We start from the raw sequence: 57,671 nt of genomic DNA, 5'->3' as shown, positions 1-57,671 counted from the left end.
ATCTGCTAGTAGGTGCTACGGACAAAGACGGCGACGCTTTAAGCGTCAGTCACCTTGAATATGCCATCGATGGTCAACTTCAGGCAGGGAAAATCCCCGCAGGTATCACCTTAGATACTGATGGTCATACATTAATTGTTGATGCCACTGATCCCGCATTTAACCATTTGGCCAATGGTCAGTCGCAACAAATCGCTATCACCTATCAAGTAGAAGATGGCCATGGTGGAAGTACGCAACAAACCGCCACGCTTACGATTGCCGGGACAGATGATAAAGCCACACTGGTTTCTAATGTCATTCAGCTCACTGAAACACAAGCGCTGGATAGTGAATTTAAATCCTATAGAGGCCAGCTTCAGCTGATTGACCCTGATAGTGGTGATAATACTCAGTTTGTATTTAGCGGGAAGTATTTAGGTCAAGGTTTTGCACCTGGTTACCTTGATGTTTGGCCTAATGGCTCTTATCAATTCAAATTAGATGCTGGTACCAATCGTCATGCAGATGAACTCATTGGTAGCCTACATGCTGGCGAGTCGAAGGAGTTCCCCTACGAAGTCGAAACCTCTGATGGTCAGAAGCTCACCATTATGGTGAAAGTGACCGGTGAAGATAACCAAGCAAAAATTGCAGTGACGCCCTACTCCAGCCTCAATAATCATGTTTACGAAGATCACACTTCCTTTGGCAATACCACCAGTCAACTCAGCAGTGGTGGCACGTTACAGGTCATTGACCCGGATCACGACCAAGCCGGTTTTATTGCACAAACCATCACCACCGCCGAAGGTGGTCAGTTCAATATCAACGCACAGGGCCAATGGTCATACGATATTGACAATGATAAAGTCCAACATTTAGGCGCAGGGGAAAGCTTCCAGCAAACCTTTACCGTTGAATCTATCGATGGCAGTGCTAAAAAAGATATTACAGTGACCGTTCATGGCACCAATGATGCGCCAGTTGCATCAGCTGAAGTACGTTTAGCGAATGGCTTAGAAGATACCCAGAGAGTCCTCACCCCTGCACAGCTACTGGCCAATTCTAGCGATGTTGACGACAACGATATTGGCAAATTATCCATTGAAAACCTACAGGCTGACCACGGTTCGATCTTAATTAATGGCGATGGCACATTCACCTTTACCCCAGAAAAAGACTACAACGGAGCGGTGCATTTTAGCTATGATGTTAAAGATGCTCACGGTGGTGTAACACACACCGGCGCAACCACCTCGCTTGTAGCCGTCGATGACAAAACAATTATAAGTGGCGTTGATCATGGCGTAGCAACTGAAGATGTTGCAACGCATATGAGTACGAACGTAAACATAATGGATGCAGTTGATTGGCAAGCTTTGCAAATAACCGATGTAGATAGCTCTAACCAACAAGTGACTGTCGAGTTTGCAGGTAAGCAATACACATGGGATCTAGGCAGTAACTTAGATGTGACGACACCCTATGGGAAATTTCAGTTTTACACGATCACAACTGGCCCCCACACAGGAGAACATTGTTGGAGCTATATTGGTGATAATAGTAATGCTCACGTTCAAGAGTTAAAACAAGGTGAATCATTCACGGAATCGATAAAGCTAATAGCCACTGACGGCACTGAATTTCCGATCACAGTAAAAGTGAATGGTACCGAGGATGGGGTCGTAATCGATTCTAAGTCGGAACTTGGTCATGTCGTAGAAAATGCCCAAACAGGGGCTTCAGTTTCCGGCAGCGTAATAGCCCACGATGTTGACCTTCACGATACGGTGAGTTGGACACAAACACCAATAACTGGCATTAGAGGTCAATATGGTACGTTCCACCTAAGTACAGATGGACAATGGCATTACGACGTTGACCAGAACAAAGCGAAAAAACTAGGAGACGGTAACGAGTATTGGGAGCACTTTACAGTTGAGGCTGTGTCTACTGATGGTAGTCATGTCTCGAAAAGTGTATCCGTAGTTGTGCACGGTAATAATGATGCACCGATAGTAATACGTGGTGAGGTGACGCTACCTTCAGGGAAAGAAGATACCTCAATACATATTACACAAGCTCAATTAGTCGCCAATACTATCGATGTCGATGTTAATGATAGAGGGTGGTTACACGTTGAAAACTTGACTGCAGACCACGGCAGTGTGGTATCAAATTCGGACGGTAGTTTTACCTTTAATCCCGACCCTAATTATAATGGTGCAGTCCACTTTAACTATGATATTGCCGATAGACACGGCGGTATCACCCACACCGGCGCAACCACCAACTTAGCTGCGGTTAACGACACCCCTGATGTGACGCCTTTAACCGACAGTGTCAGTGAGGGGGCCGATAATCATCACACCCTCAATCTGCTAGTAGGTGCCACAGACAAAGACGGCGACGCTTTAAGCGTCAGTCACCTTGAATATGCCATCGATGGTCAACTTCAGGCAGGGAAAATCCCCGCAGGTATCACCTTAGATACTGATGGTCATACATTAATTGTTGATGCCACTGATCCCGCATTTAATCATTTGGCCAATGGTCAGTCGCAACAAATCGCTATCACTTATCAAGTAGAAGATGGCCATGGTGGAAGTACGCAACAAACCGCCACGCTTACGATTGCCGGGACAGATGATAAAGCCACACTGGTTTCTAATGTCATTCAGCTCACTGAAACACAAGCGCTGGATAGCGAATTTAAATCCTATAGAGGCCAGCTTCAGCTGATTGACCCTGATAGTAGCGATAACACTCAGTTTGTTTTTAGCGGTAAATATTTAGGTCAAGGGTTTGCACCTGGTTACCTTGATGTTTGGCCTAATGGCACTTATCAATTCAGATTAAATACAGGTACCAATCATCATCCGGACGATCTAATCAGTAGCCTACATGCTGGCGAGTCGATGGAGCTCCCCTACGAAGTCGAAACCACTGATGGTCAGAAGCTCACCATTATGGTGAAAGTGACCGGTGAAGATAACCAAGCAAAAATTGCAGTGACGCCCTACTCCAGCCTAAATAATCATGTTTACGAAGATCATACTTCCTTTGGCAATACCACCAATCAGCTCAGCAGTGGTGGCACGTTACAGGTCATTGACCCGGATCACGACCAAGCCGGTTTTATCGCACAAACCATCACCACCACCGAAGGTGGTCAGTTCAATATCAACGCAAAGGGCCATTGGTCATACGATATTGACAATGATAAAGTCCAACATTTAGGCGCAGGGGAAAGCTTCCAGCAAACCTTTACCGTTGAATCTATTGATGGCAGTGCTAAAAAAGATATCACAGTGACCGTTCATGGCACCAATGATGCGCCAATTGCCTCGGCTGAAGTGCGTTTAGCGAATGGCTTAGAAGATACCCAGATAGTCCTCACTCCTGCACAGCTACTGGCCAATTCTAGCGATGTTGACGACAACGATATTGGCAAATTATCCATTGAAAACCTACACGCCGACCACGGTGCTATTGCCTTAAATACCGATGGCACGTTTACCTTTACCCCAGAAAAAGACTATAACGGCGATGTGCACTTTAGCTATGACGTTAAAGATCCCCACGGTGGTGTGACTCACACCGGTGCATCAACAACACTCTCGGCAGTTGGCGATGCTGCGATCTTCACCGGAGATAAAAGCGGTCAAATTACAGAAGATCGCCATGTACAAGGTGATGCTCAACATACGATATTTGTCACTGGCGTGTTGAATGTTATCGATCCTGATGCCAGTGAAGATCATTTTTACGACACTCGTAATGCCCATGCGCTCAGTGATCCCTATGGCGGTCATCTGACCATTGGAAAAGCCGGTGATTGGGCTTATTCGGTTCCCAATGCCAATATTCAACACTTAGCGGCAGGGCAAGTCGAGCAGGTTCAATATGAAGTAACGACTGCTGGTGGTGATAAGCAGGTTATTACCCTCTATGTGCATGGTACTAATGATAAACCAACAGTTTCTGAAGCTATCGCAGGTGCACATAACATTGATGAAGATGCTGCAAATGCGACCTCTGGGCAAATTATTATCAGCGATGTTGATCATAGCGATCAACATTCTGTCAGTATTGATAGCCAACATCAGCCACAGTATGGTTCTGTTACCTATAATAGCAATACACAAACTTGGGTCTACACACTTAATAACAGCAATAGCCATGTTAATGCTTTAAATAATGGTGAACAATTGACCGATAAGTTTTCTCTATTAGTCGATGATGGACACGGGGGCATTACAACTCAAGAAGTTGAAATGCGCATTGATGGACACAGCGATGTTCCACCAATGCCAACCCTAGTTGCCCCTGCAAAAATTACCGGCAGTGCAGGCAATCAGGACCTGCATGCCTCAATCGGAATTCCTCCAATTATTCACCAAGGAACGCCTACGCCAATGACAGGCTGGGGAATATCAGATCACCACGGACACTCTCTCACTGCATTACACGGTCAATTTGGTACTTTGCATGTCAATCCTGCAACCGGAGAGTTGAGTTACGATTACCAACAAACTTCATCAGGCGTCGTTAAGACACATACAGGAGGCTCTTACGGTAGTGGTACAGACGAAACCGACTCGTTTGTTTTAACCCTAGGAGGCGATCAAAACTCACAAGTCGCGGTGCACCTACATTTGCACTCGCAATCCGTCCATGGAAACAGCGGACATCACATTGACCAAACCACACTAACTGGCATGGATTTATCGCCAATCGCTCCACCACCTCCTCCAGCACCCGGCATGAGCCAAGCGGATGAACCGGATGCCTCTTTCAGCACCCCTGATGAAGTTACTCTTAATTTTGATGAGGTGACGGCAAACCTAGAACATACAGCGATAGGCGAACACGAACAGCGTTCTGGTGCCCATGCTTACCTAGACGCTCTGGGTATTAATGCTGACTCGCCGTCTATAGATTCACCGTCACACAATGTACCAGTAGCGCATGATATCGATATCATTTTCAGTGATGCCGAGAGTGCTTATGGGGCTGAGCAAACTGACGATGGTATGAGTGATGGGCTGTCTCACCATACCGATAACCCATCTATTGATGATTCTTTACACCATCATAATGACGTTGACGGACTGCCTGACATAGACCCAAATAACTAGAACATCACCCCTTCGGTTAGATAAAAAAAGGAGCACGGCATGTGCTCCTTTTTTATGCAAGCCAGAGTGGAGGACTTTACCTCTCTCCAAACGCCACGCTAACATTGGTATAAATCGGTTTCCATAAGTATTGGAACACCGACTTCTCGCCAGTTGTGATGTCTACTTCACCCGTCATACCCGGCAGTATGGAAAAGCTTTCAGGGTTATCACGGAAGTAAGGCGTATCAACCGACACTACAACTTCATAATAGATCTCGCCACGTTCGCTTTGACTTGTGGTCGGTGAAATACTCTCTACCGCCCCTTTTAAAGCCCCAAAGCGGCTGTAATCAAACGCATCAATCTTGACTCGAGTGGGCTGCCCAACACTCACAAAACCAATATCTCTTGGGGACAAACGTGCTTTGAAGTCAGCGTTCCCTCCGACAGGCACAATTTCAACTACCGTGCCACCCGGCTGAATAACACCACCATCCTGCGTGCTTGGTATGCTTTGCACCAAGCCTTGTAGCGGTGACACTAACATAGTGTTCGTCAATTTAGCTTGGCTTGAACGAACTCTAGCATTCAATGCTGATAAGTCAGATACGGCTTTAGAACGATCATCGCTCACTTTAGCTTTCGCCTCCGCCAGAAGCTGTATGATTTTTTGGTCATTACTGTCAGCTTGTCTAATCAATACCGACTTCTTACCACGAGCTTCTTCGATTTTCTGTTCGATACTGGCCAATTTTTGTCGCATTTCAAGCACACGTAAACGTGAAATGTTACCCGCTTTGTAACCCTTCTCCAGTATGTTCAACTCTTGCTTAGTCGCATTTAACTCTTTCTCATAACTCGGCAAGGCCTTTTCTACGCTACGAAGCTGCTCTGCAATTTGCTCGCTCTCTTTCTCAAGCACCACACGCTTTTGGAAGTAGAGGGCTTTTTGCGCGTTCAGCTGCGCTTTTTGTTGGCTGACGATCTCTGGGTAATCGACCTCAAACTCAGCAAGGTTAGGCTCACGTTGCTCAAGCAGCGCATTCATACGTTCCACACTGGCTAGAAGCGTCACTTGTTGGGACTTTAGCTCTTCAAGGGCGGTACGCTGGAAAGTGGCATCAAACTCAACAAGCGGCTGGCCTTTCTCTACCAACTGGCCTTCTTTAACAAGAATTTGCTTTAACTTACCGCCAATCGCACTTTGTAATACTTGCTTCTCGCCTTCCGGAATCACAGCACCTTTGGCTTTGGCGATTTCATCAACTTGAGTGACTACAGACCAAGTGGCAAAAGCAATAACACATAAGGCAACCGACCATGTGGCCAGCGCCAATGTACGAGCCGTATTTTGTGATTCAACAAGCTCACCGTAGCGCTTGCCCTTCTCGATAGATTGTTTAGTCATTAGCGACTCCTTGCTTAGACTCTGATTGTTCTTGTTGGGCTGCATTTTGTTGAGCAGACGCCTCTTGAGTTGACGGCTGTAGCTCTTGAGATAACGGTTGCTCAGATAACTGCGGTTCTTGAGAAGCTTGAGGCTCTGAAGGCTGTTCCTGCTTCGAAGACTGCTCCGGCTCTAATGGACCGGCATAAACCACTGCACCTTCATTTAATACCACCACTTTATCGGCAAGCTTGATTAAATCCGGATCGTGGGACGTGTAAATCACCGTTGCTTTTCCTTTTTTCGACTGCACAAACTCACCAAATATACGTTTAGCATTTGGGTGAGCATCAGGCACAGGATTATCCATTAAGAACATTGGGTAGTCATAAACCAGCGCTTTTGCATCAATTAGGATCTGCGCGACGCTGCCAGACAACATGTCAAAAAGGCTGTCCGGCTTAATACTGCTGATGGAAGTATCGAGCCCACCTGATAATGTCTCGAACCAACGCTTTCCGCCGACCATTTCAATTGCAGAGATCATTTTCTGATCTTCGACTTTGTGACCGTCGTTTAGCCACTCTCGAATACTCAGCGTAAGCAAATCAGGATATGCGGCTCGAATGAAACACCAGTGGCGATAAAGCTGCGGGTCGTATTGAACGAGGTTAACGCCTTCAAGCTCGACCATGCCATTTTGGATAGGCTGCAAGCCAGACAGCACTTCAATTAATGTTGATTTACCGCTCCCAGAAGGGCCGGTAATCGCGACAACTTCACCGGCTTCAATATCAAAACTCACACCATTCAAAGCGGGGCGACTCTGTTTGGGATAGCGCAGCGTCACTTGGTCTAATTTCAAGTTAGGCGCTACCACGGGTAACGGGTGATGCTGGTAACTGAATTCACGCTCAGACGGCTGAGACAAAATACGGTTCACTTGCAGCTTGGATTGATTAAAGCTATTAAAACGCATCGCGCTGTTTGCCAACACCTGAGCAGGACCCGTCACCTTAGATATCAACATCATTGAAGCAATCAAACCACCGGGCGTCATCACTTGTTCAAAAATAAGTCCTATGCCTAACCCCATCACGGCGAGTGTCGAGCCCACACCAATGAAATAGTAAATCGAGGTGTACCGACTCTGGAGAACCGATTGATTAAAGGTCACTGTTGAAGCAAGAAGATTGGCTTTTTTGAAACGTTGAATCCAGTGCTCTGAGAATCCAGCACTGCGAATAAAGGCAAGCTTGGATGACAGCTCATTAGTCATGTTTTGACGATTCGTACCTGCGACTGTCGATTGCATCGAGCGCTTGCTGCTAGAGCGTATCGAGCGTTTTGCTAGCAAGTAATAAAGGATTAAAGAGACGACTGGAACCAGTACCAACCATCCGCCTAAAACTCCTATCGCTAGTACAAAAATTAGAATGAATGGTAGGTCAAATAACGCATTTCCTAATGGCCCCGATAGCACACCTGAAATACGCTCTGACAACATCACTTGGTTTTGCTGACTAGAAGAAGCTGTTTGCTGATTTTGAGCATAGCTATTACGAAGCAGACGCTGCACGAGGGATTGAGAAATCTCACGACTTACTCGGTTGGAAACTGAAGCAAACACTCGGCTACGTAATGTTCTCAACCAACCCATCATCACAAACAACAACGCCGCGCCAATGGCGATACCTTGCAACTCATGCCCTGCATCACCACCAATCACATGGTCATAAATCGACATCGTGATGAAGGGAACAGCAAGCGCAAATAAGTTAGTGATAAAGCTGACCAATAACAATTTAGGAATGATGGGGCGAAACGCATGTAACCTTTCACCAACCCAATCAGGAGAGGCCTTCTCTAATGGTGGCCCTTCGATAACAATACAAAACTGAGGGACATCGGTGATGTCGTTATTGGCATTAAAGGCAACAAATTGCTTGGATTCCAAATGACCAGAGACCAGCTCATGTTCACCAAGTACCAGTAAGACCAATTTATGTTCACCAACTTCATCTAGGTTGGCAACCAAGCGATAAGGCAGTGCAAGCCTGTCGAACAAGGCAAACATATCGTCGATTGATTCAATGCCATTTTCATCGACCCATTGATGTGCGAACAACTGGATATTAGCATTAACTTCCAACTGCTTAAGAACGGAAAGGCTCTCGGTTTCTAAATGATTCATCACCTCTTGTCGACCGCTGGTATCTGCACGGTTGTTCGTACCTGAAGGGTTACCAATATCTAAACGATTCATACGACGGCCTCCTGATTGCTCTCGCTGTCGACCGTAATAGCTCGACTTTCCACTGTAATGATTCGATTAGCAAATTCGCGAAGCTTCGAATGGTAGCTCACCATCAGTATCGTGCGTCCTGCCGTTACTTCTTCTTCCAACACCTTAGCTAGATTCCCAAGGGCGTCTAAATCAAGTGAAGAATCCGGCCTTTCCAACATGATTATGGGTTTATCACTTGCCAATTGAGCCGCGATATTGAGCATTTTCACGTTACCCATACTCAACAAAGAAGCACTCGTATGGCCAATTTGTGTCTCTAGTCCATCGGGTAATCGAGTAATCTCTTTGGTTAAACCCAAACGCTTTGCATAGTCACTGGCGCTTTGCGTTTTCTCAGGGTCAAACCCGCACAAGTTGTCGAGAATAGTACCCGACACCAACTGCCCTTTAACGCCACAGTAGGCAGCAATATTGGTTACGGATGCGATTGAAACTGCAGCTCCGTTAATGAAGCACTCACCCGCTTTTAGATCATCAATACCTGCAATCGACGACAATAAATGACTGTTGGTGTGGCGATCCTCACTCTCTAACAAAACCAACTCACCTTTATTCAGTGTGACATCTGCATGAGAGAGTTCACCATATCTTTCAACGGTCGCTTGCTTGATTTCCAACGTCTCAAAGTCAGATAAGTGGTTCTCAACTTGCTCAGAATCTGAAGATTCCGATAATGATAAGTCACTCAATTTTTCTATTGCCTGATTGGCACTGTGTATTGAATTAAGCTTGATTCTAACCCCAACCAGAGCACTCAAAGGCGCAACCGCTCTGCCAGATAAGATAGAACATGCCGCCAAGCCACCAGTAGTTAACTGACCATCCAACACCCACAAGCTCCCCGTAATTACGAGTAAAACTGACGTGGCTAATGCGGCAAGCTGAATACATTCTTGGGCAAAGGCGTTCTGTTCTTCTTCTCTCGCTTTAGACTGAGAGCGAACGTTATTGAGGGATTTAAACTGATTGAAGATTCGAGACTCAACAGCCTGACGTTTGATTCCTTGAATGGTTTGGCTCAGTAAAATCAAGAACGCTTTTCGCTCCTGCTCATCTTGGGAAGCTTCTTCACTTAAGCTTTTAACGCGAATAGAAGATAACCAAACGATTCCGAGAGTAATCAGCCAAACTGCCAAAGGTATCGCCACCAGCTCACCGCCGATGTAAGCCACCAAGCCCAAGAAGATCAAGGCAAAAGGCAAATCAATAAAGCCTGCAATCACACCACCGGAATACCAATCTTTGACTTTGGATACAGAACCAAGCCCCTCTTCCACGCCGCCAACACCAATGTGGCGGAGATGGCCTGATGAAGCCGTTGTTACTCTTTCAACCAAAGTTTGATAGGTCGCTTTCTCGGTATTGCTGGCCGCGGCTGACAAAAGCCAAGTACGCACAAACCGGATCAATGCTTCCATGGCAACAGCCAACGCTGCACCCGCCAACAACAAAGTGGCAGTACCGTAACTTTGGTTAGGTAAAATACGATCGTAAATTTGCAAAACCGTTAACGGAACGGCGAGAGAGAGAAGATTTATGAGTAAAGAAGGCAGTAAGACTTTCCCCACCACCCCTTTGTTTTTCATTGAACTTGCGGGCATACACAATCCTTATCCATGCTTATGAAATAAGATTGGTACACCATGTTGAGTATTGCAAGGTAACGGACTGATTTAACGTGTTTTTCAATATAAATATGACACAGATCTTTCTACACAAATCTGTGGCTATACCCGTACCTTAAAAACGCTCCTTACAAACGCTCCTTACAAACGCTCGTTACAAGTGCTCCTTACAAACAATTGTCGTAATCCGTTATCGCCTGCTTTAACTTTGAAAAGTCTGAGTTACATAAATACGGTTTCAGCGCTTCAAATTTATCTGAGGGCCACTCGTATATTTTGAATGACATGAGTTCGTCAATAACGGACTCATCAAAGCGGTATTTGACGACTTTAGCTGGAGAACCACCGACAATGCTGTATGGAGCGACGTCTTTAGTCACCACACTATTCGCTGCAACCACAGCGCCTTCGCCAATCGTCACACCGGGCATCACCATCGCTCTCATGCCTAACCACACCCCATCTTCAATGTGAGTGTCACCTTTGCCAATGTAGGCATCGTCGATTACATCCATAAATGGATACAGCGAAAACCAATCAACTCTGTGGGTATGGTTGCCACCCATTAAAATCACAACCTCTGCGCCAATGCAGACATAATCGCCGATATGGAGTTCGTCGATTTCCCATCGAGGCTCCCACTGGCGGCTGACTTCGTCGCCATGTAAATAACGGACGACAGATTGCTCGAACCCATTATCCCAGCAATCGCTGTAATAACTGTGTTGACCTTTTACGTGAATATTGGGGTTGGTTACGACTTCATGCAGCAACTCGAATTTGGACCAATGCTTCTTTTGCATTTTTACCTCTGAATGATCTATTAAGTTTTATTCGTTAACTATCAAAATGTTCGACGATGCAAATCCAAGGTGCACAAACTAACGCCCTATAAACACAGGGTTCACTGGGATGAATAGTGAGTATCACGCTTAAATCATAGCAATATCGCTAAAACTAAAGAGACGTCAGTGGATTCGAGGTTGCTTAAGAAGAGGAAGTAGTTTCAAAGTTTGCTCAGTTTTTATCGATAACTTGGTTGGATAATTTACAGGCGTAGTGTAACTGTTTAGTCGCGCCAATTTGACAGGAAGATGTGATTAATAAGGTTTCAAATTTCGTTTCGTGGAATACGGAATGAACAAGAGCCTGCGCGATTACACAGGCTCAAACTTAGACTCAGCTATAAACGTCGGAGCTCGCTTGGAGCTTGGCTCAGCGACTACATGCGTGCAAGCTGTACTTTTCTGTCTTTATTCACCACGCAGAAGTTACCGCGCTTAGTACGACATTTAGAGCATCGTTCGCATTCAACAGGGCTTCTATCCCCTTCCTTCCAACGCTTAACTAAATGGGGTTCAGAAAGCAGCGGTCTTGAAAGCGCGAAGTACTCAATGCCCGTGTTGTTTGCAATCGCTTCGATAGCATCAAAATCCGTTAGACCACCAACCGTGATCACTGGGATATTAACGTCTTGGCTGATCGCGTGACCATACTCATGGAAGTAGCCTTCAGCTTGAATGGTAAAACCATCGTGCGACTCGCCAATCATAGTGTCTGCTTTGCCATGAATATTGCCTGACACGACAATGCCATCCACGCCCACTTGTTCAAGCTTTTTACACACAATACGTGTTTCGTCGAAGGTCACACCACCTTCAAAAAACTCCGAAGCTGTAAGCTTAACCAAGATAGGGAAATCATCACCCACCAGCTTGCGCGTCGCGGTATAGATCTCTAACAAAAATCTCATGCGGTTTTCTAAGCTACCGCCGTATTCATCTTCACGTTGGTTGTAATAAGGGCTTAGAAATTGGTTAATCAGGTAAGTGTGAGCGGCATGAATTTCAACGCCATCAAAGCCTGACTTCTGTGCTCTCAAAGACGCTTGAGCAAACGCATCAACAATGTAGTCGATCTCGTCTTTGGTCATCGCTTTGCCTAGAGTTTGAGTTCCTTTTTCTGGAACCTCACTTGGTGCGTAGATTACTCGCTCGCCAAGGTCATGCGTGGTTTTGGTGCCACCATAAGCCAACTGCATCACGATTTTAGAGTCGTTGTCGTGCACCAGTTGAGTCAGCTTTTGATACTCTTCAATGAATGAGTCGTTATACATACCCATCATGCCTGCATTCGGCTTTTCTTCTTCAACAATGTTCGCGTAGCCCGTCACGATCAGGCCGACTTCACCTTGAGCCAACTCTTCATAGATAGCGTACAGTTTATCTGTCATATGCCCATCTTCGGTGGCCATATTTTCCCACGTTGCACTTCTCATGAAGCGATTCTTTAGTGTCATCTTGCCAATGTGGGTTTCTGTAAACAAAGTGCTCAAGTGTCTTCCTCTCAAAATCGTGTTACGCAAGTTACCCATTAAGCATGGGCACTGATTCAGGCGGATACTACAGAGAATAAGGCAGCGAAAACTTAATCTAGATTAAGAGAGCGGCACTCTCATGTGAGAAAGATATAGAAAGCATCAAAAAGAGATAAAAAAAGATTGGAGAAATGGTAACAAAAGAAAGTCGCTAAGTTTTAATAAGCGACTTTGTTCAATTTAATCTGGACTAAGTCAATGGTTCTTACGAGAGGTGTCCACCTGCGAATTTCTGCCTGCTAACAGTTATTTGAACTCATAGGTGTAAGACGCGCCAACACTGTTATTTTCACCGAAATCGTCCTCAGCAAAAATAGTGAAGAAGTTGAATGATTGAGCGTCACTCAACTTGTAGCTAGCACCGACGCCTGCCCAATACCCTGAATAATCATCAGACCCCATTGAACCGCCACCGAAGCCCATGATAGACCATTCATCAGTAATCGTTTTTAAACCAAACGCACCAATGTAGCCACCGTGTGTTGAGCTCGACATCAATACATAGTCAGAACCAACATTATCATCATCGAAAACCGCCACTTCGCCATCATTATAACTGTAGCCAGCCATAGGGAAGATTTGCCAACCGAACGGCTCAATGTCGAAATAACTCAGTGGTATAAACGTACCAATACTGTAGTTGTTCTTATAAGCATCGTTGTCGTATTCAGAGCGGCTAAAGTTGAAATTGACGATCCCCATAGGCAACAACCATGAACCGCCTACTCGCCACTCTTCACCGTCAGCATTAACACGAGCGTTGATCATTCGCGCTTCATCAAGCCCAATAGACCCAGAGAACTGCAGATCTTCGTTATAAGCAACGCCAGCTTTGGTTACGATTTTAGTCGGATCATCAGGGTGCTTCTCTTCAGCAAAAGCACCCGTTGAAAATAAAGACACTAAAGTAATGATTAGTAGATTACGTAATGTCATTAGAAGGTCGCGCTAACACCAACAAAGTGGATACGGCCATCGAACGAACCATTCAACAGATTAACTTGACCAAATCGACCATATCGATCCATCTCAACTGAACCCAAATCAGCGTATTCATAGAACACATCAATTAAGATGTCGTCCCAGTAGGTAGATGCGCCAACTGAGTAGCGGTACTGTTCACCCACAGGAAGGTCAACCCATTGCATTGACGGATCGTCTTGCGGAGAAGTTTCGTAAGAGAAGCCAGCTTTCAAACGCCAGTCTGAATTCAATTGATAATCCGCACCTACCGCAAATTTCCAAACGTCATCCCAGTCACGCTCAATCGGAACACCATTAATTGGACTTCCTGCTATTCCAAAATCAAGAACGGTTGTATCCCATTCACTCCAACGGTGGAACTGAATACTAGCAAGCAGGTCAAGTTGAGAGTTCAAAGCATAGCTCGCACTGACATCGATGATTTCAGGTAAAGCAATATCAGTTGATAATGAATTCAATACGCCTTGGTTAATAACGCCATTTACATCATTGTTAAACTCATGCTCTAGCTTAGAACGGTAACTTGCGCCCAGCTTAAGTTTATCTGTCGGTGTGTACATTACGCCAAGGTTATAGCCGTATGCCCAGTCAGTATCTTGCTTCGCAGTAAGCATTGACGTTGTTTGTTGGAATGCAGCCCAACTGAATTGCACACCCGCGCCTACTGACCATTGGTCATTCAGCTTATAACTCAGTGATGGGTTCACTTGCATTGCAGTAAGAGTGATATCTTCTAGAAGTGCAGCACCCGCCCAATCACTGCCGTAATCAAGGCTAGAGCCGCCAACAGCGCCAAGCGCGATACCAAGGTGTAATTTGTCTGTGACTTGATGAGCGTGGAAGGCACCAAATGACGGCATTACGGAATGAGCTTTACCATCTGGATTACCACCGTTATCTTGATACTTCATTTCAAGATCGAATGCCATGGTGTTGATGGTCGTTTTGCTTTCGCCCATGTGAGACATAGTGGCAGGGTTTGTCCACATCGCCGCTGCAGATCGAGTGTAAACACCATCACCAGCGCCAGTAGTACCAGCGTTGGCAACGACAGCTTCTTGCAAAAACAGGCCACTTGCGAATGCATTTAAGCTCGTAAAAATTGCAGTGGCAGCTAGAGAGTAAGTAAAAGTTTTGTTCATCAGAGCGCTCATTTAGCCTTAGACATTAAATTGCTCTAAGGTTACCGCAAAGCTCAATAAACAAAGGGAATATCCATTATTCCTGTACAAGCGCTATTTAAACTTTCTGGCGACGTAAGGGCGTGGTTTGTCTCGATGAATTTCACGTTGAGCAGCAATCGCCCTGTTCTTACCTAACCCAACCTTTATCTGATACCAAGTTTCGCAGAATACAGCCATGCCCGGGCTTGACCACCAAGTCTTGTTGTAGAGCTTCTTGTTAGCAGCGACGACATCTGGCGACCGATTCGCACACTCAAGTGCCAACGCATAGGCTTCAGCGTAAGGATCTTCGGCAATCTTGGTCACCAACCCATATTCTTTAGCGGTTTCACAGTCGATCACTTTGGCCGTCATCGCCATTTCAAGGGTGTGATCTTTACGCATCAGCTCTCTAAAAGCGATAGCGCCTCCCATGTCTGGAATCAGACCCCACTTTGCTTCCAATATAGAGAAGTTCGCATCCGGGCTAGCAATTCTAAAATCACCCCCACTGACCAATTGCAGGCCGCCTCCCCAACAACGACCATGAATCGCAAAAATGACAGGGCATGGAATATCTCGCCAACCCAATGAAAAGCGTTGTGCAGCGTTAGGCAGTGTCGGTAGCCATTTAAACAAGAGCTTCATCGCCCCAGATTTACTGGTTAATAGGGACTTAACATCAAGCCCTGAACAAAAATCAGAACCCTCACCTTTTACTATTACGGCACGAATCTCGGTGTTCTTTTTCAGCTGAGTCACCATGTTATTCACGCCTTGAAACATTGCCATATCAATAGCATTGAGCTTATCGGGTCGATTCAACACAACCGTCGCAATTTGGTTTTTATCGATAGAACAAGTAATACGATCGAGGTTTGGCATGGTGGCTACCTTATCAGTGGTCAGACCTTTAGGTTATACATTTTATTAACATATGCCAAACTTGCACATTAAGAAGCGAGACCTGTGTTGCTTAACGTCTTTCCCTTTACACAAACGACATCAACAAAAAAGCAGTGATGGATCGCTCCATTCACTGCTTTTCATCCGTAGCTTTTATCGCCAATGGCTTTGATTGCCAGTAGCTTTGATTAGCAATGGCTTTCGGTCATGAGCAAAACCTATGTTCTTCGAGATTTCAGTAGCAAGAAGATAAAGTAGCTGCCAGCAATAATGGAAACTAACGTCCCTGCCGCAAGCTGCGCTCGGAACACTACCACTTGCCCTAAGCAGTCAGAAAATAGCATATATTCTGGTAACTTAAACCAAAGCGCTGAACATTAAAAAGGCCATTGAAATTCATCATTTCAATGGCCTTCTCGTTCCTACTAGCCAGGCAGCTAGCTAATTACCTAAGCAACTAACTGAGCTGAGACTCTCTCGCTTCTTGGCTACTGAAACCACGCAAAATGTTAAACAGGGTAATCAATGTGAACAGCATGATAACGAGCGATAAATGCCACGCTTCCCCTAACCCTAACTGAACCAGGCCCATACTCACAATTGAAGACACCACCATCTGCCCGCCACCAGACATCGCAGCCGCCGCGCCAGCGTTCTTCTTATAAGGCAACATCACTAACGCCTGAGCACAAGGTAACGCAATACCATTACCAAGGATCATCAAGAACTGGCCAAGCATGAGATACAAAGGTTCGAGTGGACAGAAGAACAGCCACAAGGCCGCAGCAACGTGCAATACAGGTGTGCATAACAGAGTTTTCTTGTTACCCAGCATAGGGCGAATACGGTTACATAAGCCTGTTCCGCCAAGCATGCCTAATGCTGGAATCACCGCCCACATCGCGTATTCATCTGACGTCATACCAATCTGGTTTTGCATGATAAATGGCATCACCGACACAGTGGTGATCATCAAGCTAAAGTTAAGCCAACCGATACTCGCAAAGCTCATAAAATAACGAGAAGTGAGTAGCTCTTTATATTGAGAAACCATTCTCTTAGGCGAAGGGATCGCCGAAACCTGAGTGACGGTTTCCTTAAATTTGAACGCTAACACCACCCAAGCTAATGAGACATAGCCAAGTAGCGAGATAAACACCATGCTCCAGCCAAAATGGAAGTTAATGAATCCACCGATAACGGGCGCGATCAAAGGTGTTATAGACGCAACCATAGCAATGTAAGACATCGCCAAAGGCAAGTCTGCCCCACTGAATCTGTCTCGCGTAGAAGCACGAGCAAGTACCGCGCAACAACCGGTTCCTAAGCCTTGCAGGAATCGCCCCATCACCATGCTAGTAAACGAATGGCTGAAGAAGATGATCATCAATAACCCAAGCATGGCAATCAACAAACCGCTTAGCAGTACCTTCTTGCGTCCCAAAGCATCGGAAATAGGGCCATAAATAAACTGGGAAGGGCCAAAGCCTAATAAATACACACTCACCAAAAGCTGGGCTTGCTCTAGCGAGACATCAAAATCTTTTGCGATCCAAGGCAAAGAAGGAAACACCAAGCCCATACTGAGCTGGCCGATACTGATGACCAAGCACGCAAGTAAGATCGATTTAAAATCAAATCCACGACTCATCGTTTAATAGGTCCGTTCGAAGAAAAATCGTGCGTATCTAACTCACAACATAAAAACTGAGAAAATAGCGAAAATGCTGCTGGTGAGTTGTTCATAATGCTCCGACGGGATCAAATAGAGAAAGGCACAGTAAACATACGTGAGCTTGTATAATCATACAATAGGCGTTCAACTAAATATGTGAATAGTCACTTTTCAGCAACCTCGGCTTTCCGCCAATCGGTCACAAGCGCTAGACTAACACTAGATGCTCATAATCAAGGGATTTCAATGAACACTCATCACCGTATTTTTTCATGTGCTTTGGCGCTGCTTGCCTCTGGTCCTATAACGTCAGCCTTTGCATGGCAGGCAGAGAAGATCACCGACGGACTCGTGATCCCTTGGGGGCTGGCTTATGTCAACGATAAGTCCATGTTAGTCACAGAAAAATCAGGCGTCATTAAACATGTCGATTTAAAAACAGGCGATCAAAACACACTGTTCAGGCTGCCCAATGTATGGGCGAAAGGCCAAGGTGGATTATTGGATATCGCACTCTCCCCTTTTGAAAACGGAAAGTTCTACGTCACTTACAGTAAAGACGTCGATGGTGAAGGCGTAACGACACTGGCTTCTGCTAATTACAGCAATAATGAAGTCACCAATTGGACAGATGTGTTTGTATCTAAATCTAGAACGGACACCGGACGTCACTTTGGTAGCCGTATCACCTTTGATGATAGCCACCTGTATTTTTCAATCGGCGACCGTGGTGATCGAGACAACGGCCAAGACACCATGACTCACGCCGGATCAATATTACGACTGAATGCCGATGGAAGCACACCAAGCGATAACCCATTCACGGATAACAACAAAGTGCTCAATGAAATTTGGAGCTTTGGCCATCGTAATCCACAAGGTCTGTATTACGATTTCCCGACTCAAAAGCTTTGGTCGATTGAACACGGCCCTCGCGGTGGTGATGAAATTAACCTAATAAAAGCGGGTGCCAACTATGGGTGGCCTGTCACCTCACACGGAAAAGAGTATTGGGGCCCTATCAGCGTTGGCGAATCGGAAACCAAAGATGGTATTGAAGCGCCAAAAAAAGTCTATGTTCCTTCAATCGCTCCGGGCAGTTTGATTGTTTACCAAGGAGACAAATACCCAGAGCTGAAAGGCAAACTGCTGGCTGGCGCACTAAAACTTACTCACATCAATATTGTGACAGTCAATGAACAAGGTGAGGCAATCGAGGAAGAACGCATTTTAGAGGACTTGGGCGAAAGGGTAAGAGACATCGAAACTTCACCAAACGGAGACATCTTCTTCAGCACTGATAATGGCAACCTGTACCGCTTGAAAAAGTAGCCGAGACCTCGTTCAAGTAAAGGCACTTACCTTACAACGACATTTATAAATATAAGCCGTTAAAAGTGGGCTCAACGCCCAGTTAGCGGCTTTAAATTTGCAAAAATGAATGCGCTAAAACAGTGCATTTACTCCAAATTCGTCATCAATTTCGACCACCTTTTTCACAAAAACTACAACAAATCACCATACAACTGTAACTCCATGATATTTAAGGAATGCAAAGTTTGACTACCCCCAAGTTTCTGCAACCTTTCCCTATGTATTCGATTGACTATCCCCTGATTTGATTTAGACTCGTTCCCGGCTAGAAAGAAAGTTCTTTGTATATAAACATTTCGTTGGATTACTAGTAACCCCGTTGTGTTGTACGCAATAGCAATAAACTTTTCCGCGCTATCAGTGCCACAATTGGCTCAAAATAAAAATTTAATTTTAGGATATCATCATGTCTAACACAGTTACTGGTACAGTAAAATGGTTCAACGAAACTAAAGGCTTCGGCTTCATTCAACAAGAAAACGGCCCAGACGTATTCGCACACTTCTCTGCTATCACTGGCGACGGTTTCAAAACTCTTGCTGAAGGCCAAAAAGTTGAGTTCGTAGTATCTCAAGGTCAAAAAGGCCCACAAGCTGACAGCATCAAAGTACTTTAATCTAGTATTTTAAAGCTTTCTAAAAATAGCCAGCCTCTGCTGGCTATTTTTTTACCCGCTATTCAGAGATTTAAGGTAATATTCCCCTTCACTATTTCTACCTAAGACACCCTCTCAATGGCTCTTAAACCGACAATCTACAAGTTTCGTATCTCTTTAACCGATATGAATCGCGACTATTACGACTCTTTCAATCTAACGGTTGCACAACACCCTTCTGAAACAGAACAGCGAATGATGGCTCGAATCATGGCTTTCTGTATCAATGCGTCTCCTGAACTTGAGTTCACTAAAGGGTTGTCTAGCATTGAAGAACCCGATTTATGGCAGAAGTCGTTAGACGATCAAATCCTAGAATGGGTTGATGTAGGCGAACCTGATCCAGAGCGTGTTAAGAAGGCAACTCGCCTATCTAAATCAGTACGCGTATTCAGCTTCAACACTAAATCAAACGTTTGGTGGGAGCAGAACAAAGGTAAATTCGGCTACCTAAAAGCTCAGATCGTTCGTCTAGACAACGATGGTATTGAGCAGCTAGCAGCGATGACACAACGTACGATGGATCTTTCAGTCATGCTGACGGGTAACTCTGCTTTCATTAACAGCGATACTCAATCGGCAGAAGTAACGTGGGAAGAGCTACAGAGTAATGACTGAGCGTCCAACCCCGAATAATTCGCAAACAGCAGCTAGCCAGCTAGAAGAAGCCAAGCAACAAGCCGACGCGCAGCAAGAAATCAAAGCTAAACAACAAGCTAGAACCAAGCTTCACCAGTGTTTAAAAGAAGCAGGTTTAGGTTCAGTCAAAGCGCTCTCGACAGGCTACGAGAAAGAGCTGTCGTCATTTATTGATGAAAACCACGCTTTGTTTAAACACGCTTGCGAGAACAAGCCTGACAACTCTGCACGTCAGACGTTGCTTGGCCTGTTAACCAAGGTACATATCGATGCAAGCTATCGCTTTGAAAGCTATAAAGAAGCGAATGAGAGGATGCAAAATGTATTCGATAATACTGTGGGCACTGAGCACAGTGACAAGTTTCAAAACTCTAACGCTCAACAGTTAAAACTAGTCACGCATTTGTGGTTGTTCATTCAAGGACGACTAGGAATGGATTACAGCCTAGCCAATGATCACGCAGCTGTAGCCGCTACGCTACTGTCTCGTATATCGAGAAGCAGTGATGATGAGATTCGCGTAGAGTTCATGGCGAGTTTTTACGATGGTTTGAGCATCTATCAAGCCGAGAACAAGCCATCCGGTATTGTTCACCACTTAAAGCGTTTGTTTAACCTTTCTTAAGCACTCCACCAGCGACTGATTCTAGTTACGCTCTATATGCTTTCAACAAACGTTAAGATATAGAGCGTGCTTTTTCTGCTTGGCCGCAACAGATTCCCTATTACGTTCATTCTTCACTTTAGGGAATAACAGCATTCTCAGCCATTACAGTTGACTTCATTACAGGCGTAAAAAAGCCCCGCATAAAGCGAGGCTTAGAATATATTTCAATGAACATCAATTTACAGAGGCTAAATTGAATTCATCTAATAATGCAGTGAATCAACGCAGGCCGTGTAAGAACTCGTGGCGCGTTGCTGGGTTTGATCTGAAGATACCGCCTAGAGCTGTTGTTGTCGTTTCGCTGGTTGCATCCATTACACCGCGAGATTTCACGCAGTAGTGAACCGCATCCATGGTTACAGCAACGTCATCGGTTTCGAGTAGCGTTTGCAATGCAACAAGGATCTGCTGCGTCATACGCTCTTGAACTTGTGGGCGCTGAGCAAAGAATCGAACAATACGGTTGATCTTTGAAAGGCCAATAATTTTCCCACGCGGGATATAAGCGACCGCAGTCTTACCATCAATCGTCACTAAGTGGTGCTCACAAGTACTGGTCACGGTAATGTCTTTTACTCGTACCATCTCACGAACGCCCATCTTGTTTTCGATTACAGTAATTTTAGGGAAATTAGCGTAATCCAAACCAGAGAAAATTTCATCCACGTACATTTTAGCAATACGTTGCGGTGTTTCTTCCAGACTATCGTCCGTAAGATCAAGTTCAAGGAGAGTGAGAATCTCACGCATATGGTGTTCGATTCGTTCCTTTTTCTCTTCTCGGCTAACCTGGTTAGGACTCATTGGTGTCTCTAATCCGCGGCTTGCTAGCGCATCTTTAACCAACTTCGCTGATTCGCTAAGACCTGACATTGAACTTCCTCTTTTATTACCCCTTCTGGATGGCAAACAAGGATACTCGGAATTTTGAATAAATACACCCATATTTTAAGGGAGGTCATTATTTACGGGGCTTAAACTGTGCTAGAGTGGCTAGAATTTCGTTGGCGAACCATCATGATTTGATAACTATTGAATCCCTATTGCCAACCGCCAAATCAAAATAATAACGATCAAAGGATTTCAATTATGGGCTGTTGCGACGCTCCGGGCTTGATGCCAATTGAAGAAGCACTAGATAAGCTGCTATCACCAATTCAACCTATTCAAACGACCTTATCACTGCCATTGGCAGAAGCATTGGGTTACGTACTTGCTGAAGATATTCTATCCCCTATTTTCGTACCTCCTTTTGATAACTCAGCAATGGACGGCTATGCACTGCGCTTAGCAGACCTAGAGAACAGTAAAGTGCTGCCTTTAGCGGGCAAGTCCTTTGCAGGTCAACCTTTTGAAGGTGAATGGCCAGCAAACACCTGTATTCGCATTATGACTGGCGCAAAGATCCCGGAAGGTTGTGACGTCGTAATCATGCAAGAAAACACGGCTGAAACTGACGCTGGCATTGAGATTCAGCAAGACGACATCAAGCTGAACAATAACATTCGCCCTACCGGTGACGACATCAAGCAAGGCGATATCGTTCTTAGCCGTGGCGAACGTTTAACACCTCGTGACATTCCAATGATTGCTTCGCTCGGTGTGAGTCATGTAACTGTGGCACACAAACCTAAAGTCGCTTTCTTCTCTACTGGCGATGAGCTCAAGCCATTAGGCCAACCGCTTGAAGATGGTCAGATCTACGACAGCAACCGCTACGGTATCAAACCACTGATTGAAGCGTTTGGTTGCGAAGCAATTGACCTAGGTATTATTCCTGATTGCCCTGCAACGCTTAAAGAAACCTTTGTAAAAGCGCAAGAACTGGCAGACGTAGTTGTCACTTCTGGTGGCGTAAGTGTCGGCGAAGCTGATTACACCAAAGACATTCTTGAAGAGCTTGGCGAAATCGGCTTTTGGAAACTAGCAATCAAACCAGGTAAACCATTCGCATTTGGTGAGCTAGACAACGCTTGGTTCTGTGGCCTACCGGGTAACCCAGTGTCTGCAATGATGACCATGTACGTGTTAGTTCAACCTATGCTGGCTAAACTTGCCGGTCACACTGCGTGGACAGCACCAGAATCGATTCCTGCGATCACTAAATCTGCATTCAAAAAAGGCCCAGGCCGTACTGATTATCAACGTGGTATTTACTCGATTGAAAACGGTAAGTTTGTAGTAGAAACAACAGGTAACCAAAGCTCTGGCGCTTTCCGCTCAATGAGCTTAGCAAACTGCTTTGTGGTACTAGAGCGCGAACGTGGCCGTGTTGAAGTCGGTGAAACGGTTCAGATTCAACTGTTTAACTCCACGCTTTACTAACGAGGCTTGCTGATGGAAATACTGTCTGACGCAGAGATGCTTCGCTATAACCGCCAGATCATTCTCAAGCAGTTTGATTTTGAGGGTCAAGAAGCGCTGAAACAGAGCTCGATTTTGGTGTTAGGTGCGGGTGGTTTAGGCTGTGCCTCTGCTCAATACCTTGCGACTGCGGGTATTGGTAAGCTAATGCTGATCGACGACGATGTTGTCGAGCTTTCAAACTTGCAACGACAAGTGCTTCACACCGATGCTGATATTGGTAAGAAGAAAGTCGTTTCAGCCGCTGAATCATTACAGGTGTTAAACCCACACCTTAGAGTTGAAACGGTCGACCACAGACTTGATGACGAGGCACTAGCAAAGCTCATTGAAGCGCATTCGTTAGTACTTGATGCCAGCGACAACGTTGAAACGCGCAATCAATTGAACCGCTTATGTTACGCATCTAAAACGCCTTTAGTTTCTGGTGCTGCGATTCGCATGGAAGGTCAGATTAGCGTATTCACTTATCAAGATGAAAATGCACCTTGCTACCAGTGCTTGAGCGCTCTATTCGGCAACGCTGCTCTAAGCTGTGTTGAAGCCGGTGTGATGGCACCTGTTGTTGGCATGGTTGGCGCAGCTCAGGCTTTGGAAGCTATCAAGGTTATTGCCGGGTTTGGACAACCAAAGCAAGGCAAGCTTTTGATTCTCGATGCCATGTCTCACAGCTGGCGTGAAATGAATTTAATGAAGATGCCTAATTGTTCGGTGTGTGGATAAGCTAAATCATATCCCCTCTTATCGAAAACTTAAGCCTTGACTATATGTTGGGGCTTTTTTATATCTCAACGTCAGCATCTCAACTCGCTTTATCAATTTGAAATACTCTATGAGAGATTAGTTTCATTTGAGTTCTCATTTTGAGAATACAATAAAAAAATCAGCACCACAAAATATAATCGTTAAAAATCAACATGTTAAATTTGGCACATAACTTGTAACTGTATCTGTACCTTCCATCACAAGGATGTAGATATGAGAATTACAACGTTAAGTTTGCTATTAAGTGCCCCTCTAGTCGCCAACGCAGCGCCATTCGATACCTGCCCTAGTCAAGCATACCTCTTTCAGTCGAAACCCGTTGAGGTTTGGGGTGTAAACCTAGTGACCGGCTCAACCACTCTGTTAGAAGACGATACGGGCATGAATGCCAATATCAATGGTGTCGGATTTGATTTCCAAGACAGATATATTTATGGCTATGACACCACCAACAAACGTTTAGTGCGTCTTGGTCAAGACTTCCAAGCAGAAGTTATCAATACCAGTGGCTTACCAACCGATCACACTTTCTATGTCGGCGACGTTTATGACCATGTGTATTACCTTTACCGTACAGGGAAAGGCTTATTCACTGTTGACCTATCGCCTTTAGACGCAGACCCAAACGCGACTGTTACCGTTAACAAAATTGTCGGCAGCCCAGCAACTGTAAAATTGACTGATTTCGCCTTTCATCCAAGTGATGGCTCTTTATATGGTATCGATAATAACTCTGGTGGCTTATACAGCTTCAACCCTACAACTGGTGCCGAAACCTACATCGGAGACACCGGCGAGTTAGGTACGTTCGGTGCGGGCTATTTTGATGTCAACGGCTACTACTACGTATCTCGAAACCAAGACGGTAAAATTTACCGTATCAATCTGTCTCCAGACAACGCTGCCAATATCGCGGCAGGTATTGTTCCAGCCGTTGAATTTGTTTCGAATGGCCCAGCTTCTGGTCAAAACGATGGTGCTCGTTGTGCTAATGCACCTGTTGTTGATGAAGACTCAAACATCGACTTCGGTGATGCTCCAGACAGCTACCTAACGTTACTGGCGAGCAATGGCCCTCGACATGAACTCGATGGCATCACATGGTTAGGTACAACTCCTCCAGATGCGGATTTAGATGGTTATGTCACACCTCAATCAGATGAAACTGTCGGGGTGGATGATGAATGGGCAAACGGTGGTATCGGTTTTGTTACCGCACTTGAAGCAGGGCTTGATTCAAAAGTAGTAATTGAAGCTTCAACAACCGGTTACCTTTCAGCTTGGATAGACTGGAACCAAGATGGCAGCTTCGATGGCGCCAACGAGCAAGTGTTTACAGATTACGCGCTCGATGCTGGTGAAAACGATCTATTCCTAAATGTCGACATCAACGCACTAACCGGTACTACGTGGGCTAGATTTAGATTCAGCCAACAAACCAACCTAAGTTACTTTGGCGGTTCAACCTCTGGTGAGGTGGTCGATATTCAAGTCGATGTCCTTAACGATGGCGCCACCGCTCGTTACTTCCCAAGTGCTTCTGGCTACGCAACGCTCGCGTACGAAGATAACTGGCCTTATAAAGCCGACTACGACATGAACGATGCTGTTCTTATGTATCGCATTACTGAGATCCTTAAAGATGGAAAAGTCGTTAAGTCCACTATCGACGGCCGCCTAGCTGCTGTCGGGGCAACGTACAGAAATGGTTTTGCTGTTCGACTTCCTAACCTAGCCCCGAGCTTGGTGAGTAGTGGTAGCTCTTACATGAAACACAACGGTGTATTCACTGACCTTGACCTAGAAGATGGACGTAGTGAAGCAATCTTTGTTATCGCCAATGACCTGACAGAAAAAATCAGCACTGGCTGTACCTTCTACCGCACCAGTAATGGATGTAAAGAGGATGAGCAGTTCTCGTTCCAAATTGGTATTACTTTAGCCGGTGACGGTGTGAGTACTGGCAGCTGGACCGATATGCCTTACGACCCGTTCATCTTCGCAACGCCTGGGTATTATCACGGTGAAAACCTACCTCTACATCCAGGACGCAGCTGGGAGGTTCACTTACCAGACCAAGCGCCAACAGAAGCATTTGATACCACTAACCTCTTTGAAGCTGGATTAGGCGTTGATGACAGTAATCCATCAACAGGTAAATACTTCAAAACAGTAGAAAATCACCCTTGGGCGCTAATAGTGACTTCAGATGACGAATGGGAGTGGCCTTTGGAGTACGTCGATATTGTTACCGCTTATCCAGAGTTTAAAGAATACGCAGAATCCGGCGGTGAAACGAACCAGACATGGTACCAATCACCTGCAGACAACCAACGTTACGAACCATAAGGAGAGACGTTATGACTATTCACACTAAACAATATCGAGACAATCATTGCGTTAATTCGAGTCGCAATCTCTCTGAGGAAAAACGTATGTCTGTACAAAGCACTTGGAACATCAAGAAGTCACTAGCCATTATTTTAGCTGCAGCACCATTAGTATTAGCCGGTTGTGGGGGCGGCGGTGGTGGAGGCGGCGGCAGTGCATCTACTCCATCGCCATCTACACCGTCGACTCCTGCAACTCCGTCGAATCCGGTAACAGCAACGACTCCGGTAACCGCAACGCCTTCGCCGTCTCCCGCGACAAGTGCGGTAGCAGCGCAAAGCTATACGATGAGTGATTTGGTGGTACCTGACGGGTTTGACTACAACTCTGTTGAACAGTTTGATCTCGACATCGACATCAGCAGCATTTCGACAGATCGTTCTTTTGTGACCGTTTATAGCCGATTTAGCACAAGAGATGACTCAACCTTGAAGCCGGATTACTCCAGCAAGGTCATTGCAGGTCCATTAGATAATGGCGTATTCGCCTCGAACTTTGCAGCACCGGTAAACCATGACGCACTCTTGATAGAGATTTGGTTCTACGATGGTCAACCTCCATTACAACAGGTGGTTTCTAGCGGTGACTCTCAGATTGTCTGGCAGTAAATCGTTTAACAGCAGGTAACTTGTCGTTAGCGAGATCTCTGACGAAACAGAGTCAAAATGGATTGTTTATAAGTAGGAAGTGAGCAGAAATGCTCACTTTTTTATTTTCGTCGAAGAGCAGTTAATTCAGCTTTCTTAGCGAGTAGCATTCACTTTACCACCAACCTCACTTATATTTTCAACATAACCTTCAAAGACTTACTCTCATGAAACAGTTAAAAATAGGTCTATTTATCTTAATGTGTGGCGTAGGCGTGTTAGTTGCCCTTGCCTATTTCCCGCTAACATCAGAGACGGGGCAACGTATTCAAGCCAAAGTAATTTCGAACACGCTTACTCAATCCTTAGATGGGCACAGGCGTTATCTGACGGTTCAGACAAAAGATAATGACGTATTTCGGCTCTCTATTGCTCCTACCACAGACTGCCCTATTGATTCTGTGGTCGCGCTTGATACATTAAACAATCAAATAACCGGACAAAGCAGTTATCAGTTCATCCACTGTCGAGCTGCACAGTAGCCATCGATGCAACAACGGTATTCGTAAAGCAACTGTATTCGCAAAAGCAACAGTAATCGCTCTACCACTGTATTCGCTAAAACAGTAAGAATCGCTAAAACAACAAGAATGGATATAACAATAATGAATCAGCCACTCATCTCACCACAACAACTTCAACAACGTTTGCTAGCAGAAGACAATATCATCATCCTCGACGCCAGCATCGAGTTTCAAATTCCAAGCGAGTCAGAAAAGATCAAAGGACAAATGATTCCTGGTGCTATTCGTTTTGACTACGACAAAGACTTTTGTAACAAGCACACTCTGCTTCCTCACATGTTTCCGAGCGAAAAACACTTCAACACTCGCGCAAAAGAAATTGGCATCAATCAAGACAGTACGATTGTGGTTTACGATAACTCCGGAACCTTCGCTTCTCCTCGTGCGTGGTGGATGTTTATGGCAATGGGACACAACGATGTATTCATCTTAGATGGCGGTTTGCCAGCTTGGATCGAAGCCGGTTACGCGACCGAGACTGACTATCGCACCGAAGTAAAAGCGGGCAATTTTGAAGGCCATATTCAAGACAACTACTTTGTCAGTGCTCAGCAGATTGAAGGTTACTCAACTGACAAGAGCGCAAACATTGTAGATGCTCGTTCTCAAGCTCGTTTCGATTCAGAAGTTCCTGAACCACGTGAAGGCTTGCGTAGTGGCCATATACCGAATTCTATTTGCCTACCATTTGCCCAAGTACTCAAAAACGGCAAGTTAAAGTCCCAAGAAGAGCTTATTGATATCTTTTCAACGCTAGAATTAACGCCTTCTCAACCTATGTTCTTTAGCTGTGGCTCTGGCGTAACAGCTTGCATCATATTATTAGCCGCTAAACTCGCTGGCTATAACGGTGAAATGGGTGTTTACGATGGTTCATGGACGGAATGGGGTGCTAACGACAAACTCCCTATCGCCGTGACTAAAAAGTAATTCAACTTCGCTTAATGCAACTATTAGAATATACTGCGCATGCATAAAGAGCTTACTGATAATGATGGCTCCACGTCTCATGAAGTAAGCCTCTATGTCGCAGTTAACGCTATGTTCATTTGAGACCAAGACTCGATTCACGCCGTTTGATTTGTAACCCACATCAACTTGCTAACCATAATTCGTGATTAATCATAAACTAATCGTTATCGACGTTATGAATACTAATTTTTCACTCAAGAATCTCTGCTCGTAGTCGTTACACTATTTAATCATTAATACTTTCATCATTGATGTTTGTATTTTTCGTTGCATGAATCGCGCTGACAACCCAATAGTTTGTCACTTGCAGTCTGTTAAAAGTAGTAACCAACAAAGGCATCTCATGGCTCTATTTAAGCAAAATATCTGGTCGCTGTACGCGTTTGTCGTACTACTGACCCTGATACTTTTCGCCGCGTTGGGAATAACAAACTGGAAAGCAAACAGAGACGACTTCATAGAGCAGCAACACATTCAGGTTGAGCTTTTTTCTAGCTCCGTCAACTCGCTGCTGACCAGTCAAGAAGCCTTGTTAGAAGTGGTTGGCCATCAACTGGCTCAACAGTCTGATTTCACACGTACTGCATCTATCCAGATTAGGCCAATATTAGACAAGCTACTTGAGACCCACCCTGCGATAGCAGCGTTTGGCTTGTTGAACACCGACGGTGATTACCTCTCGATTAGCTCAAATCTCGAACTTGCGAATCAAAGGAACTTGCTGCAATACGCGCCAACCAGAGGCTCCTTCCTAGACGCCCTATCAAGCAGTAGCATGGTGCTTGGCCGTACCTATTTTCAAGATTCGTTGAATAGCTTAGTCATCCCGCTGAGAAAATCAATTTCAATCGATGGCAAGAAAACCGATGCAGTAATGACCGCAGGGCTACGATTAGACGCAACGATCGTATTTGAAAATAATGCTCACGCCGGAAGTTTCAATACACTAAGCCTGATCAGAAAAGACAGCTATCGCCAGTTTTATTCAAGTGATATTGAATCTGAGAGTGCCTATTCCTCTCCAGTCGGCAAAGATGTCATACAGCGTATTGCAAGTATCTTTACCGACCACTTCGGAATTAGCGTACAAGAAGCGATGAATGGGCAAGAAACCTATTCTTTTGTCGTCGACGATGAAGAGTACCACTCTTTGATGAGCGCGAAATACATCCCAAACTACAAATTATGGGTGGTAGGACGTACGGATCTAACTCACGTCGATAGTATATTCATACAAGAGTTCAGCATTCTTTTCGTTGCCTTTATTTTTCTTCAGTTTGGTTTCTACTTTTTGGTTAAGTCGATTGCCAAGAATGAACAACGGACTCGTAGCCAACTCATTTATCAGGCGAACCATGACCCTTTAACCTCTCTGCCAAACCGTTTGTACATGCGTAGAAACATTGGTAAATGGATTGACGATGAGTCAGAGCCGTTTTCGCTGTTGTTTATCGATATCGATAACTTTAAATGCGTCAATGACACCCACGGGCATGACTTTGGAGATAAGGTTCTCAAACAGATCGCTTTGCGTTTGATGAGGTTCCGATCTCGCCTCAGCCTATTGGTACGTGAATCCAGTGATGAGTTTTTGTTCTTGACGCCCTTGTCGAATGAAGCTGAAATTAAACGACTCGCCAAGCGCATTATTGAAGTGCTTTCTCAACCTTATGAAGTTGAAAGCGCTCAGTTTTTGTTAGGTTGCAGCATCGGCGTAGCGCGTTTCCCAGAACACGGAAAAGATCTGGATAGCCTGTTACGTTCTGCCGATATTTCAATGTACAAAGCGAAACAGCAGCAAAACTCGTACAGTATTTTCACAACGGAAATGCAAGATGCTCATCTCTACAAAATGAAAGTAGAACAAAGGCTACGCATCGCTATCGAGAAACAAACGCTGTTCATGGTTTTCCAACCGCTGGTTCGTGCAAATGAAAGTATTCATGGTGTAGAAGCACTCGTGCGCTGGATTGATGAGGAATTGGGTTTTGTTCCGCCAGATGTCTTTATACCGATAGCAGAGAACACGGGTTTAATGCAAAAACTGGGGACTTTTATTATTGAGTCCAGCATTATGCAGATCGCCCACTTGCACCGAACAACAGAACAAAAGATCGGGCTGTCGATCAACATATCAGTGCGTCAGTTTTCTCATCAATCCTTCTCTGAGCACTTGTTCGCGACACTAGAAAAGTATCAACTCTCTCCTAGCTGTTTAACGCTAGAAATTACCGAGAGCTTGTTCATTGAAGATGTGACTTTGGTGAAACCGACTTTTGAAGCCCTCAAAGAGAAGAATATAAAGATCTCTTTAGATGATTTCGGGACAGGTTATTCATCACTAAGTATGTTGAAAGCACTGCCTATCGATGAACTTAAAATCGATAAGAGCTTTATTGAGAACATTGCTGTCGATCAGCAGTCACTCACCATGGTGCAAAACATCATCGCAATCGGTAAGAACTTCGGCATGGTGGTATTAGCAGAAGGCGTAGAATCAAACGAACACTTCGCAATTCTAAAGGCATGTGGATGTGACTTAATGCAAGGCTATTACTTCTCTCGCCCTATTCCTTATTATGAGCTGGCTACTCACCTAAACAAGAAAGTGACCGAGCACGCGGAATGTTCTGTTTAAGAACGCGAGTTAAATAGACGAGCTAAATAAGGTAGGCAGATAAACACCTACCTTATTTTCTAGATATTTTCTGTTCGGTTATTTATTCATTTCACTTTTTATTCATTTCACTATGCATAACATCGATCAACTGCCCGGAAGGATCTCCTGATAATTCCCAAGTAAAAATGCCGCCTAGGTCTGATTTCTTCGCCCATTCTGCCTTTGCTTTAATAGAACGCTGATCTTCAAAAGATATGAATACTTTTTTATCTGGGTTCCACAAATAAGGTGCTTGAGCTTGCTCATCATACTTATACTCATAACCTTGTTTGCTGCTGTAGTTATTCATAAGATCCCAAAACATGAAGTAACCGTTTTCACCGGTACCAAACTGCGCCCCTTGTTCAGAAACTAGGTCTCCTTTAGGCAGCTCTCCAGCAAAGTCTTTTGTCCCTTGCCAACCTCGACCATAAAAAGCCGCCCCGATCACGAGCTTCTCGCTAGGAATACCTTGCTCTATCATCTGATTAATGAAGACATCAGCTCCCATTCCCCACCAACTACGCTCGGTGGCATGTAAGTTTGTTGTGTGACCTGTTTGAGTTCCCCAGCCTCCGAGGAAGTCATACGTCATCGCAAACATGTTCGTCAGATATGGGCTAGCTGCGTTCCAGTCAATTTGAGCTGCCTTAGCACCAACACCGACAGCCGTTGAAAGCTCGTAATCTCTTTGAGTCGTCTTTGATAGAGCGTCCAAATCACTTCTGATTGTTTTTACTAAAAGAGTAAAAGCTTCACGCTCTAGCGCTTTTTGCTCATCCGTTAGTTTCGTCTCTGGGTTCCAAGGCGAAGTGGTTAAGCCGCCGCCTCCTGGGTATTCCCAATCAAGATCAATACCATCAAAGAAGTCGTATTTTTGGATCAATTCAACAGCAGTTTTTGAAAAGTGCGCAATGGCTTGAGGATCTTTCGCCATCGCATGGAAAGGTTCAGACATTGTCCACCCTCCAAATGAGGGCAAAATTTTGATATTTTGATTGTCGGCCTTCAGTTGAGCTAACTGGGCAAAGTGACCTTTATAGGCGACATCAACACCCACGTCTCCGAAATCGACTTCTAACGCAGCTTCTTTATCCACAATAATCGCGGTATATGGTTGTTTGTCTGCACATTGCTGCTGAATTTGTTTTTGGACGGGCTCACCAGCACCGCTATGAGGACCACACATGCTCAAGAAGGCGTAAATAATATGTGAGAGCTTGTCTGCAGGTATGTCGTCAACGGTATAAGGGTTGTCTTTATTCAGATATTGCCAATCCGCAAAATACCCTGCGACGACTTTATCATCGGCATGTACTGTAGGTGTGAGCATACAAGCCGTGGCTATTGAGCTAAGCCCAAAGATAGAAATAGATTTAAAGATAGAACTTGATTGGTCACTGTTGCTAGAAATAGCGTGTGTGATAAATGACAGTTTCATAATTATCTCCTTTAGTGTGGCTTAACATTAAAGAGTGATAATTCTTTCAACCGCTGAACAAATTCACTATTCGAGTCATGTCTAATAGTTATCCCCCTTATTGCACTGGTTTCATTAGGGGGATTTTCCATGATTACTCAAATAGTGAATTCAACGAAGCACAAATATCTTACTATTCACTGCCGTATGGTTTATTCACGCTAAGTTGTTCGTCCAAATTAAGTACCGTTAAAGCATTACTTACGCTGGTTGCGATCACGTCTACCACGCCGGTTCTTAGTGCACCTAACAAAGCGAGTGGTTTACTGTTCTCGGCTGCAATGGCAATGACTTCTGCAATTGGGCGGAATTCTTCCAAGGCCAAACCAATCACACGGTCACTCATTACTGTGTTTGCTGTTTTACCGTGAACATCGAAAAAGTCATAACCCGCAAAGTCACCGACGACTCCTTGCAATAAACGAGATTGAACGACCTCACCTGCGGTAAACCAACCTAAGTCGACCATATAGCTGTTTTCACTCATATCACCGATACCGACTAATGCAACATCGGCTTTTCGAGCGAGATCGAGTGTCTGCTTAACGGTGCTGTTTTCCATAAATGCGGTTTTTTGCGCTTTATTCTCGGCATAAGCGGGCGCGTATAAGGTTTCAGAAGATCCACCGTACTTTTTGGCTAGCTGCCTGCATATATGGTCGGCATTAAACATACCGCCTCTTGGGTGAATACCGCCGATACCACACACGAATTTACAGTCTCGTGGCGTAATTACGCCAGTGTGGTGAGCAACAGACGATACGTTTCGCCCTTGCCCTACTGTCACCACCATACCGTTTTTCAGTGTACTGGTAAGATAGTTAGACACTAAACCGGCTACTTGGAGTCGTTGCTTCTCTTCATTCGGTTGGTCTAGTGCCACAAGCGCACGCTTTACACCAAATCGTTCGATCAAACGTTGCTCGATCTTCGCACTAAAGACAGGGTGGTATTTCACGGTGATCTCAACAATGCCCTCATCTCGGGCTTGCTTGAGCATTCGACCAACCTTTGCACGGGAGATAGAGTACTTTTTAGATATCTCTTCTTGCGTGGCACCATCTTGATAATAAGCAACCGCGACTTCAGTGAGGAGATCAGTGTTTTCTTCGGAAACATCTTGGATATTCTTACTCATATACCACTCAACCAATATTTAACAATTATTTTACCTGCTTGAGAACAAATGTTCGATGCATCAGCAAGTGATACACAAGTTTACACCGTGAACATATGTAACAGCAAGGAACATTTGTTCACGATGATGACCTTGGTTTTATTGTTGATTAATTCACTTCATTCTGCCCATTAAACGTTTGCTTGCATACCCCATGATTACTAGAGCGAAATATATTTGACTGAAGTCACCATACAGGACTATTTACCGTTGACTTTGGTGCTAGATCGGATAAATATGGCTACATCATTTACTCATCGAGCGATCAAATGTTCTGTGCAAATGTTCGTTCGGAGAAAAATTTAAATTAATGTAAGTTTGGCTCACTGGTACAACCATTGAGAACTTCATTAGTTAGCTTGCAAATGCCCACACCTCTCCCATTAATGAGGTGTTATGCGATACATAGGATGATCAAAATGAGCAATAAATTAGAGCAACTTCGTAAACTAACAACTGTTGTAGCTGACACTGGCGATATCGAAGCTATCAGCAAGTACACTCCTGAAGATGCAACAACTAACCCATCTCTAATTCTTAAAGCTGCTCAAATTGCTGAGTACGCACCTCTAATCGATGCTTCTATCGAATACGCTAAAGCGCAAAGCGATGACAAAGCACAGCAAGTTCAAGACACTTGCGACATGCTTAACGTAAACATCGGTAAAGAAATCCTGAAAGTTGTACCTGGCCGTATCTCTACAGAAGTAGATGCTCGTCTTTCTTACGACATGGAAGGCAGTGTTGCTAAAGCTCGTCAACTTATCAAAATGTACAACGACGCTGGCATCACTAACGACCGCATCCTTATCAAACTGGCTTCTACTTGGGAAGGCATCCGTGCTGCTGAAATCCTAGAGAAAGAAGGCATCAACTGTAACCTAACGCTTCTATTCTCTTTCGCTCAAGCTCGTGCTTGTGCTGAAGCTGGCGTATTCCTAATCTCTCCTTTCGTAGGTCGCATCATGGACTGGTACAAAGCGAAAGAAGGTCGTGATTTCGAAGCTTCAGAAGATCCAGGCGTAATCTCTGTTTCAGATATCTACAACTACTACAAAGACCACGGTTACAAGACTGTTGTTATGGGCGCAAGCTTCCGTAACATCGGCGAGATCCTTGAACTTGCTGGTTGTGACCGTCTAACTATCGCTCCTCAACTTCTAGCAGACCTAGAAGCAGCAGAAGGCGAAGTAGTTGAGAAACTTATCGACTCTAACGGTACTAAAGAGCGTCCAGCAGCGATGACTCACGCTGAGTTCCTATGGGACCACAACCAAGATGCAATGGCTGTTGAGAAACTGGCTGAAGGCATCCGCAACTTCGCCGTTGACCAAGGCAAACTAGAAGACATGATCGCAGCTAAGCTGTAATCACTCTTACCAAATTCAAATAGGGGAACGTTCAGTTCCCCTACTTTTATCAATTTTGTTTTTCTTAATTTTTATTCGGAAGTTCTTATGAATCGCAAACATCTAGCTAACGCTATTCGTGCTCTAAGCATGGACGGCGTACAACAAGCAAACTCTGGTCACCCAGGCGCACCTATGGGTATGGCAGACATCGCTGAAGTACTTTGGCGCTCTCACCTAAACCATAACCCAGCAAACCCAGAGTGGGCTGACCGCGACCGTTTTATCCTGTCTAACGGCCACGGCTCAATGCTGATTTACTCTCTGCTTCACCTAGCAGGTTACGAGCTTTCAATTGAAGATCTTAAAAACTTCCGTCAACTGCATTCTAAGACTCCAGGTCACCCAGAGTACGGCTACGCACCAGGCATCGAAACAACGACTGGTCCTCTAGGTCAAGGCATCACTAACGCTGTTGGTATGGCAATGGCTGAGAAAGCGCTTGCAGCACAGTTCAACAAAGAAGGCCACGACATCGTAGACCACTACACTTATGCATTCATGGGTGATGGCTGTCTGATGGAAGGTATTTCTCACGAAGCATGTTCTCTAGCAGGTACGCTTGGTCTTGGTAAGCTGGTTGCTTTCTGGGATGACAACGGTATCTCTATCGATGGCGAAGTTGAAGGTTGGTTCTCTGACGATACACCTAAGCGTTTTGAAGCTTACGGCTGGCACGTAATCCCAGCAGTAGATGGCCACGACTCTGCCGCTATCAACGCAGCGATTGAAGCGGCTAAAGCAGACCCTCGCCCTACTCTAATCTGCACTAAAACGGTGATTGGCTTTGGTTCTCCAAACAAAGCAGGTACGCACGACTGTCACGGTGCTCCACTAGGCGCTGAAGAAATTGCAGCAACACGTAAAGAATTAGGTTGGGAGCACGGTCCTTTTGAAATTCCGTCGGAAGTTTACTCAGAGTGGGATGCGAAAGAAGCAGGCGCAGCTAAGGAAGCAGCGTGGAACGAGAAACTTGCAGCTTATGAAGCAGCATACCCTGAGCTGGCAGCTGAATTCAAACGCCGCGTAAACGGTGACCTACCAGCTGAGTGGGAAGAGAAAGCATCGGCAATCATCGCTGATCTTCAAGCTAACCCAGCAAACATCGCATCACGTAAAGCATCTCAAAATGCTCTAGAAGCGTTCGGTGCTATGCTACCAGAATTCATGGGCGGCTCTGCTGACCTTGCGCCTTCTAACCTAACTATGTGGTCTGGTTCTAAGTCTCTTGAAGCGAACGACTTCTCTGGTAACTACATCCATTACGGTGTACGTGAATTCGGTATGACGGCTATCATGAACGGTATCGCTCTACACGGTGGTTTCGTACCATACGGCGCAACGTTCCTAATGTTCATGGAATACGCGCGTAACGCTATGCGTATGGCTGCTCTGATGAAAACTCAGAACATCCAAGTTTACACGCATGACTCTATCGGTCTTGGCGAAGATGGTCCAACTCACCAACCAGTTGAGCAAATCGCTTCTCTACGTCTAACTCCAAACATGAGCACATGGCGCCCATGTGACCAAGTTGAGTCTGCTGTTGCTTGGAAACTAGCAATCGAGCGTAAAGATGGTCCTTCTGCACTTATCTTCTCTCGTCAAAACCTTGCACAACAAGATCGTGACGCTGAGCAAGTAGCAAACATCGCTAAGGGTGGTTACATCCTGAAAGATTGTGAAGGCAAGCCAGAGCTTATCCTTATCGCAACGGGTTCTGAAGTTGAGCTAGCGGTTAACGCTGCTGCTGAGCTAACGGCTGAAGGTAAGAAAGTACGCGTAGTTTCTATGCCTGCTACTGATGCGTTCGACAAACAAGACGCGCAGTACCGTGAGTCTGTACTTCCATCTGACGTAACGGCACGTATCGCTGTAGAAGCTGGCATCGCTGACTTCTGGTACAAGTACGTTGGTTTCGGTGGCAAGATCATCGGTATGACAACGTTCGGCGAGTCTGCACCTGCAGGTGAGCTATTCAAGATGTTCGGTTTCACTACTGAAAACGTAGTAAACACAGCGAAAGAGCTTCTAGCTTAATCTTGAATACATTGTCTCGCCCTTCAATGGGTTGATGCATACAGAAAGCCCCGCATGAAAATACGGGGCTTTTTTTGTCTTTTCTCTCATTCGGATTAAATCTAACGGCTATTTTTCTTCGAAACGCTTTGCCAGTTGGTAGAACTCATTGACTCGTTCTTTTAGCTCTGTGGAGTGGTCTTTCACAGAATGCGTTGCCACTAAGTTTTGTTCTGCGGTCGAGGCGATAGACTGCATATGCAGATTGACTTCACTCGACAGCTCACGTTGCTTATGAGCAGAACTTTCAACAGACTGCATGAGTTCATTCATGGATTGCATTAGGTTTTCGACTTCCGACAAGCGCTCTGCACTCACCTTCGCAACATCACCACATGCGTCCGTTTGCTTACGGTTCGCCAGAATATCTTTTTGCCACCCTTCAATCGTCGTTAGCATGGTATCGATGCTCTCTTTGATCTGAACCGTAGCCTTTGAGGTTCGACCCGACAATGCACGGACTTCGTCGGCAACAACGGCAAAGCCTCGTCCTTGCTCGCCCGCTCTCGCCGCTTCAATCGCAGCGTTCAGGGCCAACAAGTTGGTTTGTTCGGCGATTCCACCAATCTCTTCCATTATCTTGCTTACGCTCTGCGCTTGATCGCTCAGTTGGTAAGTCGTTTGAGTCGCCTTTTCAGCCTGAGAAGCTAGGCTCTCTAAGTTTTGATGAGTTTGATTAATGCTTTCTTTAGCGCCAGCACAGGTTTGCAAAGTCACATCAACAATCTGGTGCGCTTCTTCTGTGCGAGAAGAGACCTCATTGGCGGTGACTTCAACCTCTTCAGTCGCCTCTCGTACTTGAAGAATGTCTTTTGTTTGTTGATCTAAGGCTTCTGATACTTCAAATGACGTCGCATTTAGGTTGTCAGCCAAATCTTGTAACGGCTTGGCTGAGTCTGTCATGCGACCTAATACGGTGTGGATTCTTGCAGACAATAGTTTTAAGTGAAAATCGGCAATAGAGAACTGACTATTACCTGAATAAACAAGACGACTAACACTATCGAATTTAGATTGCAGCTTTTTCAACTGCAGTGGAGTATCAATCAGCTCTTGTCGGAAAAGCAGTGCTAATGCTGAAACAGGAAGTAGGCTCAACAACCATTGTGATACTTGCCCTACTTCAATGAGATTTGAAATTAACGGCGCAGCCAAAGAGCCTAGCAACACGGCGTAACGAACACTGTCACTGATCTTTAATGACCATTGGCGACCCGACTTTTCGGCCTTCAAGAGGCCTTGGTAAGCCTTATCTGCAACTTGTATCCATTCATTCTTTGGCTTAATACGAACAGATTGGTAGCCACTCACCTTACCATTGTCGTAAATTGGAGTTACATAAGCATCGACCCAGTAAAACCCACCAGATTTGGTTTTGTTTTTTACGATGCCACGCCAAGCTTTACCTTGCTTTAGGTTAACCCACATATCAGCAAAAGCGGCTTTCGGCATATCGTTATGCCTTACGATATTGTGGTGTTGCCCTAGCAATTCTTGTTGGCTGTATTCCGCTATGCGACAAAAAGCATCATTACTGTACGTAATCACGCCTTTTAAATCAGTGGTAGAGACAAGTTGTTCGTTTTCGCTGAGAAGCGTTTCACGAGATTGAGTAGATGAGCTGACAGTCATTATATTAACTTAGGTTAATTATTATTTTAGGCGAGGAATATATACAATTATTAAAGTTATGACAAAATGTGAACGTCACATTTTGTGTAAATGCCTGCTATTTATACAAAAATACGCTCGACACCTCACAAAGCTCAGCGCTTCACGCTTCTTCTCAAATCAACATTTATAAATCATCTAAGTTACCTACAGTTTAAATCTCATGGTTCTCATTGAAACAGAGGTATGGAATGTACGAATGTTTAAATCTTTGCACAGCACTCATTCAACAAAGCCTTTAGTAAGCTTGGATGTCTTAACCATGGCAATCCTCTACTCAACCATAAGTAAATCGCTAACGCGTACACGAACTAAAAAGCCTAAACGCGGGCTCTTTTTCTTATCTGATAACTCCATTTGATCGAGCTATTGTGAAATCTGTTCTCTTGAAGCACTTTAAATCGCGCTTAATACCCTAATTATTGATATTTTGAGTAAAAATAATTTGAGCATGGGTATTTACTAATGACTCAGTTATTACATGCGTATTTTAAAACACCGATAATAAAAAATCATCTTATTAGTTAGAACCCAACGCCTTGTATAAAGCGCCCTCCAGAATAATAACCACGACCTAATCAATGTTATTAAACATCCAAACTATCAACTATTCATTCAACAAAACCCATTAAATAACTGACAATAGAATAAATAACACTCCTTATTTTATATTAACTCTAAATGTTGAAACCGGAACGAATAATTAATTGTAATAATTATCCATTTGATTGGTAAATTTTATAAATATATTTTGTTACATAATCAAAACTGATGGCTTGATATAATAATGTCACACAAAACAATGGCTTTAATGGTTCTAATTTTTTCCTCACTGTCACAGGCTTCCACTATTGAGAACGACGAACTATTGCTGAAGTCATTGATTAAACAAGGTGTTATCTGTTCAGGCTTAACCTATGAGGAAAATCAAGAAGCTTTGCGTATCTATCTCAACGCTAAAAAAGTGAAGAGCACTCCGTTTGATTCAAAAAATAGAAAAGAGACAACCAATACAAAAGAGATAGAAGGTAAAAAAAATACAACAAACACACGTCAGTTAAATAAGACACCACAAGAGTGTATTAGGCCAAACTCGGACAACAGATCCGAATAAGGCAAGTTGATACTGATATCGACATGGAAATATAAAAAGTAAATATAATGAAAATGATGAGAAGAACATTGTTGGCTTCAGCAATGCTTACTCTATTTAGCGTCAGTGGTTATGCAAAAACACCTATTGATTTAGGCGTAGTTAATGAAGACAAACTCATTGAAATGCTAGTTAGACAAGGCTTAGTCGACCAAGATGCAACCGATGTGGCAAAGCAGGATGCGCTTGACCGTTACTTGAAAAATAAAATCAATTCCGGTTTCAAAGGCGATGCTCAATTCGGAAAAAAAGCACTTGAGCAACGCGTAAAAATACTCAAAGCCATAGAAAAAGGGTCTGGCGTTAAAAAAGCGAGTGTCTTTGCTTTAGAAGTCGGCACCAAGCGCACCGATAAAGTACTCGCTCTATTGGTCGATTTCCCTGATTTGAACTGGGATGACAACAAGTTGACCGAAGAGCACACGCAGATGCTCTACGAGAGCTACAGCCCTGAACATTATCAAGAGTTGTTGTTTTCAAATTCTGGCTACACAGGGCCAAATGGCGAAAACCTAATCTCGATGCGCCAATATTACCAAAGCGAATCAGGCGACAGTTACAGCGTTGCAGGTCAAGCGGCAGGTTGGTATCGCGCCTCTAAGCCTGCGTCATTCTATGGTGGCAACTCCCCTACCACCGACAACGACCTAAACGCCCAAGAACTGGTTCGTGAAGCGCTGAATCAACTGGCTCAAGATCCGAGTATCAACCTTGCCGATTACGACATCGAAGATCGTTACGATTACGACGGTGACGGAAATTTCCGCGAACCCGATGGTGTGATTGATCACCTGATGGTGTTTCATGCATCGGTAGGCGAAGAAGCCGGTGGTGGCGTGTTAGGCCCTGATGCGATTTGGTCTCACCGATTCAACCTTGGTCGCATTCATGTACTGGAAGGTACTTCTAGCTCGCTTCCAGATCGATTTGGTGGCCAATACGCGGCGTTCGATTACACCATTCAACCGATTGATGCGGCTGCAGGTGTTTGTGCCCACGAATATGGTCATGATTTAGGCTTACCAGACGAGTATGACACGCAATACACAGGCAGAGGCGAACCGGTTTCTTACTGGTCAATCATGTCTTCGGGCAGTTGGGCTGGTCAAATTGGTGGTACACAACCAACGGCATTCAGCTCTTGGGCAAAACACTTCCTACAGAAATCGATTAGCGGACGTTGGGTTAACGATGATCAGCTCTCGATTGATGACCTAGAAGACAATCCACAAGTGTATACGCTGTTCCAAACAACGGATAACAGTCGTCCTAACATGATCAAAGTGGATCTTCCTGAAAAGCAGATTGAAAGTCTGAAACCCTTTGAGGGCGAGTATTCATTCCACTCTCAAAAAGGCGATGATCTGAAAAACAGTATGACTCGCAAGTTGATGATCCCAGCGGGTGATTCTGCACTGCTGTCTTTCAAAACTTGGTATGAGATTGAAAAAGACTACGACTTTGCGCGCGTGCTAATCAACGGACAAGCCATTGCAGGAAACATTACCTCAATGGACGATCCATACAACACGGACCTCGTTCCTGCTATTGGCGGCGAATCTGGCGGATGGGTCGACGCTGAGTTCGACGTTTCACAATGGGCAGGCCAAGAAGTGGAACTGTCTTTTGAATACATCACCGATGGCGGCTTAGCAATGGAAGGCTCCTATTTAGATAACCTTGCTGTTGTTGTCGATGGTGAAGTGACCTCAATAGACGATGGTGAAAGCAACTCCACCTTCGCCCTTAATGGTTACAAGCTGAGTAATGGATTCCATCAAGCGCAGCACTACTATCTATTGCAATGGCGCAGCCACATGGATGTTGATGAAGGCCTAGCGAACATCAAACGCATGGGACAACTGATGTCATTCGACCCTGGCTTGATCATTTGGTACGTCGACGAATCACTAACCGACAACTGGGTAGGTAAACACCCTGGTGAAGGTTGGTTAGGCGTGGTCGATGCAGACCAAAATGCCATGGTGTGGGCAAACTCTGGTGAAGCGGCTCAAACACGCTACCAAGTTCGAGACGCAGCGTTTTCACTCAAAGATCATACTCCAATGCGTCTTGTAAACAGCGACAACGATGTACTCGAAGATGCCAGTTTGGTTGGCAATGCTAGCTTCTCGGATGACCAAGATTACACATCGCCTCAAGCACCAGATTCAGGACGCATCCTGACGGAGTTTGGTTTAGCGGTCGATATTGTGAATCAGAGTGATAACAACGAATACGGTGTGGTTCGCTTATCTAAAGTAAGCCAACACAACATCGTTCCTACTGCGAACTTCGAGCTTAATGTGACTGGTCTGACTGTTTCTGCAAACAACTTCAGCTCAGACCAAGACGGTGAGATCGCCCGTTACCTATGGGACTTTGGGAACGGCACAACAAGTAACGAAGTGGCACCAACTTGGTCTTACGAGCAAGCGGGCGAATACACGGTGAACTTGACTGTTGTCGACGACAAAGGCGCTACCGCTTCATTTAGCTCCGTAGTGAGTGTTGAATCTCCAAACGCCCTTCCAGAAGTGAGCGCGAAGTACATTCACTTGGGCCGCTGGGTAACCATGTGGTCTACAAGTTCAGACAGCGATGGTCGTATTGTTGATACCGAGTGGACACTTCCAAACGGAAAGGTGAAACGAGGTCGCACATTCACGTCAATCTTCCCTTCATACGGAAAGCACGAGGTGACACTGAAGATAATCGATGACCAAGGTGGGATTACCACTAAGACAATTTTGGTCGACCTGTAAATCATCGCTGGCTCTGTCATGCGTATTTACAACACAAGCTTAAGTACTGTTGTCACAGGATATAAGCCACGACAGCAGTTTTAAGAAAACGTTATTATTTAAGCCGTAAGCAAAGGCCCTACCGATTTGGTAGGGCTTTCTATTGGTCGCAGTTCGAGATACTTGGGTTTTAATCACAGTAACAAATTTACTGAACCACCATTCGATGAGCCATTACACAGGCTGCTTTTGAATACGCGATTTACGAGCACTGAATGCGAACAGCAAGATAACAGCTAACACGAATGGTAATACGTAGATATTGAGGTTCTGCCACCCTGCTGTCGATTCTAGCCAGCCAGAGAGCATCGCTGTAATCGTCACACAGCCAAAGACAATAAATTCATTAAACGCTTGTGCCTTAGCTTTATTCTGCGATTGGTAGGACTGACTAAACAAACCTGTTGCCGCGATAAACATAAAGTTCCAACCGACACCAAGCACAACTAGAGCCGCTCTGAAGTGCCAGATAGATTCGCCATGAATGTTAATCGCGATACAGACGACGAACAGAACCCCGCCTGCCAAGATCATCATTCTTGAGCCAAACTTCTCAATAAGTGAACCAGTAAAGAATGCAGGAACAAACATCCCCAATACGTGCCACTCAATGACGCCCGCTGCTTTGGTAAAGTCAAAGCCACAACCAATCATTGCCAATGGCGTTGCTGTCATCAGGATATTCATCACCGCATAAGCGACCATGGCAGCAAACACTGCGCCAATAAAGTTAGGCGCTTTTACTATCACACTGAGAGGATCGGATTTAGGTGCCTGACTATTAAAAGAGACTTTTGGAAACTGAATTGTTTGTAAGATGAGTAACGCAAGAATGTTCAATCCAATCAAAGAAGCAAAAGCACCAATGTACAAGCCATCTTGCGACCACTGTTGCGACATAATCGCCAAATTTGGTCCTAATACCGCGGCTAAAACGCCACCAGCCATCGAGATAGAGATCGCTCGGTGACGGGCATTTTCATCACACACCTCGATTGCAGCAAAACGATAAAGCGTGCCAAAACCTATGCCTATCCCAAGTAAGAACGTAGCGAAACAAAACAAATAGAAATGTTGTTGAGACAGTGCGTAGGTGGCAAGACTAGCTCCTGTAATGCCAACCACATTACCAATGCTAAATCCTCGCTTTCTCCCTAACTTGCCTGAAATTAAAGATGCTGGAATAGTGGCTGCCATTAAACCCAAAAACTGCAGTGCAACCGGCAAGGTGATCATGCTGACACTGGGTGCAATCTGCTTACCGATCAAACCAATCACAGAGATCAGTAATATATTACCCGTCATCAACAAGGCCTGACACAGTGAAAGCAGCCAAACATTTCTATTCATCTTCGTTCCTAAATATGAGCACAGTTGGTCAATAGACCAAAAATTCAACAAAGTCGCAACACTTTGTTACTCATAGCAACTCTACAAAGCGACCAATAGACCAATATAAAGTGCTACCACCACATGACTTTGATTAGCGTTACTTAAGACGCTAGAGTTGAAATTATCATTACTTAAGATAATAATAATTTTCTGTTATTTATTGGCTTTGTTATTTATAGGCTTTAGTATTTGAAGGTGAGTATGATTAATCCACTTTGGCTCAATACGTTTAAGACTCTGGTTGAAGTTGGCCATTTCACCCAAACGGCAGAAAAGTTGTATATGACACAACCTGGAGTCAGCCAACACATCAAGAAGCTTGAACAAGCTTGTAATTGTGACCTGCTATCTCGAGAAAACAAGAGCTTCGAACTGACCGAACAGGGTCGGATTATGTATCGCTATGCGATCAAACTAGAGAAAGACCAAGAAGATCTTTTTGAGTCTCTGAGTTTTGATAACCCTTATGCTGGGCAATGTCACTTGTCTTGCTCTGGCTCACTCTCTTTGCGTCTGTATCCCAAGCTTCTTGAACTTCAACAGCAACACCAAGAGCTCAGCATTAACTTAGAAGCCGCTCCAAACAAAAAGATATTGAATGACCTAAGCGAAGGCACTACCGATATCGGCATTGTTAGGCATTCCCCGAACGACAGCTACTACCAAAGCCAAGTCATCGGCAAAGAAGCACTGTGTCTTATTGTTCACCACAGCCTTGCTGATTTAGAGATAACGCCGCAAGTATTGAATGACATTGGCCTGATTGCCCACCCAGATTCTGCACACTATCTGTCTTTGTATTTCGACCTTTGCGGAGATAAAGACTTAGCGAACATCAACGTTAATGAGATACCAAGATCTGGCTACATCAATCAGCTTCACCAGATCTTGCTACCCGTATCAAAAGGATTAGGTTTTACCGTGTTACCGGCTGGCGCGGTTGAACACTTCCCAGATAGAGACAAGCTACACGTTGTGGCGCCAAAGGTAGAAGTAGAGGAAACGCTGTATCTGGTTCAAAAACGAAACCGAAAACTGCCGCACCGATACGATACGGTTGTTGAGCTAATCAAACAGAACGTGAGTCGTTAGTTCGGTATAGATAGATTTAAAGCCTTTAGCTAGCTAGTTATTTCGCTATAAGAGCTAAAGGCTTTAATGTTGAAGTGATATTTATAAAAGACAACTACTCAGAAGCGCCAAGCCCCTCTTTTGCTCGTTCAAAGTCATAATTATCTAACGCACTTCGAACATCTTTGAGAACAACAGAATGTGGATACTGTGCCAGTAACTCAGTCACATATTGAGTTGCATCGTTATCATAAGCATCCAGCAGTGATAGCAACTGAGCATGCTGTTCTGACGTGATGCTCGGTGAATCAGAGGTATCAGCAAGACTCGCATCGGCTTCTTCAGTACTTGTCGTATTGAATCCCCCAACACCAGACACATCAAAGCTGATCTCAACTGCTTTAATCAGTTCGATTAACCCAAGTTCGCCTTGCTTAAGATCTGCTTCATCACACGCCTTGTTATGCGCTTTGCTTTCTAAATCACTGAGTAACTCTGCCAATCGCAATCCACCAATCGAAGCTGCCATGCTTTTTAAGGTATGTAGATTACGCTCTAACGTCTCCCAGTCGCCTTGTACTAAGTTATCAAAAGCATCCGACATAATGTCTGGCGATCCTTGGCAGAACCTATCAAGCATTTTGGCTTGCAGCTTCACATCATGATAAGTCAGTTGCTCAAACCTCGACCGAGAGAAAACAGGCGGCTCAATTTGGGGATCGGAGTGCAATTCCGCACTCTCACCAGAATCACCTGTCTGGATCGCATCTGAAGAGGTGTCTGATGGCGCTCGACCTTCAACTAAGACCTCAGGAACAATGTATCGAGTAATCAAAGACATCGCTTTATCAATAACAATAGGCTTATCCAAGAAGTCCGTGATGCCCGACTCCCTCGCTCGTTGTTTCGCATCATCAAAAACATTGGCTGACATTGCAATAATCGGTACATCTATATCGAATTCACGAATCAAACGGGTAGCTTCAAAGCCGTCCATAATCGGCATTTGAAGATCCATGAAGATTATTTCGTAGTCGTTGTTTTTAGCTAACTCCAGCGCTTCCTTTCCGTTTTCAGCAAGATCGGCATTTAATTTAGAGCGACTGAAAAATGCTAAGGCGAGATCTTGGTTCAGCTCATTGTCTTCAACCAATAGCACTCTTTGCCCTTTGAACTCTATCTGATAATCCAGTTGCAACTCTTGAGCTTTGAAGTCGGCTAACGCATCCGAGCTTGAGCGTGGCAATGTCAGTACAAAGGAGAACTCACTGCCTTGCCCGTAAACACTCTCTACCGTAATTTGACTGCCCATCGCATGAACTAATTTCTGGCTAATGTTGAGCCCAAGCCCTGTACCGCCAAACCGACGTGTCGTTGTGGTATCCGCTTGGCTAAAGGCTTCAAACAGCTTGTGACGGTTCTCATCCGAAATGCCTATCCCGGTATCCATCACACTCACTCTCATGGTTAGGCTGCTGTCGTTCGAGTCAACATGCTCCACCGTTAATACTACGCTGCCTTGTTCCGTAAACTTAATCGCGTTGCCCACAAGGTTGAGTATGACTTGGAACAACCTCAATGGATCGCCTTGTAGTGGCGTGTCTAACTCTGGGTCGATGACCATAGACAAATTGAGTTGCTTCTCAGCCGCTTTCGATTCCATCAACTCAATCACATCTTTAAAAGTCGTTACGGGATCAAACGGGACGTTATCAATAACAAGTTGCCCAGCTTCTATCTTTGAAAAATCAAGGATGTCATTGATGATACCGAGTAACGAATGGCCAGAACGGTGCACTTTCTCGATGTAATTTCGAGCGACAGGATTAGATATTTCACCAATCGCCAGATAAGACAAACCAATAATGGCGTTCATTGGGGTTCTTATCTCATGGCTCATATTAGCTAAGAATTCAGACTTCGCTTGACTAGCCAAGTCGGCTCTCTGTTTCTCTTCTTCCAATTGCTCGTTTAGGCGCTTCATTTCAGAGATATCGAATGCCCAAAATAGTGTGGCGACTTCACCATCAATCTCAAAAAGATAGTAACTGACCAAAGCAACAAATCGGGTTCCATCAGACTTTCTGAGTACTAACTCCCTATTTTCAACTTTACCGTTAAGGTCGAGCTCTTCATGCACGCCATCACGAACGCTCAGCGAGTCATGGATAGCGGCAACGTCGATAGAAGACAACGCCTGATCTTCCACGCCAAACAAACGTTTTGCCGTATCGTTCGCGTAACGAACCTCTTCTTCAAATACCACGCTGGCTGCAATTGGAGAGCTATTTAGCATGTTGTAGAGTTGGTTCTGCGCCTTTTCCAGAGCTTCGGTTGCTTCCTTAGCAATACTGATCTGCTTAGTTAATTTACGATTCCAGAAAATAATAAGAAGAAGGATCACCAGAGAGAACACCGAAATGGTGTAAACCAATTGATAATTAACTCTTTCTATCGCTTTTGGCGCCGCCCACTTCGCCGATATCTTTTGATGTTCTTCAGCAGAAATACTCTCAATCGCCTTATTCACAATCGAATAAAGCAAAGGCTCAGATTTGATGACATGTAAGGTGGGTGAAAGGAAAAAATCAAGTCGTCCGACAATTCCAATCTCTCGATGACCAAATGAATCAATGAGGTAATTGAGGACATCAACAGTGTCGACCATGCCGTCTAAGGTTTTATCATCCAATCGGTTGAGCCCATCGGCCGTGGATTCTACCTCTACCCACTCAACGTTCGGGTACTTATCTAAAATCGCGTTAGTATTTGCCGCATTCTTCAATATACCGATTTTCCAACCATCAGCTTCTTCAAGTACCAAGCTACTAACGTCTCTTCTCGATGCAATGGCCAAACGACTTGAAAACAAGCTTTTAGCTGCTTTGACGTTATCTCCTAACGAACGATTCTCTTGAGCTGCTGAGACCAGTTCCACTTCATGATGATCAACCAAGCTTCGGGTCTCAGACCAATTCGCCACGTCAACATGCTGAATACTTAGCCCTGTTTTTTGTTCAATCAGCGTTAGATAATCATCAATCATCCCGATGTATTCACCGGTATTGGATACCGCTTCATAAGGTAACGAATTCGGATCGATACCTATACGTACATCCGGATTATCTTTAATCCACGCCCTCTCTTTTTGGCTTAGATTTAGGATCTCTCCAGTCAAGTTACTCGCTTGATAAACATCCGTAATATAGCGTTTCGCCGCATCTCCGAATGAACTAAATTGTTCGACAGATGGAAAATAAACATGGTTCCGCACTAACGAATTAACATCAAAGTAGAAAGTCATCGAACCAGAGTTGATACTCCCTCCCTTGGTCCTATAATTCGCCACCTTGGTGACTGATGAAAAGTGAGAGGTATTTTTCTTCTCTCCATATTGATCAACTAGGTTGCCTATGTACCAAGATTTGATCGGGCGACTATTGTTATCCGCTTGTGCGGTGATCACCTGAAAAGAACTGTCCGTGTCGAAAATTTCAAACACTTCCGTCAACTCTTCAAAGCGGTCGTTGACGATAAAATACGCAGATATTTGCGCGATAATATTCGCTTTTTTAAGGACTAGGCTTAAATCACTCTGAACCTGCATCTCGATAATTTGGTTTAAGCCGTCATCCTCCTGTTTAAGCCTTTTAATTGCGGCATTGAAGCTATCTCTGATTTCTTCACTCTTAAAGTCCACATAGATCGGATACTCAACTTTATACTCGTCATGTAGCGTTAGCTCTGCCATTTCAATAAAACGAGTATTGGTGATAAACCACTCTAGCACTCTTCGTTCAACCATTAGCAGGTCAACATTTTGAGCCCTCAACTGCGAGAATGCTGATTCAAGATCTTCGTAATCTTCAATACGATCAATGTCTAACTTACTCTTCAGAACTTCAACAGAGTTTTTAATTGAGGATGTTTCGTCGAACAATAACGCCCCTAATGATAGGTCTTTTTGGGATTGAAGTTGGAGTTTGCGGCGAGTTAGTGAAACAGGAACAAACTCAATATTAAGAACGTTATCACTTAAAAAGTGCGCATTAGGATCATCAAACTGAACACCAGAAACAAAGGCTATAGAATTATTGTTATCGATGGCTTTTTTAGCGGCGCTAGGTGGAAGTGTGACAACGTCACCTAGTTTATATCCCATGTCATTCAGTGCACGCTGAAGAATGTCGTGCTCTAGCCCGACTGCGGTGCTGTCTGGGTAAAAATACGGAGGGTTACCAAAGCCAAACACGCCTTTTAGCGGCACTCGATAGGGGGAACTGTCTAGCCACTTCGATAAAATCTGGTTCTTGTTATCAACGTCGAAGGTTTCAATCTGTTTGTTGATTAGCGTCAGCAGTTCTGGTTCATCGGTTCGAATCACCATTGATGCTTCAAACCTTTTCCAATGCTCCAGAACATAATTTACCGCTAAATCATGAACGCCAATCTTTTCCGCAAGATCCATAGTGGTGATAGGTTCACCGACCATGCCTTCGACATCCCCGGCCCCTAACGCACGTACTGCATCAATAACGTTATCAAAATCCACTCGCTCAATAGAACTCAATTTGACACCGGCTCGCTCCAAATCGATATTTTCATTAACCATCGCAATACGGCGTTTATTATTTTGATCTAGGTTTCCATCGAGTTTGTTGTCGATGGGAACAATCACTGCGACCTGATAAGGAATATAGGGAGCACTCGCAAGAAAACGGCCACCTTCACTTGGGTCGAACTGTTGGAATGGAAATACATCGCCTCGCCCGTCGACTAACGCGGCTTTAGCCTCGATACGCGAGTTAACTGTGACAAACCGAACATGAACACCAAAACGCTGTTCAAGATCTAATGTCCAATCTTTGATGATCCCAGAAACCTGCCCATCATCATCGATGAATGAGTAAGGATAATGGTTGGCCAAGACAACAAAAGTTACCGTTGGTTGGTTTCCCAACCACTGATTTAACTCAGTATCTGTTACCTCAGCAGCATTCGTAGATCGCATTAGCAGCGACCACACCACAAGTGTAATGACCAGAAAAACAACCAAACGATTTAGCGACAACATCAAGCCATCACTCATCTCTAAATTTCTCTTTAATTGCTAGAATCTCAGGTAACTTCAGAAAAAACACATCAACGATAGTTGGATCAAAATGTTTGCCTTTCTGTTCTTCAAACAAGCTCAGCGCCTCATCGACACTCCAAGCCTTTTTATAAGGGCGCTCTGCCGTCAGTGCATCAAACACATCAGCCACAGCTGCGATTCTTCCAACCAATGGGATGTCTTCCCCTGCCACTTGACTCGGGTAACCGGAACCATCCCATTTTTCATGGTGATACTGCGCCACTTGAATCGCCATGCGCATCAGTTTTGAATCACTCTGCCTACCGAGTATATCAACACCATATTCGACATGCTTTTGCATAATTGTCCACTCGTCGGCGTCCAATTTACCCGGCTTGAGTAATACGCTATCAGGAATACCGATCTTGCCAATATCATGCATTGGTGCTGCATCACGCAACGTCTCGGCATCTTCGTCAGTCATTCCTAAGGCTTTAGCTAGCACTTCACAGTAGTGACTCATACGCTTAACGTGCATGCCTGTTTCATTGTCTTTAAATTCAGCAGCTCTACCCAGTATGTTCAGTGTTTCTAGCTTACCGAGATTGATCTCTTGAGTTTTCTCTTTTACCTGACTAAACAACGCGCGTTGTTGGTCATAAAGTGCGATATGCGTTTTCACACGCTGGAGTGCAATTGCAGGGGTTATCGGCTTGGTTAGGTAATCGACAGCCCCCAAGGAGAGTCCTTTTACTTCGGCTTCTGGACCAATTGTGGCGGTCACGAAAATGATAGGAATGTGAGCCGTATTCGGCTGAGCTTTAAGTTGGCGGCACACCTCGTAACCATCGATGTCAGGCATCATGATATCAAGGAGGATAAGGTCTGGCTGCGGCACCATCTTCGCGATCTTGATACCAATTGTGCCGTTAATCGCTACTTTCACTTGATAAGTATCTTTGAGTATTGCCGTTAACACATCCAAGTTACTTGGGGTGTCATCCACGACTAACACTATAGGTTTCCGACTCATTGATACCTCGTATACAAATCAAACAGTTATAACCCTAGTGTAGAACGGTTTCCAGAGGTTAAGTAGAAAAAAAGCAATTGATTTTCAAAAATGAAGAGTAGATCTGTGAGTGACTTCAAACTGGCGTTATTAGAAGTACGACCAGTCAATATTACGTCAGTTAAGTTATTATTATACAAGGGGAATTACCTTTGCATTGCAACATTTCACTAACAACACAGATACTATCCGAAAACAAAAAGAGCTCCTCATATGGGAGCTCTTTTCGTTCAACGGCTAGAAAGCAAAACAACCGAGTTATTCAGTAATCTAACGACCAGAATAATACATACAGATTCGAACACCATCGAACTCACGAATCTCAAATGGGATCTCGTAGATAGACTCCATCACTGATTTTTCAACCACTTCCGAAACCTTACCCGACTTAACCACTTTGCCTTTCTTCATCGCAACAATGTTATCTGAGTAACAAGAAGCGAAGTTGATGTCATGAATCACGATAACGACCGCTTTATTGAACTCATGCGCTAAACGACGCAACGTCTGCATAATTTCGACCGAGTGTTTAATATCAAGATTGTTCAGAGGCTCATCTAAGAACACATAATCCGTATCTTGCGCCACAACCATCGCGATAAACGCCATTTGACGCTGACCGCCACTCAACTCATCAAGGTATTTGTTTTGGATGTCAGTAATGCCAAGGTGTTCTAGTGCTGTATCGACGATCTTATGATCTTCGTCTTTCAAGCGACCTTGAGAGTGTGGGAAACGACCAAAACAGACCAATTCACGAATCGTAAATCGCATGTTGATGTTATTTGATTGTCTTAACACGGCAAGGTGCTTGGCTAGCTCTTTGGTATCCCACTCAGCCAGTAACTTATCGCCAATGACCACTTCACCCGCGTCGCTGTCTGTTAAGCGGCTCGCCATTGAAAGCAGTGTACTTTTACCCGCACCATTTGGGCCAATGATAGAAGTCACTTCGCCTTTCGGGAACATAGCACTGGCATCATCAACCACGAGTGACTTGCCATACTTCTTACTTAAACCTGTTAATTTAATCACTACTTACTACCTTTACTGAATTCTGGTGCGTAACAACAAGAACATAAAATACAAACCGCCGACCAAGTTAATAATCACACTCACAGTGGTTTCAAACGCCATCACTTTTTCGATAAACCATTGGCCAGAAACCAATAGAACGACCGCTAACAAACTGCTTGCGATGATAAGCACACGATGTTGATAAGATTTGAATATCTGACGAGCTAAGCTCACGGTGATTAAACCAAAGAACAGCACTGGGCCAACCAAAGCAGTCGACACCGCGACCATCACTGACACAATCACCAAGGTAATCTGAGTCAATCGCTTGGTGTTCACACCCAGGCTTGTCGCGTTATCAACACCAAGCCAAAGTACATCAAGCTTAGGCGCCAACAACCAAAGGCCAAGCAAGCTCAAACCCAAAGGAATAAGGCTGAGGTAAACCAACTCGCCTTTCACGTTATTGAAACTTGCGAACATCACATTCTGCAGCACCGCGAACTCGTTCGGGTCAATCAACATCGCCAAGAAGTTAGACAAACTCGAGAATACGCTGCCACATACGATGCCTATCAACAGCAGTGTGAATACGTTGTTTCGCTTGCTCTTAAAGTAGAAATGGAACAGAGCAAACGAGAACAAGATCATCACAGTCACAGACATCGAAAAGTTTGCGATCGAGTCAATCACCCAGAAGCTAGCACTGCCAAACACAAACAGAAGTACCGTTTGTACCAGCATATACAAGCTGTCAAAGCCCAAGATGGAGGGGGTTAGAATTCGGTTATTAGTAATGGTTTGGAAAACCAATGACGACGCCGAGATCGCTACCGCCGCCAACACAATCGACAGCAATTTTGGTAGGCGCAGAGACAAGAAGAACTCGTAGTTATCCCACGTCAGCCCCTGCCCGATGAATAGCGCTGTCATACCCAAAGACGCGATAGCCAGAATCGCAATTTTTACTGAATCACGCATTCGACTTGTCTCTCATGATTAGGTAAATAAAAATCATGCCACCAAAGATGCTGATTACCATCGAGATTGGAATCTCATAAGGGAAGATGACGATTCGAGCTAGCAGGTCACAAGCCAACACCAAGATCACCCCCCAGTAGGCAGTCCAAGGCAGAATCTTCTTCATGTTATCGCCCATCATCAGCGACACGATATTCGGCACGATAAGTCCAAGGAATGGGATAACACCAACAATCATCACCACAGAAGAGGCGCAGATAGCAACCAACGCAACACCTATGAAGACGATCTTCTGATAATTCAAACCGATGTTTTTCGCGAAGCTCTCACCGATGCTCGCCGCACTGAACTGGCTCGCGAAATAGTAAGCCAATACACAAGCAGGCACCGCGAGATAAAGGATTTCATAGCTGCCTTGCAAGACACTCGCAAAGTTCGCCATCGTCCATGCCGACATGGTTTGTACTAAGTCGTACTTGTAAGCAATAAAGGTTGTTAGAGACGAAACAACGTTGCCATACATAATGCCAATCAAAGGCACCAATACCGCGTTCTTAAACTTGAGGTGTTGTAGGAAGCGAACCAATAGCATGGTGCCAAACACTGCAAACGCGAAGATAAAACCTAAGTAGCTCCATTGCGCAGCATTGCCTAGCACTAGAATGCCGACAATGTAACCCAACATCGCACAGTCAATGGTGCCCATCGTCGAAGGCGCGGCAAACTTGTTCTGTACGATTTGCTGCATGATCAAGCCAGAAACACTCAATCCCGCTCCGGCAAGCACGATCGCGAGTAGTCGAGGAATCCGACTAACAATATAAATAGAATTGGCGTGTTGGTTGCCATTGAAGAAGTCACTAAAACTGATTTCAGCGACTCCAATCATCAATGACGCAACGCATAACACAACAAGAAATACAGCAGCTGCAATGGGTTTCAACATAGGAATAATACTAAAGATAGGTCTCGGGTAGCCCGTATAAAAAAGTGAAAAAGGGCTTATAAGAACACTCTTATAAGCCCGAAAATCTGATGGTTAGTAACTATTGAATCGTACGTTCAATGTCACTAAGCATTCTATGAATCGCTGTCACACCGCCACCAGCCAAATACCAAGCACTTGAATCAAGGTAAACGATATTGCCGTGCTGCGCTGCAGGTGTTGCCGCAACCAGTGGGTTATCAAACAGTTGTTGTGCGCGTCCTTCTGATTTACCAATCGCTTTTTCGCGGTCAAGCACGTAAAGCACTTCAGGTTTTGCATCAGCTATGTATTCAAAAGAGATTAGGTTGCCGTGTGTTCCTTTAATCGGAGCCACGGTTGCACTCTTTGATTCCACGAAACCAAAGTCATCAAAGATGATAGAGAAACGGCTGCCTTTGTTGAACATCGCAATGTTGTTGCCGTTGTTCATTAGCATCATTGCTGAAGTTTCGTCAGACGCTACTTTGTCGTTTACCGCTGTGATAGAAGCTTGAGTCTCTTTAATGATCGCTTCGACTTCAGCTTGCTTACCAAAGATGTCGCCTAGCACACGCCAGTTTTGCTGAGCATCAGCCCAGTACTTGTCGCCTTCAATAGAAAACATGACAGTAGGAGCAATTTGTGCCAGTTTGTCGTAAACCTTAAGCATGCGGTTTTCCGCGATGATGATGTCAGGCTTCAACATGTAGATAGCTTCAAAATCAGGTTCGCTTAAAGAGCCTGTATTTGCCGTCGTATCTTTGTACGAAGCTAGGTAATCAGGCAGCAAGCTATGAGGCGCGCCAACTGGCTGTACACCAATTTTATCGAGCACGTCTAAGCTACCGTGGCCTAGAACCACCACTCGCTGTGGTACTTCAGTAAACTGCGCTGTGCCTTTCACATGCTCAATGGTGACGGTTTCCGCATGCGCGGTCATCATGAATGATGATGCTAGAACGATGGCAAGCCCGCTCAATAACTGGCGAACTGAATTGATTGTTTTCTTCATGTTTCTTCCTTTGCCATTGATACAAACCACCACTCATGACAATGAAAGTCACATTACTCATAGACGAGCATGGGGCGTACACAACTGCTAAATAACGATAATTTAAAGTCTGTCATTGGATTGACAACAAACTTGTAACGCAAGTGAGAACTATTATCAATTATATTTGCACTAAATTGGCGATACAACAACTTTATTATTCAGAAACGTAAAAGTGAGTATTCATATTTTGCGTAGTCAGGAGAGGTATTAGGAATCAGAAATATCAAAAAGACGCGAAGAGGAAAATACTCATCAACCTGAAGAAAAAAACAGATGGGGAAAGCACCCAAAAACCCTGTAATTACAACGCTGAACCCCAAAATCATGGATTGTAATTTACAATGTAAAGATCATATACAACAGAGACTTAATCATCACCAAATTAGCTGATCAATTAAACCCACTAATGACAACGAATACGAACAGCTGAAAAGCCAAGACTCAGTCAGATATCATGGTCAAATCCCTGACCTTCGCTCATTTAACCTTCAGTAACCGATGGTAAATCACCCAAAAATATTTTTGAATTTAATTGAAAATAGGGTTGTAATTTTGAAAACTAGGCGTATAATTCGCCACCTGGCTCTAATCTATAGAGCTGTTAATGCTAAAGTAAGTCCAAGTTCCACATAGACAGTTCTCGATTCCCTCGTTACACCATCTCTGCGTCAGCTTTCACCCAGATAGTCATTCAATAGCTTTTAAATTCGATCCTACTACCGATCTATCGTCATTTGCTCTTTTGTCAGCGAAGTCAGAATAGATCGAGCACTTAAATACAAATGTAATAAACACAAGGCACAGTTATGTCACGCAGAACAACACGACAAACCCATTGGTACCAACTATCACGCGAAAAAACAGTCAATAAACTAAAAGGTAATAAATGCTCAAGATTAAAATAGATTTACACAAAGAAGAGATTTCATGGGTCACCGAGATTCGACAGCTCAATAGCGATATACTCCACCGCCACATATTGCCCAAGCTACAACATCACAGCTATCTCATCGACTTTGAATTTAATGAACGAGAAAGCATCGGAACTATCGTTTCAGGCAACGGAAACACCCTAGGACATTTCACACTCCTATAGCATTTCCCAAAGGCTACAAAAGAAACACCATCTAGTCCCAAAGATGTAAAAGATGTCACCCTCAATTCGCTCTAGCAGAACAAAATAGAGTAGAAGTAAAACAGATCTGAAACCTAGCCCTTTTTGCATTTCACACGCGGCTAACGCTAGCTAGGTTATCGTACTTCTATTGAAACCAACTTATATCAAACTCTAAATCACCATTGAGTCATTATCAGTGCATTCATGGACTAATAAGTTAACGGCATCGACCTTAACTTCTGATCAAGAGTATATAAGTGTTCTGCAGCTTGCATGTGTTGAGGGTAATCACTGAACTTCTCACGATTCTCCTCATTCATCTTACATGTCTCATCCACCAGCATTAACTTCCAATACAGCTTCGTTGTATGCAACATCGCCAGTAACGGTTTGAACACCTCTTTCTCATAAGCTTGAATCAACTCTTCAATCAACTCGTCACGTTCGTCTTCGCTTGCGATTGAACCCTCGGTTGCCGACAACACTTTTTGATACTTCAGGTTTTGTTGCAGCTTATCCATGACCGTTTGGTTTTCTCCCGCTAAGTCAACAAGCTTCGACTTAATGATGTTTACCCAATTCGCTTGGCTCAGTACTGTGTCATCAACGCTGGTAAAATCTTCTCGTATTTGTCGTTCAACATCTTTTTGAGCTTTCTTTAAAACCGCACGCACCTTTTGGAAAGGCAGCTGATACTCCTTACTTAGCTCGATAATCAGTTTATGAAAACCACCATTTGGAAGGTGTAAGTTTTCTTTAAACGTCGCCATTGCAGCTTCTTGCTGTTCGGTAAGGTGAGTCATTCTGTTTCCTATTCTTTATCACTTATGGTGCTGAGCCCGCGATCATACCATTATTACCCTCGTTTTTTCGGTAACTTGATCAGTTACACCTCGCTATGCCGTTAAATTCTCTCAGCCCTTTCTCTTTTGGCTAGTTATTAACCCACTTGGCATAAAATGGTAA

38 protein-coding genes and 1 pseudogene (1 of these 39 only partly in view) are annotated in these 57,671 nt (G+C 44.5%); 18 read left to right on the top strand and 21 right to left on the bottom strand.

Translation table 11 applies throughout. The features are described 5' to 3' along the window. Positions 1–5,123, top strand: a pseudogene (locus AB4583_RS16500) (VCBS domain-containing protein) (its annotated part extends 3,004 nt beyond the left edge of the window); the annotation flags it as partial. A gap of 76 nt (positions 5,124–5,199) precedes the next feature. On the opposite strand, the gene AB4583_RS16495 reads toward AB4583_RS16500, so the two are convergent. The 9 genes from AB4583_RS16495 to AB4583_RS16455 form a co-directional block, all read right to left on the bottom strand. Further along, positions 5,200–6,513, bottom strand: coding sequence for an HlyD family type I secretion periplasmic adaptor subunit (locus AB4583_RS16495; protein ID WP_017061737.1), 1,314 nt, complete (start codon positions 6,511–6,513; stop codon positions 5,200–5,202). Next, positions 6,506–8,758, bottom strand: a complete 2,253-nt coding sequence (locus tag AB4583_RS16490; RefSeq protein WP_372118372.1) for an ABC transporter transmembrane domain-containing protein — start codon at positions 8,756–8,758, stop codon at positions 6,506–6,508. Before AB4583_RS16490 ends, AB4583_RS16495 begins: the two co-directional genes overlap by 8 nt. Further along, positions 8,755–10,401, bottom strand: a complete 1,647-nt coding sequence (locus tag AB4583_RS16485; protein ID WP_017066510.1) for an ABC transporter ATP-binding protein — start codon at positions 10,399–10,401, stop codon at positions 8,755–8,757. Before AB4583_RS16485 ends, AB4583_RS16490 begins: the two co-directional genes overlap by 4 nt. A 191-nt stretch (positions 10,402–10,592) precedes the next feature. Next, a complete protein-coding gene (locus AB4583_RS16480) occupies positions 10,593–11,228 on the bottom strand; it encodes a CatB-related O-acetyltransferase (protein WP_017061734.1) in 636 nt (211 codons plus the stop codon). A 419-nt stretch (positions 11,229–11,647) separates the two neighbouring features. Continuing rightward, positions 11,648–12,760 (bottom strand): NADH:flavin oxidoreductase, encoded by a 1,113-nt coding sequence (locus tag AB4583_RS16475; RefSeq protein WP_050620719.1) that lies wholly within the window; start codon positions 12,758–12,760, stop codon positions 11,648–11,650. 288 nt (positions 12,761–13,048) lie between these two features. Continuing rightward, a complete protein-coding gene (locus AB4583_RS16470; RefSeq protein ID WP_017066672.1) occupies positions 13,049–13,738 on the bottom strand; it encodes a hypothetical protein in 690 nt (229 codons plus the stop codon). Further along, on the bottom strand, positions 13,738–14,928 hold the full coding sequence (locus AB4583_RS16465) for an OmpP1/FadL family transporter (protein ID WP_017064441.1): 1,191 nt from the start codon (positions 14,926–14,928) through the stop codon (positions 13,738–13,740). Before AB4583_RS16465 ends, AB4583_RS16470 begins: the two co-directional genes overlap by 1 nt. Positions 14,929–15,021: 93 nt before the next feature. Then, entirely contained in the window at positions 15,022–15,834 is an 813-nt protein-coding gene (locus tag AB4583_RS16460) for a crotonase/enoyl-CoA hydratase family protein (RefSeq protein ID WP_017061730.1), read from the bottom strand. Positions 15,835–16,312: 478 nt separating this feature from the next. Next, positions 16,313–17,506, bottom strand: a complete 1,194-nt coding sequence (locus tag AB4583_RS16455) for a multidrug effflux MFS transporter (RefSeq protein WP_372050986.1) — start codon at positions 17,504–17,506, stop codon at positions 16,313–16,315. Positions 17,507–17,776: 270 nt separating this feature from the next. Here AB4583_RS16455 and AB4583_RS16450 point away from each other — a divergent pair, with 270 nt between their 5' ends. From AB4583_RS16450 to AB4583_RS16435, 4 genes are all read left to right on the top strand, one after another. Further along, the gene (locus tag AB4583_RS16450; protein WP_372118365.1) at positions 17,777–18,862 is read left to right on the top strand and encodes a PQQ-dependent sugar dehydrogenase; all 1,086 of its coding nucleotides are present in this window, start codon (positions 17,777–17,779) and stop codon (positions 18,860–18,862) included. Between the two features lie 448 nt (positions 18,863–19,310). Then, on the top strand, positions 19,311–19,520 hold the full coding sequence (locus AB4583_RS16445) for a cold-shock protein (RefSeq protein WP_010430417.1): 210 nt from the start codon (positions 19,311–19,313) through the stop codon (positions 19,518–19,520). A gap of 117 nt (positions 19,521–19,637) precedes the next feature. Next, entirely contained in the window at positions 19,638–20,177 is a 540-nt protein-coding gene (locus tag AB4583_RS16440; RefSeq protein ID WP_017061727.1) for a YaeQ family protein, read from the top strand. After that, complete coding sequence (locus AB4583_RS16435) at positions 20,170–20,823, top strand: hypothetical protein (protein WP_372118362.1); 654 nt, start codon at positions 20,170–20,172, stop codon at positions 20,821–20,823. Before AB4583_RS16440 ends, AB4583_RS16435 begins: the two co-directional genes overlap by 8 nt. A gap of 261 nt (positions 20,824–21,084) precedes the next feature. Here AB4583_RS16435 and folE read toward each other — a convergent pair whose 3' ends face one another. Then, a complete protein-coding gene (folE, locus tag AB4583_RS16430) occupies positions 21,085–21,738 on the bottom strand; it encodes a GTP cyclohydrolase I FolE (protein ID WP_017061725.1) in 654 nt (217 codons plus the stop codon). A 216-nt stretch (positions 21,739–21,954) separates the two neighbouring features. Here folE and moeA point away from each other — a divergent pair, with 216 nt between their 5' ends. The 7 genes from moeA (at position 21,955) to AB4583_RS16395 (ending at position 31,166) form a co-directional block, all read left to right on the top strand. Further along, positions 21,955–23,190 (top strand): molybdopterin molybdotransferase MoeA, encoded by a 1,236-nt coding sequence (gene moeA, locus AB4583_RS16425; protein ID WP_102393097.1) that lies wholly within the window; start codon positions 21,955–21,957, stop codon positions 23,188–23,190. A 12-nt stretch (positions 23,191–23,202) separates the two neighbouring features. Continuing rightward, positions 23,203–23,952 (top strand): molybdopterin-synthase adenylyltransferase MoeB, encoded by a 750-nt coding sequence (gene moeB, locus AB4583_RS16420; RefSeq protein ID WP_372050988.1) that lies wholly within the window; start codon positions 23,203–23,205, stop codon positions 23,950–23,952. A 255-nt stretch (positions 23,953–24,207) separates the two neighbouring features. After that, positions 24,208–26,343 (top strand): LruC domain-containing protein, encoded by a 2,136-nt coding sequence (locus AB4583_RS16415; RefSeq protein WP_372050989.1) that lies wholly within the window; start codon positions 24,208–24,210, stop codon positions 26,341–26,343. A gap of 11 nt (positions 26,344–26,354) precedes the next feature. Then, the gene (locus tag AB4583_RS16410; protein WP_372050990.1) at positions 26,355–26,993 is read left to right on the top strand and encodes a hypothetical protein; all 639 of its coding nucleotides are present in this window, start codon (positions 26,355–26,357) and stop codon (positions 26,991–26,993) included. 206 nt (positions 26,994–27,199) lie between these two features. Beyond that, the gene (locus AB4583_RS16405; protein ID WP_017061706.1) at positions 27,200–27,514 is read left to right on the top strand and encodes a hypothetical protein; all 315 of its coding nucleotides are present in this window, start codon (positions 27,200–27,202) and stop codon (positions 27,512–27,514) included. A gap of 123 nt (positions 27,515–27,637) precedes the next feature. Beyond that, complete coding sequence (locus AB4583_RS16400) at positions 27,638–28,486, top strand: sulfurtransferase (RefSeq protein WP_017065718.1); 849 nt, start codon at positions 27,638–27,640, stop codon at positions 28,484–28,486. Positions 28,487–28,871: 385 nt separating this feature from the next. Next, positions 28,872–31,166 carry a bifunctional diguanylate cyclase/phosphodiesterase gene (locus AB4583_RS16395; protein ID WP_136978767.1) on the top strand — a complete coding sequence of 765 codons (2,295 nt, stop codon included), beginning with the start codon at positions 28,872–28,874 and terminating at the stop codon, positions 31,164–31,166. Positions 31,167–31,257: 91 nt separating this feature from the next. Here AB4583_RS16395 and AB4583_RS16390 read toward each other — a convergent pair whose 3' ends face one another. Further along, the gene (locus AB4583_RS16390; RefSeq protein ID WP_170962816.1) at positions 31,258–32,628 is read right to left on the bottom strand and encodes a glycoside hydrolase family 18 protein; all 1,371 of its coding nucleotides are present in this window, start codon (positions 32,626–32,628) and stop codon (positions 31,258–31,260) included. 172 nt (positions 32,629–32,800) lie between these two features. Beyond that, on the bottom strand, positions 32,801–33,805 hold the full coding sequence (locus AB4583_RS16385) for a sugar-binding transcriptional regulator (RefSeq protein WP_017064428.1): 1,005 nt from the start codon (positions 33,803–33,805) through the stop codon (positions 32,801–32,803). 458 nt (positions 33,806–34,263) lie between these two features. On the opposite strand from AB4583_RS16385, the gene tal reads away from it, so the two are divergent. After that, positions 34,264–35,214, top strand: a complete 951-nt coding sequence (tal, locus tag AB4583_RS16380) for a transaldolase (RefSeq protein ID WP_046209277.1) — start codon at positions 34,264–34,266, stop codon at positions 35,212–35,214. An 87-nt stretch (positions 35,215–35,301) separates the two neighbouring features. Then, complete coding sequence (tkt, locus tag AB4583_RS16375; RefSeq protein ID WP_372118357.1) at positions 35,302–37,293, top strand: transketolase; 1,992 nt, start codon at positions 35,302–35,304, stop codon at positions 37,291–37,293. Between the two features lie 108 nt (positions 37,294–37,401). Here the strand turns inward: tkt and AB4583_RS16370 are convergent, their stop codons facing one another. Continuing rightward, positions 37,402–38,964: a methyl-accepting chemotaxis protein gene (locus AB4583_RS16370; protein ID WP_372118355.1), complete on the bottom strand. Its 1,563-nt coding sequence runs from the start codon at positions 38,962–38,964 to the stop codon at positions 37,402–37,404. Positions 38,965–39,790: 826 nt separating this feature from the next. Between AB4583_RS16370 and AB4583_RS16365 the strand changes: the two genes are divergently transcribed. Continuing rightward, a complete protein-coding gene (locus tag AB4583_RS16365; protein WP_372118352.1) occupies positions 39,791–40,117 on the top strand; it encodes a hypothetical protein in 327 nt (108 codons plus the stop codon). 47 nt (positions 40,118–40,164) lie between these two features. Beyond that, on the top strand, positions 40,165–42,921 hold the full coding sequence (locus AB4583_RS16360; RefSeq protein ID WP_372118349.1) for an immune inhibitor A domain-containing protein: 2,757 nt from the start codon (positions 40,165–40,167) through the stop codon (positions 42,919–42,921). 213 nt (positions 42,922–43,134) lie between these two features. Here the strand turns inward: AB4583_RS16360 and AB4583_RS16355 are convergent, their stop codons facing one another. Further along, the gene (locus tag AB4583_RS16355) at positions 43,135–44,310 is read right to left on the bottom strand and encodes an MFS transporter (protein WP_017061890.1); all 1,176 of its coding nucleotides are present in this window, start codon (positions 44,308–44,310) and stop codon (positions 43,135–43,137) included. Between the two features lie 243 nt (positions 44,311–44,553). Between AB4583_RS16355 and AB4583_RS16350 the strand changes: the two genes are divergently transcribed. Next, the gene (locus AB4583_RS16350) at positions 44,554–45,444 is read left to right on the top strand and encodes a LysR family transcriptional regulator (RefSeq protein ID WP_372118346.1); all 891 of its coding nucleotides are present in this window, start codon (positions 44,554–44,556) and stop codon (positions 45,442–45,444) included. Positions 45,445–45,538: 94 nt separating this feature from the next. Here the strand turns inward: AB4583_RS16350 and AB4583_RS16345 are convergent, their stop codons facing one another. From AB4583_RS16345 to AB4583_RS16320, 6 genes are all read right to left on the bottom strand, one after another. Next, entirely contained in the window at positions 45,539–50,434 is a 4,896-nt protein-coding gene (locus AB4583_RS16345; protein WP_372118343.1) for an ATP-binding protein, read from the bottom strand. 70 nt (positions 50,435–50,504) lie between these two features. Next, on the bottom strand, positions 50,505–51,530 hold the full coding sequence (locus AB4583_RS16340) for an HD-GYP domain-containing protein (protein ID WP_372118340.1): 1,026 nt from the start codon (positions 51,528–51,530) through the stop codon (positions 50,505–50,507). 309 nt (positions 51,531–51,839) lie between these two features. Continuing rightward, complete coding sequence (locus AB4583_RS16335) at positions 51,840–52,604, bottom strand: ABC transporter ATP-binding protein (RefSeq protein WP_017061894.1); 765 nt, start codon at positions 52,602–52,604, stop codon at positions 51,840–51,842. A 12-nt stretch (positions 52,605–52,616) separates the two neighbouring features. Beyond that, complete coding sequence (locus tag AB4583_RS16330; protein ID WP_017068462.1) at positions 52,617–53,567, bottom strand: iron chelate uptake ABC transporter family permease subunit; 951 nt, start codon at positions 53,565–53,567, stop codon at positions 52,617–52,619. Next, positions 53,560–54,513 (bottom strand): ABC transporter permease, encoded by a 954-nt coding sequence (locus AB4583_RS16325; protein WP_372050994.1) that lies wholly within the window; start codon positions 54,511–54,513, stop codon positions 53,560–53,562. The genes AB4583_RS16330 and AB4583_RS16325 overlap by 8 nt, the downstream gene beginning before the upstream one ends. 100 nt (positions 54,514–54,613) lie before the next feature. Then, positions 54,614–55,546, bottom strand: a complete 933-nt coding sequence (locus AB4583_RS16320; protein WP_017061897.1) for a siderophore ABC transporter substrate-binding protein — start codon at positions 55,544–55,546, stop codon at positions 54,614–54,616. A gap of 928 nt (positions 55,547–56,474) precedes the next feature. Between AB4583_RS16320 and AB4583_RS16315 the strand changes: the two genes are divergently transcribed. Continuing rightward, positions 56,475–56,684: a hypothetical protein gene (locus AB4583_RS16315; RefSeq protein ID WP_004731601.1), complete on the top strand. Its 210-nt coding sequence runs from the start codon at positions 56,475–56,477 to the stop codon at positions 56,682–56,684. A 230-nt stretch (positions 56,685–56,914) separates the two neighbouring features. On the opposite strand, the gene AB4583_RS16310 is transcribed toward AB4583_RS16315, so the two are convergent. Then, positions 56,915–57,508, bottom strand: a complete 594-nt coding sequence (locus tag AB4583_RS16310; protein WP_017068461.1) for a hypothetical protein — start codon at positions 57,506–57,508, stop codon at positions 56,915–56,917. Positions 57,509–57,671: the final 163 nt, after the last annotated feature.

This window comes from Vibrio sp. 10N.222.49.C12 (assembly GCF_041475025.1).
Lineage (GTDB): Bacteria > Pseudomonadota > Gammaproteobacteria > Enterobacterales > Vibrionaceae > Vibrio > Vibrio crassostreae_C.
This window is presented reverse-complemented; position numbering and strand designations above follow the sequence as displayed.

Coding starts and splice junctions, on each gene's coding strand:
- moeA (WP_102393097.1), top strand. CDS start 21,955: ATGGGCTGTTGCGACGCTCCGGGCTTGATGCCAATTGAAGAAGCACTA.
- AB4583_RS16390 (WP_170962816.1), bottom strand. CDS start 32,628: ATGAAACTGTCATTTATCACACACGCTATTTCTAGCAACAGTGACCAA.
- AB4583_RS16405 (WP_017061706.1), top strand. CDS start 27,200: ATGAAACAGTTAAAAATAGGTCTATTTATCTTAATGTGTGGCGTAGGC.
- AB4583_RS16410 (WP_372050990.1), top strand. CDS start 26,355: ATGACTATTCACACTAAACAATATCGAGACAATCATTGCGTTAATTCG.
- AB4583_RS16360 (WP_372118349.1), top strand. CDS start 40,165: ATGAAAATGATGAGAAGAACATTGTTGGCTTCAGCAATGCTTACTCTA.
- AB4583_RS16485 (WP_017066510.1), bottom strand. CDS start 10,401: ATGCCCGCAAGTTCAATGAAAAACAAAGGGGTGGTGGGGAAAGTCTTA.
- AB4583_RS16345 (WP_372118343.1), bottom strand. CDS start 50,434: ATGCGATCTACGAATGCTGCTGAGGTAACAGATACTGAGTTAAATCAG.
- AB4583_RS16450 (WP_372118365.1), top strand. CDS start 17,777: ATGAACACTCATCACCGTATTTTTTCATGTGCTTTGGCGCTGCTTGCC.
- AB4583_RS16480 (WP_017061734.1), bottom strand. CDS start 11,228: ATGCAAAAGAAGCATTGGTCCAAATTCGAGTTGCTGCATGAAGTCGTA.
- AB4583_RS16325 (WP_372050994.1), bottom strand. CDS start 54,513: ATGTTGAAACCCATTGCAGCTGCTGTATTTCTTGTTGTGTTATGCGTT.
- AB4583_RS16310 (WP_017068461.1), bottom strand. CDS start 57,508: ATGACTCACCTTACCGAACAGCAAGAAGCTGCAATGGCGACGTTTAAA.
- moeB (WP_372050988.1), top strand. CDS start 23,203: ATGGAAATACTGTCTGACGCAGAGATGCTTCGCTATAACCGCCAGATC.
- AB4583_RS16445 (WP_010430417.1), top strand. CDS start 19,311: ATGTCTAACACAGTTACTGGTACAGTAAAATGGTTCAACGAAACTAAA.
- AB4583_RS16435 (WP_372118362.1), top strand. CDS start 20,170: ATGACTGAGCGTCCAACCCCGAATAATTCGCAAACAGCAGCTAGCCAG.
- AB4583_RS16470 (WP_017066672.1), bottom strand. CDS start 13,738: ATGACATTACGTAATCTACTAATCATTACTTTAGTGTCTTTATTTTCA.
- AB4583_RS16350 (WP_372118346.1), top strand. CDS start 44,554: ATGATTAATCCACTTTGGCTCAATACGTTTAAGACTCTGGTTGAAGTT.
- AB4583_RS16385 (WP_017064428.1), bottom strand. CDS start 33,805: ATGAGTAAGAATATCCAAGATGTTTCCGAAGAAAACACTGATCTCCTC.
- AB4583_RS16455 (WP_372050986.1), bottom strand. CDS start 17,506: ATGAGTCGTGGATTTGATTTTAAATCGATCTTACTTGCGTGCTTGGTC.
- AB4583_RS16330 (WP_017068462.1), bottom strand. CDS start 53,567: ATGCGTGATTCAGTAAAAATTGCGATTCTGGCTATCGCGTCTTTGGGT.
- tal (WP_046209277.1), top strand. CDS start 34,264: ATGAGCAATAAATTAGAGCAACTTCGTAAACTAACAACTGTTGTAGCT.
- AB4583_RS16415 (WP_372050989.1), top strand. CDS start 24,208: ATGAGAATTACAACGTTAAGTTTGCTATTAAGTGCCCCTCTAGTCGCC.
- AB4583_RS16395 (WP_136978767.1), top strand. CDS start 28,872: ATGGCTCTATTTAAGCAAAATATCTGGTCGCTGTACGCGTTTGTCGTA.
- folE (WP_017061725.1), bottom strand. CDS start 21,738: ATGTCAGGTCTTAGCGAATCAGCGAAGTTGGTTAAAGATGCGCTAGCA.
- AB4583_RS16465 (WP_017064441.1), bottom strand. CDS start 14,928: ATGAACAAAACTTTTACTTACTCTCTAGCTGCCACTGCAATTTTTACG.
- AB4583_RS16460 (WP_017061730.1), bottom strand. CDS start 15,834: ATGCCAAACCTCGATCGTATTACTTGTTCTATCGATAAAAACCAAATT.
- AB4583_RS16440 (WP_017061727.1), top strand. CDS start 19,638: ATGGCTCTTAAACCGACAATCTACAAGTTTCGTATCTCTTTAACCGAT.
- tkt (WP_372118357.1), top strand. CDS start 35,302: ATGAATCGCAAACATCTAGCTAACGCTATTCGTGCTCTAAGCATGGAC.
- AB4583_RS16340 (WP_372118340.1), bottom strand. CDS start 51,530: ATGAGTCGGAAACCTATAGTGTTAGTCGTGGATGACACCCCAAGTAAC.
- AB4583_RS16370 (WP_372118355.1), bottom strand. CDS start 38,964: ATGACTGTCAGCTCATCTACTCAATCTCGTGAAACGCTTCTCAGCGAA.
- AB4583_RS16315 (WP_004731601.1), top strand. CDS start 56,475: ATGCTCAAGATTAAAATAGATTTACACAAAGAAGAGATTTCATGGGTC.
- AB4583_RS16365 (WP_372118352.1), top strand. CDS start 39,791: ATGTCACACAAAACAATGGCTTTAATGGTTCTAATTTTTTCCTCACTG.
- AB4583_RS16400 (WP_017065718.1), top strand. CDS start 27,638: ATGAATCAGCCACTCATCTCACCACAACAACTTCAACAACGTTTGCTA.
- AB4583_RS16320 (WP_017061897.1), bottom strand. CDS start 55,546: ATGAAGAAAACAATCAATTCAGTTCGCCAGTTATTGAGCGGGCTTGCC.
- AB4583_RS16490 (WP_372118372.1), bottom strand. CDS start 8,758: ATGAATCGTTTAGATATTGGTAACCCTTCAGGTACGAACAACCGTGCA.
- AB4583_RS16355 (WP_017061890.1), bottom strand. CDS start 44,310: ATGAATAGAAATGTTTGGCTGCTTTCACTGTGTCAGGCCTTGTTGATG.
- AB4583_RS16495 (WP_017061737.1), bottom strand. CDS start 6,513: ATGACTAAACAATCTATCGAGAAGGGCAAGCGCTACGGTGAGCTTGTT.